60 protein-coding genes (2 of these 60 only partly in view) are annotated in these 53,001 nt (G+C 74.4%); 31 read left to right on the top strand and 29 right to left on the bottom strand.

The features are described 5' to 3' along the window. On the bottom strand, positions 1 to 609 hold the 5' portion of the coding sequence (locus GA0070213_RS21390; RefSeq protein ID WP_091067579.1) for a SigB/SigF/SigG family RNA polymerase sigma factor. It extends 216 nt beyond the left edge of the window; only the first 609 of its 825 coding nucleotides appear in the window; its start codon is at positions 607 to 609; the stop codon falls past the left edge of the window. Between the two features lie 296 nt (positions 610 to 905). Here GA0070213_RS21390 and GA0070213_RS21385 point away from each other — a divergent pair, with 296 nt between their 5' ends. Beyond that, on the top strand, positions 906 to 1,640 hold the full coding sequence (locus tag GA0070213_RS21385) for a hypothetical protein (protein ID WP_091067576.1): 735 nt from the start codon (positions 906 to 908) through the stop codon (positions 1,638 to 1,640). On the opposite strand, the gene GA0070213_RS21380 is transcribed toward GA0070213_RS21385, so the two are convergent. Further along, positions 1,589 to 3,178 carry a phospholipase D family protein gene (locus tag GA0070213_RS21380; protein ID WP_091067572.1) on the bottom strand — a complete coding sequence of 530 codons (1,590 nt, stop codon included), beginning with the start codon at positions 3,176 to 3,178 and terminating at the stop codon, positions 1,589 to 1,591. The two genes, GA0070213_RS21385 and GA0070213_RS21380, sit on opposite strands and share 52 nt — an antisense overlap. Before the next feature lie 145 nt (positions 3,179 to 3,323). Between GA0070213_RS21380 and GA0070213_RS32565 the strand changes: the two genes are divergently transcribed. Continuing rightward, a complete protein-coding gene (locus GA0070213_RS32565; protein ID WP_255292629.1) occupies positions 3,324 to 3,452 on the top strand; it encodes a hypothetical protein in 129 nt (42 codons plus the stop codon). A 49-nt stretch (positions 3,453 to 3,501) separates the two neighbouring features. Here the strand turns inward: GA0070213_RS32565 and GA0070213_RS21375 are convergent, their stop codons facing one another. Together GA0070213_RS21375 and GA0070213_RS21370 are read right to left on the bottom strand one after the other, a co-directional pair. Then, positions 3,502 to 4,488: a pirin family protein gene (locus GA0070213_RS21375; protein WP_091067568.1), complete on the bottom strand. Its 987-nt coding sequence runs from the start codon at positions 4,486 to 4,488 to the stop codon at positions 3,502 to 3,504. Positions 4,489 to 4,498: 10 nt separating this feature from the next. Further along, complete coding sequence (locus tag GA0070213_RS21370) at positions 4,499 to 4,981, bottom strand: MarR family winged helix-turn-helix transcriptional regulator (protein ID WP_091067565.1); 483 nt, start codon at positions 4,979 to 4,981, stop codon at positions 4,499 to 4,501. Positions 4,982 to 5,184: 203 nt separating this feature from the next. Here GA0070213_RS21370 and GA0070213_RS21365 point away from each other — a divergent pair, with 203 nt between their 5' ends. Beyond that, entirely contained in the window at positions 5,185 to 5,772 is a 588-nt protein-coding gene (locus GA0070213_RS21365) for a DUF1684 domain-containing protein (protein ID WP_091067563.1), read from the top strand. A 53-nt stretch (positions 5,773 to 5,825) separates the two neighbouring features. Here GA0070213_RS21365 and GA0070213_RS21360 read toward each other — a convergent pair whose 3' ends face one another. Next, positions 5,826 to 6,413 (bottom strand): general stress protein, encoded by a 588-nt coding sequence (locus tag GA0070213_RS21360; protein WP_091067698.1) that lies wholly within the window; start codon positions 6,411 to 6,413, stop codon positions 5,826 to 5,828. Between the two features lie 111 nt (positions 6,414 to 6,524). Between GA0070213_RS21360 and GA0070213_RS21355 the strand changes: the two genes are divergently transcribed. From GA0070213_RS21355 to GA0070213_RS21345, 3 genes are read left to right on the top strand one after another with little or no spacing between them, the layout of a single operon-like run. Further along, a complete protein-coding gene (locus GA0070213_RS21355; protein WP_091067560.1) occupies positions 6,525 to 8,360 on the top strand; it encodes a glycoside hydrolase family 15 protein in 1,836 nt (611 codons plus the stop codon). Further along, on the top strand, positions 8,357 to 9,136 hold the full coding sequence (locus GA0070213_RS21350; RefSeq protein ID WP_091067556.1) for an SDR family oxidoreductase: 780 nt from the start codon (positions 8,357 to 8,359) through the stop codon (positions 9,134 to 9,136). Before GA0070213_RS21355 ends, GA0070213_RS21350 begins: the two co-directional genes overlap by 4 nt. 36 nt (positions 9,137 to 9,172) lie before the next feature. Beyond that, complete coding sequence (locus tag GA0070213_RS21345; RefSeq protein ID WP_091067552.1) at positions 9,173 to 9,673, top strand: metallophosphoesterase family protein; 501 nt, start codon at positions 9,173 to 9,175, stop codon at positions 9,671 to 9,673. Positions 9,674 to 9,681: 8 nt separating this feature from the next. On the opposite strand, the gene GA0070213_RS21340 is transcribed toward GA0070213_RS21345, so the two are convergent. Continuing rightward, positions 9,682 to 9,903, bottom strand: coding sequence for a DUF3072 domain-containing protein (locus tag GA0070213_RS21340; RefSeq protein ID WP_091067695.1), 222 nt, complete (start codon positions 9,901 to 9,903; stop codon positions 9,682 to 9,684). A gap of 80 nt (positions 9,904 to 9,983) precedes the next feature. Here GA0070213_RS21340 and GA0070213_RS21335 point away from each other — a divergent pair, with 80 nt between their 5' ends. After that, a complete protein-coding gene (locus GA0070213_RS21335) occupies positions 9,984 to 10,949 on the top strand; it encodes an NAD(P)/FAD-dependent oxidoreductase (protein WP_091067691.1) in 966 nt (321 codons plus the stop codon). A gap of 10 nt (positions 10,950 to 10,959) precedes the next feature. On the opposite strand, the gene GA0070213_RS21330 is transcribed toward GA0070213_RS21335, so the two are convergent. The 3 genes from GA0070213_RS21330 to GA0070213_RS21320 form a co-directional block, all read right to left on the bottom strand. Next, complete coding sequence (locus tag GA0070213_RS21330; protein WP_091067548.1) at positions 10,960 to 12,246, bottom strand: cation:proton antiporter; 1,287 nt, start codon at positions 12,244 to 12,246, stop codon at positions 10,960 to 10,962. Between the two features lie 101 nt (positions 12,247 to 12,347). Next, positions 12,348 to 13,025 (bottom strand): HAD family hydrolase, encoded by a 678-nt coding sequence (locus GA0070213_RS21325; RefSeq protein ID WP_091067545.1) that lies wholly within the window; start codon positions 13,023 to 13,025, stop codon positions 12,348 to 12,350. Positions 13,026 to 13,065: 40 nt separating this feature from the next. After that, a complete protein-coding gene (locus tag GA0070213_RS21320) occupies positions 13,066 to 15,150 on the bottom strand; it encodes an ATP-binding SpoIIE family protein phosphatase (RefSeq protein WP_091067542.1) in 2,085 nt (694 codons plus the stop codon). Positions 15,151 to 15,350: 200 nt separating this feature from the next. On the opposite strand from GA0070213_RS21320, the gene GA0070213_RS21315 reads away from it, so the two are divergent. Beyond that, positions 15,351 to 16,211, top strand: coding sequence for a mechanosensitive ion channel family protein (locus GA0070213_RS21315; RefSeq protein ID WP_091067540.1), 861 nt, complete (start codon positions 15,351 to 15,353; stop codon positions 16,209 to 16,211). 56 nt (positions 16,212 to 16,267) lie between these two features. Here the strand turns inward: GA0070213_RS21315 and GA0070213_RS21310 are convergent, their stop codons facing one another. Next, positions 16,268 to 16,630, bottom strand: coding sequence for a DUF6401 family natural product biosynthesis protein (locus GA0070213_RS21310; protein WP_091067535.1), 363 nt, complete (start codon positions 16,628 to 16,630; stop codon positions 16,268 to 16,270). Positions 16,631 to 16,794: 164 nt separating this feature from the next. Here GA0070213_RS21310 and GA0070213_RS21305 point away from each other — a divergent pair, with 164 nt between their 5' ends. Further along, a complete protein-coding gene (locus GA0070213_RS21305; protein WP_091067532.1) occupies positions 16,795 to 17,241 on the top strand; it encodes a hypothetical protein in 447 nt (148 codons plus the stop codon). On the opposite strand, the gene GA0070213_RS21300 is transcribed toward GA0070213_RS21305, so the two are convergent. The 5 genes from GA0070213_RS21300 to GA0070213_RS21280 all read right to left on the bottom strand — a co-directional run bounded on the left by GA0070213_RS21300 (position 17,242) and on the right by GA0070213_RS21280 (position 19,878). Then, the gene (locus GA0070213_RS21300) at positions 17,242 to 17,454 is read right to left on the bottom strand and encodes a hypothetical protein (RefSeq protein WP_091067529.1); all 213 of its coding nucleotides are present in this window, start codon (positions 17,452 to 17,454) and stop codon (positions 17,242 to 17,244) included. Positions 17,455 to 17,615: 161 nt separating this feature from the next. Continuing rightward, positions 17,616 to 17,879 carry a hypothetical protein gene (locus GA0070213_RS21295; protein WP_091067527.1) on the bottom strand — a complete coding sequence of 88 codons (264 nt, stop codon included), beginning with the start codon at positions 17,877 to 17,879 and terminating at the stop codon, positions 17,616 to 17,618. A 48-nt stretch (positions 17,880 to 17,927) separates the two neighbouring features. Continuing rightward, on the bottom strand, positions 17,928 to 18,389 hold the full coding sequence (locus GA0070213_RS21290) for an SRPBCC family protein (protein WP_091067523.1): 462 nt from the start codon (positions 18,387 to 18,389) through the stop codon (positions 17,928 to 17,930). Between the two features lie 55 nt (positions 18,390 to 18,444). Next, positions 18,445 to 18,861, bottom strand: coding sequence for a DUF2795 domain-containing protein (locus GA0070213_RS21285; RefSeq protein WP_091067520.1), 417 nt, complete (start codon positions 18,859 to 18,861; stop codon positions 18,445 to 18,447). Positions 18,862 to 18,900: 39 nt separating this feature from the next. Further along, complete coding sequence (locus tag GA0070213_RS21280; RefSeq protein ID WP_091067687.1) at positions 18,901 to 19,878, bottom strand: YihY/virulence factor BrkB family protein; 978 nt, start codon at positions 19,876 to 19,878, stop codon at positions 18,901 to 18,903. 144 nt (positions 19,879 to 20,022) lie between these two features. On the opposite strand from GA0070213_RS21280, the gene GA0070213_RS21275 reads away from it, so the two are divergent. Beyond that, on the top strand, positions 20,023 to 20,427 hold the full coding sequence (locus tag GA0070213_RS21275) for a ChaB family protein (RefSeq protein WP_091067683.1): 405 nt from the start codon (positions 20,023 to 20,025) through the stop codon (positions 20,425 to 20,427). Between the two features lie 60 nt (positions 20,428 to 20,487). On the opposite strand, the gene GA0070213_RS21270 is transcribed toward GA0070213_RS21275, so the two are convergent. Beyond that, complete coding sequence (locus GA0070213_RS21270; RefSeq protein WP_091067517.1) at positions 20,488 to 21,924, bottom strand: aldehyde dehydrogenase family protein; 1,437 nt, start codon at positions 21,922 to 21,924, stop codon at positions 20,488 to 20,490. Between the two features lie 71 nt (positions 21,925 to 21,995). On the opposite strand from GA0070213_RS21270, the gene GA0070213_RS21265 reads away from it, so the two are divergent. Beyond that, positions 21,996 to 23,588 carry a phytoene desaturase family protein gene (locus GA0070213_RS21265; RefSeq protein WP_091067513.1) on the top strand — a complete coding sequence of 531 codons (1,593 nt, stop codon included), beginning with the start codon at positions 21,996 to 21,998 and terminating at the stop codon, positions 23,586 to 23,588. Positions 23,589 to 24,043: 455 nt separating this feature from the next. Here the strand turns inward: GA0070213_RS21265 and GA0070213_RS21260 are convergent, their stop codons facing one another. Both GA0070213_RS21260 and GA0070213_RS21255 read right to left on the bottom strand, forming a co-directional pair. Beyond that, positions 24,044 to 24,811, bottom strand: a complete 768-nt coding sequence (locus tag GA0070213_RS21260) for a polyprenol monophosphomannose synthase (protein WP_091067510.1) — start codon at positions 24,809 to 24,811, stop codon at positions 24,044 to 24,046. Positions 24,812 to 24,901: 90 nt separating this feature from the next. Beyond that, positions 24,902 to 25,348, bottom strand: a complete 447-nt coding sequence (locus GA0070213_RS21255) for an SRPBCC family protein (protein ID WP_091067507.1) — start codon at positions 25,346 to 25,348, stop codon at positions 24,902 to 24,904. A 115-nt stretch (positions 25,349 to 25,463) separates the two neighbouring features. Here GA0070213_RS21255 and GA0070213_RS21250 point away from each other — a divergent pair, with 115 nt between their 5' ends. The 8 genes from GA0070213_RS21250 to GA0070213_RS21215 are packed head-to-tail and all read left to right on the top strand — an operon-like array spanning position 25,464 to position 34,074. Next, the gene (locus GA0070213_RS21250; RefSeq protein ID WP_091067504.1) at positions 25,464 to 27,101 is read left to right on the top strand and encodes an HAD-IIIA family hydrolase; all 1,638 of its coding nucleotides are present in this window, start codon (positions 25,464 to 25,466) and stop codon (positions 27,099 to 27,101) included. After that, positions 27,098 to 28,072 carry a glycosyltransferase gene (locus GA0070213_RS21245; protein ID WP_091067500.1) on the top strand — a complete coding sequence of 325 codons (975 nt, stop codon included), beginning with the start codon at positions 27,098 to 27,100 and terminating at the stop codon, positions 28,070 to 28,072. The genes GA0070213_RS21250 and GA0070213_RS21245 overlap by 4 nt, the downstream gene beginning before the upstream one ends. Further along, positions 28,057 to 29,274, top strand: a complete 1,218-nt coding sequence (locus tag GA0070213_RS21240) for a glycosyltransferase (protein WP_091067497.1) — start codon at positions 28,057 to 28,059, stop codon at positions 29,272 to 29,274. The genes GA0070213_RS21245 and GA0070213_RS21240 overlap by 16 nt, the downstream gene beginning before the upstream one ends. Next, the gene (locus GA0070213_RS21235) at positions 29,274 to 29,948 is read left to right on the top strand and encodes a D-sedoheptulose-7-phosphate isomerase (RefSeq protein ID WP_091067495.1); all 675 of its coding nucleotides are present in this window, start codon (positions 29,274 to 29,276) and stop codon (positions 29,946 to 29,948) included. The genes GA0070213_RS21240 and GA0070213_RS21235 overlap by 1 nt, the downstream gene beginning before the upstream one ends. A 26-nt stretch (positions 29,949 to 29,974) precedes the next feature. Further along, positions 29,975 to 31,441: a PfkB family carbohydrate kinase gene (locus GA0070213_RS21230; RefSeq protein WP_245716495.1), complete on the top strand. Its 1,467-nt coding sequence runs from the start codon at positions 29,975 to 29,977 to the stop codon at positions 31,439 to 31,441. Positions 31,442 to 31,443: 2 nt separating this feature from the next. Beyond that, positions 31,444 to 32,145 carry an SDR family oxidoreductase gene (locus tag GA0070213_RS21225; RefSeq protein WP_091067492.1) on the top strand — a complete coding sequence of 234 codons (702 nt, stop codon included), beginning with the start codon at positions 31,444 to 31,446 and terminating at the stop codon, positions 32,143 to 32,145. Next, positions 32,142 to 33,101 (top strand): glycosyltransferase family 9 protein, encoded by a 960-nt coding sequence (locus tag GA0070213_RS21220; RefSeq protein ID WP_091067489.1) that lies wholly within the window; start codon positions 32,142 to 32,144, stop codon positions 33,099 to 33,101. The genes GA0070213_RS21225 and GA0070213_RS21220 overlap by 4 nt, the downstream gene beginning before the upstream one ends. After that, entirely contained in the window at positions 33,085 to 34,074 is a 990-nt protein-coding gene (locus GA0070213_RS21215) for a DNA topoisomerase IB (RefSeq protein ID WP_091067487.1), read from the top strand. Before GA0070213_RS21220 ends, GA0070213_RS21215 begins: the two co-directional genes overlap by 17 nt. A 158-nt stretch (positions 34,075 to 34,232) precedes the next feature. Here the strand turns inward: GA0070213_RS21215 and GA0070213_RS21210 are convergent, their stop codons facing one another. From GA0070213_RS21210 to GA0070213_RS21200, 3 genes are all read right to left on the bottom strand, one after another. Then, entirely contained in the window at positions 34,233 to 35,270 is a 1,038-nt protein-coding gene (locus tag GA0070213_RS21210) for an AraC-like ligand-binding domain-containing protein (RefSeq protein ID WP_091067484.1), read from the bottom strand. Between the two features lie 120 nt (positions 35,271 to 35,390). Continuing rightward, positions 35,391 to 35,894 (bottom strand): hypothetical protein, encoded by a 504-nt coding sequence (locus GA0070213_RS21205; protein ID WP_091067481.1) that lies wholly within the window; start codon positions 35,892 to 35,894, stop codon positions 35,391 to 35,393. A 64-nt stretch (positions 35,895 to 35,958) separates the two neighbouring features. After that, positions 35,959 to 37,590 (bottom strand): RecQ family ATP-dependent DNA helicase, encoded by a 1,632-nt coding sequence (locus GA0070213_RS21200; protein WP_091067478.1) that lies wholly within the window; start codon positions 37,588 to 37,590, stop codon positions 35,959 to 35,961. Positions 37,591 to 37,712: 122 nt separating this feature from the next. On the opposite strand from GA0070213_RS21200, the gene GA0070213_RS21195 reads away from it, so the two are divergent. Both GA0070213_RS21195 and GA0070213_RS21190 read left to right on the top strand, forming a co-directional pair. Continuing rightward, positions 37,713 to 38,567: a class I SAM-dependent methyltransferase gene (locus GA0070213_RS21195; protein WP_091067475.1), complete on the top strand. Its 855-nt coding sequence runs from the start codon at positions 37,713 to 37,715 to the stop codon at positions 38,565 to 38,567. Positions 38,568 to 38,646: 79 nt separating this feature from the next. Further along, a complete protein-coding gene (locus tag GA0070213_RS21190; protein ID WP_091067472.1) occupies positions 38,647 to 39,285 on the top strand; it encodes a TetR/AcrR family transcriptional regulator in 639 nt (212 codons plus the stop codon). Between the two features lie 9 nt (positions 39,286 to 39,294). Here GA0070213_RS21190 and GA0070213_RS21185 read toward each other — a convergent pair whose 3' ends face one another. Beyond that, entirely contained in the window at positions 39,295 to 40,245 is a 951-nt protein-coding gene (locus tag GA0070213_RS21185; RefSeq protein ID WP_091067469.1) for a TIGR03557 family F420-dependent LLM class oxidoreductase, read from the bottom strand. Between the two features lie 47 nt (positions 40,246 to 40,292). Beyond that, positions 40,293 to 40,415 carry a hypothetical protein gene (locus tag GA0070213_RS32560; RefSeq protein WP_281182311.1) on the bottom strand — a complete coding sequence of 41 codons (123 nt, stop codon included), beginning with the start codon at positions 40,413 to 40,415 and terminating at the stop codon, positions 40,293 to 40,295. Between the two features lie 158 nt (positions 40,416 to 40,573). On the opposite strand from GA0070213_RS32560, the gene GA0070213_RS21180 reads away from it, so the two are divergent. Further along, positions 40,574 to 42,061 carry a glycoside hydrolase family 3 protein gene (locus tag GA0070213_RS21180; protein ID WP_175441432.1) on the top strand — a complete coding sequence of 496 codons (1,488 nt, stop codon included), beginning with the start codon at positions 40,574 to 40,576 and terminating at the stop codon, positions 42,059 to 42,061. A gap of 46 nt (positions 42,062 to 42,107) precedes the next feature. Here GA0070213_RS21180 and GA0070213_RS21175 read toward each other — a convergent pair whose 3' ends face one another. Together GA0070213_RS21175 and GA0070213_RS21170 are read right to left on the bottom strand one after the other, a co-directional pair. Then, positions 42,108 to 42,395, bottom strand: coding sequence for a GNAT family N-acetyltransferase (locus GA0070213_RS21175; protein WP_091067463.1), 288 nt, complete (start codon positions 42,393 to 42,395; stop codon positions 42,108 to 42,110). Continuing rightward, positions 42,392 to 43,618: a cysteine desulfurase-like protein gene (locus tag GA0070213_RS21170; protein ID WP_091067458.1), complete on the bottom strand. Its 1,227-nt coding sequence runs from the start codon at positions 43,616 to 43,618 to the stop codon at positions 42,392 to 42,394. Before GA0070213_RS21170 ends, GA0070213_RS21175 begins: the two co-directional genes overlap by 4 nt. Before the next feature lie 97 nt (positions 43,619 to 43,715). Between GA0070213_RS21170 and GA0070213_RS21165 the strand changes: the two genes are divergently transcribed. The 7 genes from GA0070213_RS21165 (at position 43,716) to GA0070213_RS21135 (ending at position 48,098) form a co-directional block, all read left to right on the top strand. Then, positions 43,716 to 44,081, top strand: a complete 366-nt coding sequence (locus GA0070213_RS21165; RefSeq protein WP_091067454.1) for a hypothetical protein — start codon at positions 43,716 to 43,718, stop codon at positions 44,079 to 44,081. Between the two features lie 67 nt (positions 44,082 to 44,148). Further along, on the top strand, positions 44,149 to 44,970 hold the full coding sequence (locus GA0070213_RS21160) for a DUF1206 domain-containing protein (RefSeq protein ID WP_091067451.1): 822 nt from the start codon (positions 44,149 to 44,151) through the stop codon (positions 44,968 to 44,970). A gap of 76 nt (positions 44,971 to 45,046) precedes the next feature. Then, positions 45,047 to 46,243 carry a mechanosensitive ion channel family protein gene (locus GA0070213_RS21155; protein ID WP_091067447.1) on the top strand — a complete coding sequence of 399 codons (1,197 nt, stop codon included), beginning with the start codon at positions 45,047 to 45,049 and terminating at the stop codon, positions 46,241 to 46,243. 314 nt (positions 46,244 to 46,557) lie between these two features. Beyond that, a complete protein-coding gene (locus GA0070213_RS21150) occupies positions 46,558 to 46,992 on the top strand; it encodes a phage holin family protein (RefSeq protein WP_091067444.1) in 435 nt (144 codons plus the stop codon). Further along, positions 46,989 to 47,336, top strand: coding sequence for a DUF3618 domain-containing protein (locus tag GA0070213_RS21145; protein ID WP_091067440.1), 348 nt, complete (start codon positions 46,989 to 46,991; stop codon positions 47,334 to 47,336). Before GA0070213_RS21150 ends, GA0070213_RS21145 begins: the two co-directional genes overlap by 4 nt. Continuing rightward, entirely contained in the window at positions 47,333 to 47,605 is a 273-nt protein-coding gene (locus GA0070213_RS21140) for a DUF4235 domain-containing protein (protein ID WP_091067436.1), read from the top strand. Before GA0070213_RS21145 ends, GA0070213_RS21140 begins: the two co-directional genes overlap by 4 nt. Before the next feature lie 289 nt (positions 47,606 to 47,894). Next, complete coding sequence (locus GA0070213_RS21135) at positions 47,895 to 48,098, top strand: cold-shock protein (protein WP_030338233.1); 204 nt, start codon at positions 47,895 to 47,897, stop codon at positions 48,096 to 48,098. Between the two features lie 85 nt (positions 48,099 to 48,183). On the opposite strand, the gene GA0070213_RS21130 is transcribed toward GA0070213_RS21135, so the two are convergent. Further along, entirely contained in the window at positions 48,184 to 48,375 is a 192-nt protein-coding gene (locus GA0070213_RS21130) for a hypothetical protein (RefSeq protein WP_091067433.1), read from the bottom strand. Positions 48,376 to 48,466: 91 nt separating this feature from the next. Beyond that, the gene (locus tag GA0070213_RS21125) at positions 48,467 to 49,450 is read right to left on the bottom strand and encodes an aldo/keto reductase (RefSeq protein WP_091067429.1); all 984 of its coding nucleotides are present in this window, start codon (positions 49,448 to 49,450) and stop codon (positions 48,467 to 48,469) included. 86 nt (positions 49,451 to 49,536) lie between these two features. On the opposite strand from GA0070213_RS21125, the gene GA0070213_RS21120 reads away from it, so the two are divergent. Then, positions 49,537 to 50,328, top strand: a complete 792-nt coding sequence (locus tag GA0070213_RS21120) for a trans-aconitate 2-methyltransferase (protein ID WP_091067426.1) — start codon at positions 49,537 to 49,539, stop codon at positions 50,326 to 50,328. Continuing rightward, positions 50,325 to 51,350 (top strand): adenosine deaminase, encoded by a 1,026-nt coding sequence (locus GA0070213_RS21115; RefSeq protein WP_091067424.1) that lies wholly within the window; start codon positions 50,325 to 50,327, stop codon positions 51,348 to 51,350. The genes GA0070213_RS21120 and GA0070213_RS21115 overlap by 4 nt, the downstream gene beginning before the upstream one ends. Here the strand turns inward: GA0070213_RS21115 and GA0070213_RS21110 are convergent. Further along, the gene (locus GA0070213_RS21110; protein WP_139128707.1) at positions 51,307 to 51,582 is read right to left on the bottom strand and encodes a hypothetical protein; all 276 of its coding nucleotides are present in this window, start codon (positions 51,580 to 51,582) and stop codon (positions 51,307 to 51,309) included. The two genes, GA0070213_RS21115 and GA0070213_RS21110, sit on opposite strands and share 44 nt — an antisense overlap. A gap of 228 nt (positions 51,583 to 51,810) precedes the next feature. Next, positions 51,811 to 53,001 carry the 3' portion of a HAMP domain-containing sensor histidine kinase gene (locus GA0070213_RS21105; protein WP_175441425.1) on the bottom strand. It continues 198 nt past the right edge of the window, so the window shows 1,191 of its 1,389 coding nt (coding positions 199-1,389); its start codon lies off the right edge, out of view; its stop codon occupies positions 51,811 to 51,813.

The raw sequence follows: 53,001 nt of genomic DNA, 5'->3' as shown, positions 1-53,001 counted from the left end.
CTCGCCGCCGAGCAGGTCGCCCAGCTCGGTGGCGCGCTCACCGTCCCCGGTCGGGGTGGACAGCGACACCGCGTTGTAGGCGCGGGCACCCTCCAGGCCCTCCAGCACCTCTTCCTCGGTGACCTTGAGGTGGGCGGCGATGTCGGCGACCGTCGGCGAGCGGCCGAGCGTCTGGAGCAGGGTGCTGTTGGCGTCGGAGATCGCCAGGCGCAGCTCCTGGAGCCGGCGCGGCACCCGGATGTCCCAGGTGCGGTCGCGGAAGTGTCGCTTGAGCTCGCCGATGATGGTCGGGATGGCGTAGCCGGCGAAGTCGACGCCGCGGGACGGGTCGAACTTGTCGATCGCCTTGATCAGGCCGATCGCGGCGGTCTGCACCAGGTCGTCGTTGGGCTCGCCGCGACCGCTGTAACGGTGGGCGAGGTGGTTGGCCAGCGGCAGCCAGGCCTCGATGGCGCGGTCGCGCAGGGCGGCCCGCGAGGGGTGGTTCGCCGGCAGCGCGGCCATCGCGTCGAGCAGGTTGGCGGCGCTGTCGGTGAGCGAGCGGGGGTCGAGCTTCGCGGAGCCGGCCGGCCGGGTTGTCGCCGGGGCGCTCGTCGTGTGGGCGGTCATGGTGGTCCTCCCTGCACCTCGTCCGCGGAGAAAAAAGAAGAGACGCTGTGGTTTAGGTTTAACTGGTCCGTTCGGGAGCAACCGTAGCCTGATTGGCCAACAAAAATCCAGCCGAAAGTACGATGTACTTAAGGTGTATCGGGGTAGGAAAGTTCCGGATCGGGGCAAAGCCGGCGTGGAGTGTCCGCCGATCGGTCAAGGAAGAACCCGACAGTAAGGGGGACACTGTCGTCTTTCTGTCGTTGTCCCGCCGACGAGACCGCCCGTAGCGTCCCTAGGGACACTACGGAGGCACCGTGCTGGATCCCGCCGCGCCGCAACTCGTCATCAACGCCCGGACGCTGCTGTTCAGCTGGCTCCCGGCGGACCCCGACGCGGCCGAGGCGCTGGTTCCCGCCGCCCTCCGGCCGCACCCGGAGCGGCAGGTCTTCCTCAACCAGTACGTGGTCGACGACGAGACGCAGACCTCCGGCTTCGGCGCCTACTCGCTGACCTACCTGGGTGTCTCACTGGCGGGCATGGAGCCACCGGACCGGGAGACCCCGGGTGGGTGGTGGACGCACTACCTGGCGTCCAGCACCCGGGTCCGGCAGTACGCCGCCGCGCGCGGCGCCCCGGCCCAGGAGGGGGTCACCCAGATCGAGCTGCGGGGCGGGCGTCTCACCGCCGAGACCTGGGCCGACGGTCGGCCGCTGATCCGGGTCACCGCCCGGGTCGGGCACACCGGCACCGAGGCGCACAGCGGCCACCACCGCTACCTCACCCGCCGCGACGGGGAACTGATCGTCACCGACTATCCGTACGTGGCCGAGCCGGTCTCGCCGTTCGAGGTGGAGTCGGTGGAGTTCCTGGCGCCCGAGCACCCGGTCTACGCGCTGCGCCCGGCGAACCCGCTGCACGTGTGCTGGGGGTTCTACTCACCGCGGGTCTCCTTCGCGTACCCGGCCCGCCCGAGCCCGCTGGACGAGCCGGTGCCGGTTCACCAGGTGCCGGCGCGCCGGGCCCGCAGCGGCCTGCCGTCCGGGTCGTAGACCAGCCGGTACGCCGGCAGCGCCCAGACCCGCGTACGCCAGGGCAGTCGCTCGGGCCGGTGCGGCCGCAACCGGCCGGGCGGCCGGGGACCGACGCGGCCGCCGGCGTGCCAGCGGTCCAGTTCCTCCGCCGCCGCGTCGATCGCCGCCACCGCGTCCGCCGGGTCCAGCAGGTCGTCGTCCTGCGTGCCGTCCGGGTCGCGGTCCAGGTGCTCGCGCCACAGCCGCAACCGCAGGTCCCGGGCGAAGGCGCGGGCGCCGTCGCCCAGCCCGGCGGGGTCGGTGGGGGCCCGCTCGTCGCGGGTGTCGTCCAGGACGGCGCAGGACAGTTCGCTGTCGTGGGTCCAGGACCGGCGGTTGAAGTTGTCGCTGCCTACGCTGGCCCAGACGTCGTCGACCACGCAGGCCTTGGCGTGCACGTAGACCGGGGTGCCCTCGTGGTTCTCCACGTCGAACACGTGCACCCGGTCCGGCGCGGCCCGGCGGCAGAGCGAGAGCGCCTGCTCCCGGCCCACCATGTTCGGCGGCAGCGCCAGCTTGCCGTCCACGTCCGGGTGCCGGGGCACCACCGCCACCAGGTGCAGCTCCGGGTGCTCGCGCAGCGCCTGGGCGAACAGCTCGGCCACCTCGGTGGACCAGAGGTACTGGTCCTCCAGGTAGATCAGCCGCCGGGCCCGGCGGACCGCCTTGGTGTAGCCGCGGGCCACGGTGCGCTCGCCGTCCGGGGCGAAGGAGTAGCGCGGGCGGACCGCCGGGTAGGTGCGCAGCACCTGCACGTGGTGCGGGCCGAGCGGCGGCGGGTCGGCCGGCTGCTTGGGCAGCGGGTCCGGCGTGAGGTCCGAGCCGCGCAGCCGGTCCCGCAGGTAGGCCAGCGGGTTCTCCGAGTCCAGCGGCATCGGGTCGGTCCACCGCTCACGGAACGTGGTGTCGAGCGCGCCGACCACCGGGCCACGCAGCGCGAGCTGCACGTCGTGCCAGGGCGGGTTCGGGCCGTACTTGGGGGACATGCCCACCGGCTGCGGATCGCCGGCGTGGCTGGCGTCGTCGCGGCGGCTGTGACACAGGTCGATGCCGCCGGCGAACGCGACGTCCCGGCTCGGATCGTCGGGGTGGCGCAGCACCACCAGCTTCTGGTGGTGCGAGCCGCCGCGCCGGACCCGCTGGTCCATCAGCACCTCACCGCCGGCCGCGCGGAGCGTCTCGCTGAGGTCGCGGTTCTCCGCCTCGCTGTAGGAGAGGGTGTCGAGGTGGGAGCGCCAGAGCAGCCCCTTGACGATCACCCCGCGCTGGGCGGCCCGCGCGAAGAGTTGGGCCACCGTCGGCCCGTCCGGGCGCATCAGCTCGTCCGGGTCGCCCCGCCAGTCGGTGAAGAACAGGTGGTCACCGGCGCGCAGCGCCTCCACCTCGCTGACCAGCCGGTCAAAGTACGCGCTGCCGTGAATCAGCGGCTCGACGAGGTTTCCATCGGTCCAGACGGGTAACTCAGACCCCGGGTTGGCGCGTTCCTGTGCGGTGAGAAACCAGTCCCGCAAGGTCACGTTTCCATCCTCCCGAGGTCGACGACGTCCTCACACGGTAGGACCCCCGGTCGGGCCCCGCACCACGACACAGCAGGTCGGCGGCGGTGGGACGTGCCTGGGGTACCCCGGACCCCTGGACCGCGAAACTCAAGGAGGCACCGACATGCCCGCCGAGACGACGAACACCGTGACCGACGACCGCGACCAGGCGGTGGAGGGGGAGCGGGGTGCGCTGGTGGCGGTCCTGTTGATGGTGATCCTCGGGGTGGCCGGGATCTTCGCCGTCTCCTGAGCCGCCCGGGCGCCCCGGCGAACCGGAGCGCCCGCGCGTCCGCACCGGGTCAGGGGCGGTCGCCCTGGCCGTCGCTGTGCGGCACCCGCCCGCTCGGGATCACCCCGAGCCGGCCGGCCTGGAAGTCCTCGACCGCCTGGATCAGCTCGGCCCGGGTGTTCATCACGAACGGGCCGTAGTGTGCCACCGGCTCGCGGATCGGCTGCCCGCCCATCAGGTAGAGCTCCAGCGCCGGGGTGTTGCCGTCCTGCGCCCGGTCGGCGGTGATCCGCAGCGCGTCGCCCGGCCCGTGCACGGCGAGCTGGCCGAGCCGGATCGGCTGCCGGTCGGTGCCCACCGTGCCCCGGCCGGCGAGCACGTAGACCAGGGCGTTGAAGTCGGCCCGCCAGGGCAGGCTCAGCTCCGCGCCGGGCTGCAGCGTCACGTGCGCGATGGTGATCGGGGTGTGGGTCGAGCCCGGACCCGGGTGACCGGCGATCTCGCCGGCGATCACCCGGATCAGGCCACCGCCGTCCGGCGTGGTCAGCAGCGCCGACTCCCGGCCGCGGATGTCCTGGTAGCGCGGCGGGCTCATCTTGGCCACCCGGGGCAGGTTGACCCAGAGCTGCAGGCCGTGGAACAGGCCACCGCTCATCACCAGGTGCTCCGGCGGCGCCTCGATGTGCAGCAGGCCGCTGCCGGCCGTCATCCACTGGGTGTCGCCGTCGGTGATGGTGCCGCCGCCTCCGGTCGAGTCCTGGTGGTCCATGATCCCGTCGATCATGTAGGTCACCGTCTCGAAGCCCCGGTGCGGGTGCCACGAGGTGCCCTTCGGCTCGCCCGGCGCGTAGTCCACCTCGCCCATCTGGTCGAGGTGGATGAACGGGTCGAGATCGGTCATCGAGACCCCGGCGAAGGCCCGGCGCACCGGGAAACCCTCGCCCTCGTAGCCGCTCGGCGCGGTGGTGACCCGGCGGACCGGGCGGTAGGTGGTGGACTCGTCGAGCTTCGGCAGGCGGGGCAGGACGAGGACGTCGTCGACGGTGATCGCGGGCATCGCGGTCTCCTTACTTGTCGGCCGGGGTGGACGACGCGGTCCGGTCGGCGCGCAGGCGCCGGCCGAGCCGCTCGAAGACCCGGGTGAGGCAGGCGACCTCGGCGTCGTCGAGATCGTCGATCAGGTGGGTGCGCACGGAGCGCCGGTGGTGCGGCGCGGCCTCGCGCAGGGCCAGCAGCCCGGCCGCGGTGAGCACGGCCTCGCTGCCGCGTCGGTCCGCCGGGCAGGACTCCTTGGCCACCAGGCCGCGCTTCTGCATCGTGGTGATCTGGTAGGTCAGCCGGCTCGGGGAGAACACCAGCCGGTCGGCCAGCTCACCCATGCGCAGCCGCTGCCCGGGCGCCTCGGAGAGCAGCACCAGCACGTGGTAGTCGGCGAAGCTCAGGTCGCTGTCCGCGCGCAGGTCGTCCTCCAGTTGGGTGAACAGCCGCTGGCTCGACTCGATGTAGGCGCGCCAGCAAGCCGTCCGCTCCGCGTCCAGGCTCTCCGTCATGCCGCAAGAGTAGCACTACTTAAAATTTAAACAAGTCCCCCTACCGGCCGATGCTCATGCTTGATGGCATGCGGCAGGCCGCCTCGTTGAAATCTGAAGCGAAAGGCTGGTCGTGATGTGACGAAGCCGACGTCGGTGGGGCGGTAACCGCAAGATCGACGAGGTGGGGGCGGTGGGGGAGGACGGGTGGTTAGGGTCGGGGGATGGACGATCTCGACGTGCTGGACTGGCGGGAGCGGGTGGCCGGGCTCTACCTGTCCGACCTCGACCTCGGTGGGTTTCGCGCCGCGCGGGACGCGCTGTTCGGCAGCCACCCGAGCAGTCCGGTGCCGGCGGCCGACCGGGCCGGCTTCACCGGGCTGCGCTGGTATCCACCCGACCCGGCGGCAGTGGTCGAGGCGCCGCTGCGGCCGGCCTCGGGCGAGCTGAGCATCGACACCGGGGGACCGGACGGGGTGGTCGACTACCGCCGGGTGGCGGTCGCCGAGACGCCCTGGGGGCCGCTCACGCTCTGGTGGATCGACGCGTACGGGGGTGGGCTGTTCGTGCCGCTGCGCGACGCCAGCTGCGGGGACGGCTCGTACGGCGGGGGGCGCTACCTCACCGACACGGTGAAGGGCACCTTCGGTCGGGGCGTGACGGTGCTGCCCGGGAACCGGGTCCGGCTGGACGCGAACTACCTCTACAACCCCAGTTGCGCCTACGACGACCGGTGGGCCTGCCCGCTCGCCCCGCCGGAGAACCGGGTGGACGTGCCGCTGCGCGCCGGCGAGCGGGCCTGGCACGCCTGACACGGACGGGAGGGCCCCGGGCGGGACCCTCCCTCGTGTCGACGCCGGCCGCCTCAGCGGGCGGTGGCGCCGGTGGGCGTCAGGTGCATCCGGCCGAGCATCTGCCGGGCCTGTTCCGCCAGTTCCGCGTCCACGGTGACCGCGTACTGGCCGGCCCGCAACGAGCTGGCCGAGGTGAAGTCGCGCTGCCCGCCGCTCATCGCGTGCGCGACCGCGCCGAACACGGCACCCCAGATCGCACCGATCACCAGGCCGACCAGGATCACCGCCAGCCAGTTGCCGGCCGTGAAGATGCCGAAGAGCAACCCGATGAACAGGCCGAACCAGGCGCCGGTGCCCGCGCCCAACAGGGCCGCCCGGCCGGTGGTCAACCGCCCCATCACCGTCTCCACCAAGGTGAGGTCGGTGCCGATGATGGACGTCCGTTCCACCGGGAACCGGTTGTCGGCCAGATAGTCCACCACGCGCTGGGCGGACGGATAGTCCGGGTACGAGCCGATCGTGACGGTCGGCGTGCCGGCCTGCGGCCCGTGCCCGTCCCCGCTCGGCGGCATCGGACGACCGCCCGGGCCGGACGGGAGGTTGTCGCTGCCCGGCATCCCGGGTCGCCAGGCCGCGGTCGGAGTCGAGGGTCTGGTCATGAGCATCCTCCTTCGTCAACCCGCCGCGTTCCCGTCGTCGGCGAGCGGTAACGCGGCAGTCGGCGCCGATCCGGCCAGGCATGGCGACGCCCTGTCCGGGTAGCCACCACCGTGCGGACCGGACGGATCAGCGAGCACGGCTTCCTCGCCGACGGGCGCAGCGCCGCCCTGGTGGACACCGCCGGCGCGGTGAACTGGTGGTGCCCGGCCCGGTTCGACGGGCCGTCGGTCTTCGGGCGGCTGCTCGACGACGACGCGGGGCACTGGGCGATCCACCCCGAGGGCGAGTTCACCAGCACCCGGTCCTACCTGGACGACGCGCTGGTGCTGCGTACCGTCTTCGCCACCGCGACCGGGACGGTGGCCGTCACCGACGCGCTGGCGCTGGAGCCCGGCGCGCGCGGCCACGACATCGGCCTGCGCTCACCCCGGGTGCTGGCCCGGGTGGTCCAGGGCCTCACCGGCGAGGTGCCGATGCGGGTGCACTACGCCCCCCGCTTCGAGTACGGGCGGGTCGGCGCCTATCTCACCGAACACGACGGGGTGATCGGCGCCACCGCCGGCGCCTGCCGGCTGGAGCTGCGCAGCGACGTCCCGCTGGCGTTCGCCGACGGCGCCGCCGCGGGGCGGTTCACCGCCCGCGCCGGCAGCGCCCACCACTTCACCCTCGGGTACGCCCCGACGTACGCCGGCGCCGCGCCGGTGCTGCCCGACGCCGCCGACGTGGTGGCCGGCACGGTCGCCGGCTGGCGCTCCTGGGCGGACCTGCACGAATACCGTGGTGAGTACCGCGACCTGGTCCGGCGCAGCGCGCTCGTGGTGCAGGGGATGACCTACGGGCCGAGCGGGGCGGTCGTCGCGGCGGCCACCACCGCGCTGCCGGAACAGCTCGGCGGGGACCGCAACTACGACTACCGGTTCGTCTGGCTGCGCGACTTCAGCCTGACCCTGCAGGCGCTCTGGCGGGCCGCCTGCCCGGACGAGGCGGACCGGCAGTTCACCTGGGTGGCCCGGGCGATGGGCCGGCTCGGCGACGCGCCCGCCCCGATCATGTACGGGGTCGAGGGGGAGCGGGACCTCACCGAGCACGACCTCGACCACCTCGCCGGGTACGCCGGCAGCCGGCCGGTGCTGGTCGGCAACGACGCCTGGCGGCAGCGGCAGAACGACGTGCTGGGCGAGGTGCTCGACGCGGCCTGGCTGATGCGGCACTACCTGGACCCGATGTCGCCGGACGTGCGCCACCTGCTGGGCACGCTCGCCGACCAGGCGATGCGCGACTGGCACCGGCCCGACTCCGGGATGTGGGAGGCACGCGACGCCGAGCGGCACTACGTGTCGTCGAAGGTGCAGTGCTGGACCGCGCTGGACCGGGCGGTCCGCTTCGGCCCGCGGATCGGCGACCCGGCCGACGTGGCCCGCTGGGCGGCCGCCCGCGACGAGGTCCGGGCGGCGGTGCTCAGCCGGGGCTGGAACGAGCGGGTCGGCGCGTTCACCGGGGCGTTCGACTCCGACGACCTGGACGCCTCGGTGCTGATCATGCCGCTGGTCGGCTTCCTGCCCGCCGACGACCCGCGGATGCGCGCCACCATGGAGGTGGTCGAGCGGGAGCTGTCCCGCGACGGGCTGCTGCGGCGCTGGGACGGCGACCCGGCGGGCTTCGTGATCTGTTCGTTCTGGTTGGCCGGCTGCCTGGCCGAGGCCGGTGAGCTGGACCGGGCCCGGCGGATGTTCGAGCGGCTCGCCGCCCGAACCAACGACCTCGGCCTCTACGCGGAGCAGATCGACCAGGCCACCGGCGAGCAGCTGGGCAACTTTCCGCAGGCCTTCTCGCACATCGGCCTGATCAACACCGCCGGCCGGATAACCGACGCCGCCGCGCGGTTCGCGCACGACCGACCGGCCGTGCCGACCGGCGCGGTCCGCACGGAGGGAGCAACCGGATGACCGGACGGCTGGCGGGGAAGACCGCCCTGATCACGGGCTCGGACTCGGGTATCGGCCAGGCCACCGCCATCGAGTTCGGCCGGGAGGGCGCCGACGTGGTGGTGCACTACCTGCACGACCACGCCGGGGCGAACCACACCCGGGCCGAGATCGAGGCGGCCGGCTCGCGGGCCGTGGTGGTGCAGGGCGACATCAGCGTCGAGCACCAGGTGGAGGCGATGTTCGACGAGGCGCTCGCCGAGTTCGACCGGCTGGACGTGCTGATGAACGACGCCGGGGTGGACGCCTCCGGCATCCCGGTGGCCGACCTGGACACCGAGACGTGGGACCGGTGCATCCGGACCAACCTCTACGGCATGTTCTTCTGCTGCCGGCGGTTCGTCCGGCACCGCCGGGACGTCGGGGGCGGCGGCAAGATCATCAACATCACGTCGATCCACCAGGAGGTGGCCCGGGCCGGCGGCGCGGACTACGACTCCAGCAAGGGCGGCATGCTGGAGTTGGCCAAGAGCCTGGCCCTGGAGGTCGCCCCGATGCGGATGAACGTGAACAACATCGGGCCCGGCATGGTGCTCACCCCGTTCAACCAGGAGGCGATCGACAACCCGGACTACCTCCACGAGCAGGTGCAGAGCATCCCGTGGAAGCGGGCCGCGGAGCCGGCCGAGATCGCCAAGCTCGCCGTCTTCCTGGCCAGCGCGGACGCCGACTACGTGACCGGGTCGACCTACTTCATGGACGGCGGCCTGATGCAGAACCAGGGCCAGGGCGCCTGAGCGGCGCCGCCGCGCCGGGTGCGGGAGGATGGCGCGGTGGAGCTGGTCATCATGGCGGACACCCACGTGCCGAAGCGGGCCCGGGACCTGCCGCCGCCGCTGTGGGCGGCGGTGGAGGCCGCCGACGTCGTGCTGCACGCCGGCGACTGGGTGGACGTGCCGCTGCTGGACGCCCTGGAGGCGCGCTCGCGCCGGCTGGTCGGGGTGTACGGCAACAACGACGGGCCGGCCCTGCGCGCCCGGCTGCCCGAGGTGGCCCGGGTCGAGCTGGCCGGGCTGCGGGTGGCGGTGGTGCACGAGACCGGCCCGAAGACCCGCCGCGAGGAGCGCTGCGCCACCGCGTACGGCGACACCGACCTGCTGGTCTTCGGGCACTCGCACATCCCGTGGGACAGCGTCGCGCCCGGCGGGCTGCGGCTGCTCAACCCCGGTTCACCCACCGACCGGCGGGCCCAGCCGCACGCGACGTACCTGACCGCCCGGGTGGCGGCGGGGCGGCTCGACCGGGTCGAGCTGCACCGCCTGCCCCCGCGCTGACGGCGCGTTCAGCGCCCCCGGCCGGTCTCCGCCTGGAGCTCGTCGATGCGGCGGGACGCCTCGGCCTTGGTCAAGCCGTCCGGCACCGTCTCACCCGCCTCCTGGGCGAGGGTGTGCAGGTAGGACTCCTGAGCCGCGGTCGGCGGCTCGTCGCCGGTCACCCAGTCGTCCGGGTCCTTGACGGCGGCGTCCGGGTTCACGTTGCTGTTGTCGTTGGCGCGGTCGGCCATGCTGATCACCTCTCCTCGAACAGGTGTGCCAGTACCCCCGCGCCGACGGGTTCATGCCGGCCGGCACCTACGATCGACCGATGACAGCGGACCGGGCGGGTGTGGTGGTGGTCGGCGCGGGAATCGCCGGGGTGGCGTGCGCGACCGAGCTGGCCCGGGCCGGCATCCCGGTCGAGGTGCGCGAGCGCGCCCGGGTGACCGGCGGGCGGATGGCCAGCAAGCGCTTCGACGGCCGCCCCGCCGACCTGGGCGCCGCCTACTTCACCGTGGACGACCCGGACTTCGCCGCGGTGGTGGCGGACTGGCAGGCCGCCGGGCTGGCCCGGGAGTGGACCGACTCGCTCGTCGCGTACGGGCCGCGGGGGCGGGAACAGGTGCGCGGGCCGGTGCGCTGGGCCGCCCCGCGCGGGCTTCGCTCACTCGTGGAGCACCTGGCCGAAGGCCTGCCGGTGACGCACGACCGGCTGGTCATGACCGTCGAGCCGGGGCCCCGGGTGGACGGGCGGGCGGCCGAGGCGGTGGTGCTCGCCATGCCCGGCCCGCAGGCCGCCCTGCTGCTGGACCCGGCGCTGGCCGAGGCCACCCGCGCGGTGGCGGCCCAACGGTGGGTTTCCACGCTGTCCGCGGTGCTGCACTTCCCGGCCCGCCGCTGGCCCGACTTCCGGGGGGCGTTCGTCAACGACCACCCGGTGCTGAGCCTGGTCTGCGACGACGGCGACCGCCGCGGGGACGGCGCCCCGGTGCTGGTCGCCCACACCACGCCGCAGTTCGCCGCCGGCCACCTGCTCCAACCCACCGGGGCCCGGCCGGAGATCGAGCAGGCCGTCCGGGACCTGCTCGGCCTGAGCGAACCGGCCGCGACGACCCACGTGCACCGCTGGACGTACGCCCGGCCGACCATGGTCGGCGAGGGCGGCACCTACCACCTGGACGACGACGGGATCGGCCTGGCCGGCGACGCGTTCGGCCGCCCGCGGGTGCAGAGCGCCTGGCGCTCCGGCCACGACCTGGGCCGCGCCCTCGCCGCCCGACTGGCCGGCGTCTGAGCCGGCCGGGTCAGCCGGCCGGGACCGGCTGTTCCGCCCGGCCCCGCTCCGAGCTGTCCCGGGTGCGTTCGCCGGCCCGGTCCAGCAGCTGCATGATCGGGGTCGCGGCGATCCCGTGCGCCACCACCGAGACCACCACCACCAGGCCGACGGTGGCCCACAGCAGCTCGGCCTGCGGGAAGTCGGTCTTGCTGGTGGCGTAGGCGAGGTAGTAGAACGACCCGACGCCGCGGATGCCGAACAACGAGATCACCCAGTGCTCGGACGCGCGGCCCGGGGCGCCGCGCAGCGACAGCCAGCCGACCAGCGGCCGGATCACCAGCACCAGCGCCAGGCCGACCAGCGCCGCCGGCCAGGTCAGCGGCACCAACAGGCCGCCGATCACCGCACCGCCGAACAACAGCAGCAGCAGCACGGTGAGCAGGCGCTCCACCTGCTCGGCGAAGTCGTGCAGCACGGAGTGGAACTCGTGGGTGCGCTCGGCGGCCCGGATCGCCCGGGCGGCCACGAAGACGGCCAGGAAGCCGTACCCGCCGATCACCTCGACCAGCCCGTACGCGAGGAACGTCGCGGCCAGCGCGAGGAAGCCCTCGGAGTGCTTGGCCAGCCGCAGCGCGCTCGGCGCCCGGAAGAACAGCTTGCCGAGCAGCCAGCCGACGAGCAGGCCGCCGCCCACGCCGGCGGCGAGCTTGTAGACCACGTCGACGGCCAGCCACTCGCCGAGCCAGTCCGACGGGGCGAGGCTGGTGCTGGCGATGGCGATGGCGGCGTAGACGAACGGGAAGGCCAGCCCGTCGTTCAGGCCGGCCTCCGAGGTGAGCGCGAAGCGGACCTCGTCCTCCGAGTCCTCCGCGTCGGTCGGCTCGCCCACCTGCACGTCGGAGGCGAGCACCGGGTCGGTCGGGGCGAGCGCGGCGCCCAGCAGCAACGCCGCCGCCGGCACCAGACCGGCCCACCACCAGCCGAGCAGCGCCACCGCGGCGATGCACAGCGGCATGGCGATGGCCAGCAGCCGCCAGGTGGACGACCAGCGGGCCCAGCTCAACGGCCGGTCGATCTTCAGCCCGGCGCCCATCAGGGCCACGATCACCCCGACCTCGGTGAGGTGGGTGGTCAGCTCCGGCGAGCGCAGCGGATCCGGCGTCGGCAGGCCGGTCGGCAGCGCGAAGACCAGCATGCCGAGACCGAGGAACGCGATCGGCATGGACAGCGGCCGCTTCTCCAGCACCCGGGGCAGGATTCCCGCCAGCAGCGCACCGACGCCCAACAGAGCGAACGCGACATCGACCGGTTCCACGACCCCACCCTTCCGCCGCCCGTCGGCCGGGCGGAGGTGCTCAGCAGTGCCCCGAACCGGTGCCGACTAAGCCTTTCGACGCAGCCAGGTTGACCGGCTACTCAGCCGAGGGCGCCGATCGCGCTCTCCGACAGGGCGTCCAGCAGCTCGGCCGGGTCCTCGTACACCGCCACCGCGCCGGCGCCCGCCAACTCGGCCCGGCCGGTGCCGCCGCAGGTCAGCCCGATGCACGGGATGTCCAGCTTGCCGGCGGCGGCCACGTCCCAGACCGAGTCGCCGACGAAGACCACCCGCTCGGCGGCCAGGCCCGACTGCTCCAGCGCGGCGGCCAGGATGTCCGGCGCGGGCTTGCTCTCCTGCGCGTCGGCGGAGGAGGTGACGGTGTCGATCACGTCGTCGGCGTCCAGCACGGCCCGCAGCGCGGTCACCTCGTGCTCGGCCGCCGAGGTGGCCAGCACCACCCGCAGGCCGCGCTCCGCGCAGGCGTACAGCAGTTCCCGGGCGCGGGGCAGCGGGGCGAGCCGCTCCCAGTACTCGGCGTAGAGGGCGTCGTGGGCGTCCCGCAGGCGCCCGTCGGCGTCGGTGTCCCGCTCGGCGCCGAGCAGGTGGTCCAGGAGCTTGTCCGACCCCATGCCGATGGACCGGTGGATCCGCGCCATCGGCACCCGGTGGTCGCCCTGGCGCAGCGCCTCCCACCAGGCCACCGTGTGCAGGTAGGTGGAGTCGACCAGGGTGCCGTCCACGTCGAAGAGGACGCCGTGTCGCGTGTCGTCGGCCATGGCTGCCTCCTACCCTGGTCGGCCGCCGCCGACTCCCGGCTCACCCGGCGGGAATGAGGATCTCGAACCAGACCGTCGAGCCACGTACCGTCGGATCGGTGCCCCAGGCGTCGCTGAGCTCCTCGATCAGGCCGAGCCCCCGGCCCCGGCTGCTCAGCGTGTCGGTCTGGGCCCGGGTGACCTGCCCCCGGGTGCCCGAGTCGGCGACCGAGACGAGCAGCCGCTCGGCGCTCAGGTCCACCTCGACCCGGGCGGCGGTGCCGGCGTGCAGCAGGGCGTTGGTGGTCAGCTCGCTGGTGCAGAGCACCGCGGCGCCGACCACCGCGTCGGGCACCTGCCACTCGGTGAGCTGGGCGGTCATCCAGTGCCGGACCCGGCTCGGCGCGGTCGGCTCGGCCGGCACCTCCATGCCGGCCGACCGGCTGGGCCGGACCGCGTGCTCCACCGCCAGCACGGCCACGTCGTCCTCGGTGGCACCCGGCACGGCGGCGGTCGCGACCGCACACAGCGCCCGGGGATCGCCGCCGCTCGCGGCGCTCACCGCCGCGCCCAGCCCGGCCAGCCCGGCGGCCAGGTCCTGCCAGCGCCGCTCCACCACGCCGTCGCTGTAGAGCAGCAGCGTGTCGCCGGGGCGGAACGGCACGGTGACCGTGCGCTGCCGGCCGCCGAGGCCCAGCGGAGGGCCGGGCGGCACGTCGACGAACTCCGCGGCCGCGCCGTCACCGGCCCGGCCGCGCCGGATCAGCGGCGCGGGATGGCCGGCGCTGGCCAGCGTGACCAGCTCCCGGTCGACGTCGACCACGCCGAACACCACGGTGACGAACAGCTCGTGCGTGCCGCCCTCGGTGCCGAGGCTGGCCACCAGCCGGTCCAGGCCACCGAGCACCGCGTCCGGCCGGGGGTCGGACAGGGCGAGCGCGCGCAGCGCGGCGCGGACCTGGCCCATCCGGGCGGCGGCCTGTACGTCGTGGCCGGCCACGTCGCCGAGCACCACGCCGAGCGCACCGGTGGGCAGCAGGAACGCGTCGTAGAAGTCGCCACCGGCGGCGTTGCCGTCGACGCCCGGGTCGTAGCGGGCGGCGATGCGCAATCGGGGCAGGTCCGGCAGCCGCTCCGGCAGCATGCTGCGTTGCAGCAACTGGGCGGTGCCGTGCTGGGTCTCGAACCGGCGGGCCCGCTCGGCGGCCTGGCCGATCAGCTCGGCGGACGCGGCGAGCAACGCCCGTTCCGCCGGTGACCAGGGACGCGGCGACTGGTAGCCGACGGTGAGCGAGCCCCGCACGACGGTCGAGCGCAGCGGTAACGCGGCCAGCGCGCGGATCTTCTCGTCGTGCCGGTCCGCCGCGACCTCGCGCAGCGGCTGCCCGTCGGCGACGAACGAGGGTACGCCGCTGCGGGCGGTCACCACCGCCGGCAGCGCCACGTCGGCGGCCATCCGGCGCCACAGCGGTGGCAGCCGCTCGTCGGCCTCGTCCAGCAACTCGCCGCGGATCCGGCGGACCAGCCGCCACGCCGTCCCCTCGTCCACCACGAACGAGACCCGGTCGGCGTCGAACGAGTGCAGGCAGTAGCGCAGGGTCACCCGGGCCACGTCGTCCAGGGTGAGGGTGCCGGAGAGCGCCGCGGCGAAGTCACTCAGGCTCTGCAACTGCCGGGTCAGCTGGGTGGTCTGCGCGGAGACGGTGAGCACGCCGACGATGCGGCCGGTGGAGTCGCGCACCGGGGAGTGGCCGCGGGTGAACACCGCCGGCTCGGCCTGCCGGTCGGCCGGCAGCACCGCCTCCCGCTCCAGGAAGGGCTCGCCCAGCCGGTAGACCCGCTCCAGCGCCTCGCCCGCGCCGGCCTCCCGCCACACCTCGGCGAACACCTCCGCCGCCGGGCGGCCCAGCGCGCCCGGGTGCCGGTCGCCGATCAGTTCGGCGTAGCCGTCGTTGTAGAGCAGGGTCAGGTCGTCGCCGAGGAGCAGGGCCATCGGTACGGGGGAGGACAGCACCACGTCCGCCACCGCGCGTACCGCCGGGTCCCAGCTCTGCGGGTCGCCCAGCGGCGTGCCGGCCCACGGGTGGGCGGTCGCTCCCGGAGTGGGGGCGGACGGCGTGGGAATCCGACCGACGGTGCCTGGCATGACCGCAGCCTAACCGGAGCGTGGCCGGCGGGTTCCGATCATGCGTCCGTGACCGGGCCCGCTGCCCGGAGGCGGGGACATCAGGGCAGGTCAGGGCCCATTCGATCGGTCATGTCGGGAAATTGCCCCCGGTCCGGTCCGCGTGCTGCCGGAAGCACCGGGTATGCGGGCGGCGCAGTTCACGCGACAGGAGGGACATCATGCCGAAAACCCTCGCGGTCGGGCAGGTCGACATCAGTGCGGCCTGGACCGACTTCTGGAGGTCGGTGCTGCTCTTCGTACCGAGGGCCATCGCGTTCATCGCGATCCTCGTGGTGGGTTGGCTCATCGCCCGAGCCGTCCTCAAAATCGTGGACGCGGCACTGGAACGGGTCGGGTTCGACCGCGCCGTGGAACGCGGCGGGATCAAACGCGCCCTCGAACGCACCAAGTACGACGCCAGCGACATCCTGGCCAGACTGGCCTACTACGCGGTCCTGCTGTTCACCCTGCAGTTCGCCTTCGGGGTGTGGGGACCCAACGCGATCAGCGACCTGATCCGTGGGGTGGTGTCCTGGCTGCCACGCGCCTTCGTGGCGATCGTCATCGTGGTGATCGCGGCCGCCATCGCCAACGCTGTCCGACAGTTGGTGTCCGGCGCGCTCGGCGGGCTCTCGTACGGCCGGGTGCTGGCCGACGTGGTGGCCTTCTTCATCCTGGCGCTCGGTGTCATCGCCGCGCTGAACCAGGTGGGCATCGCCACCACGGTGACCACGCCGGTGCTGATCGCGTTCCTCGCCACCGTGGCGGGAATCCTGATCGTCGGTGTCGGCGGTGGTCTGATCAAGCCGATGCAGAACCGCTGGGACGGCTGGCTGGACCGGGTCGCGGAGGAGTCCCGGGCGTTCCAGCAGCAGCGGCAGGCGCAGCAGGTCGGCCGCGGCGACTACGAGCGGCGGATGGCCGACCGGGGCGGACAGCCCGCGCCGGCGACGCCGCAGTCGTCGATGTCCGGTGCGGGCACCTACCGCTCGGGCGAGATGGGCGACGAGACGCAGCAGTTCCGCCGGCCCAACGGCTGACGGTGAACGGGTGACGGGGTGTCCGCGGGGCGATCGCGGGCACCCCGCGCCGTGTCTCAGGCCAGGTGGCGTGGGTCGAGGGCGCGGGCCAGCAGGCACACCGCGAGCAGTCGGGTGAGCAGCCAGTCCGCCGCCGCCCAGTCGACCGGGCCGGTGGGGGGCGCCCAGCCGTGCTCCGACGCGGCGTCGCGCAGGCCTTCGGCGTACCCCGCGAGGGCCGCCACGGTCAGCGGCCGGCGGTCGCCGCGCAGGCTGTCGCGGATCCCCGCGGCGTGCTGGTCGACCGCGGCGAGCAGCCCGGGGTTCGCCGCGGCGGCGGCGAGGCCGGCGGTGCCGACGGCGGTGGTGAGCGTGGTGAGGGTCGACCGCGTGACCACCGTTGCGGACGGGGTCGCGACCCGGTTGTTCGGCACGCGCATGAGGACCGAGGCTAGACCCGGGCGGACCCGGGCGGCCTCGGCCGACCGGACGATGGCCGGATCGTCCGGGCGTGCCGGCGGCGTCGGTCGCCGGGATTGAGCCGCCCGCGGCGGGGCAGAAGGGAACCACGCAGACGGCGCAGACGAGTCCGCGGAGGCACACGATGGCACGACAGGACGACGGGCCGGACCGGGCGCACCGTCGCCCGGACGGGGTGAGTGACGCCACGGTCGAGGCGGTGGGCAAGCTCGGCGAGGCCCTGGAGTGTGTCGAGCGGGCCCGCGGTCACCTCTACGAGCTGCACCAGCTGATCGGCCACGCCGACCTGACGTTGGACGAGGCGGTGGAGTTGTTCCGCGCGGCCGGCCACCCGGGGATCGCCGAGCGGATCGACCGCGACCTGTTGGGCCGCAACGTCGTCGCCGGGCGGTGGACCTTCCAGCTCGTCGAGGAGTTCGACGACGGCTACTACGCGCTCTTCCGGGAGATGGACCGGCGGGCCCGCGACGAGGTGGTCGGGGGCCGCCGGCACCTCTACGAGGCGGAGATGAAGGAGCGACGTCGCAGCCGGGGCCGGCCGGGGCACGAGGCGCGCCCCGCCGAGCGGTGATCAGTCGGAGGAGCGGGCCTGGGCCGGGCGCCGCCGGGCGCCGTCGTCGGCGATGATCACGGTGGCCACCATCAGTGCCACCACCACGCTGAACAGCCAGGAGCTGTCGTCGCTGAACTTCGCTGCCACGGGGGCCTGGACGGCGGCGAGCAGGAAGCCCAGCCAGGCGAGGCGGCGCTGACGAGTGGAGAGGAAAGAGGAACCCTGATCCATCCCGAAAGTCTTACGCGCAACCGGATGTATGCCGTCAGCCGTTCGGCCGATTCTGGATGGGCTGTCCGATTTCCCGCCCAGCCGTACCGCATTTTTTGTCGTCTCGGCTGATGCGCCGGGTCACGTTCCGGGCACCTCGCGGTGCCCGGAACCCGGGTGTCTCACATGCTGTCCGGCCCCGTGCGGCCGGTCGTCGACGGCCGGTACGCCCGGTCCGCGTCGGTCATCTCCCGGCGTTCGGCCTCCGGGCCGGCACCCCGGTCCACCGCCTCCGGCCCGTGGCCGAACGCGGCCTCCTCGCCGGCGTCGTTGCCGGTGACGTCGTCCGCCTGGCCGTCCAGGGTCGACCGGGCGATCGCCCGGTCCAGCTCGTGCAGGGGAGTGCGGTCCTCGTCGCGCCACACGTGGCTGTCGTTGTCGGTCATTCCCCTGCGGTACCCGGGCCGGATGATCGCAAACGGCCGGGGGCAGGCTCAGGGGGTCGGCCGGTCGACGGAACCGCGCCAGGCGCCGGTCTCCTGACCGCGCCGCTCGATGAACTGCTTGAACCGCTCCAGGTCGCCCTTGGCCCGGCGGTCGACCACGCCCAGCTTGTCGCCGGCCTGTTCGACCACGCCGTGCGGCTCGAACTCCATCTGCAGGGTGACCCGGGTGTGCCCCTCGTCGAGGCGGTGGAACGTCACCACACCGGCCTGCTCGGTGCCTCCGGTGGAACGCCAGGCCACCCGCTCGTCCGGGATCTGCTCGGTGATCTCCGCGTCGAACTCGCGCTTCACGCCCGCGATCTCCACGGTCCAGTGCGTCATCCGGTCGGAGAGCTGCCGAACCTCCTGCACGCCCTCCATGAAGTGCGGGAACTCCTCGAACTGGGTCCACTGGTCGTACGCGGTCCGGATCGGGACGTCCACGTCCACGTGCTCCATGACGCCGCTCATGTCGGGGTTCCTCCTGTTCCGCCGGTGTGCTGCCGCGAACCGTGGGCCGCTCCGCTCACCAGCGCGTCGTCTCGTTCCGGTGCCCGAGGGCGGCCCACACCTCGGAAACCGTCTGGTAGCGGGCACCCTCCGGCAGGCCCTCCAGAGCGGCGACGATGTCCGCCGGCGCCTCGTTCTCCCGCGCGTTGGCCACCAGCGCGTCCCGGTCGCCGGGCAGGGCGGTCATCGTGATGAACCGGCCGAGGCGGCTGCGCGCCTCCACGTCCTCCGAACTCATCCCCTGCGGCGAACCGGTGCGCAGCTCGCCGGCCGGCGCCGTGGTGGCCTCGGGCTGGTCCTCACCGGCCGGCTCGGGCTGGCGGAACTCGTCGACCCGGGAGCCACCGGCGCCCGGGCCCTGGACCAGGCCGCTGACCTCGCTGCTCATCTGGTCGTCGACCCTGGGCGAGTGCTTGCTGCTGCCACGTTCCATGCCTGGGGAGATGCCCCGGGGAACCGCCGGTAAACCGGGTCAGGAGTCCGCCGGGGCGCGGGGCGGCAGCACCGGCTCCGCCGGCTCCTCGACGCCGGCCTGCATCGCCCGACCCCGCTGCAACTCCGCGTTGACCTGCACGCCGAGCATCAGCGCGCAGTTGGACAGGTAGAGCCAGACCAGGAACGCGATGACCGCGCCGAGGCTGCCGTAGGTGACGTCGTACGACGCGAAGTTGGCCACGTAGAGACCGAAGCCGAAGGACGCCGCCACCCAGGCCACCAGCGCCAGCGCGCCGCCCGGGGTGAGCCAGCGGAAACGCGGCTGCCGCACGTTCGGCGCGATCCAGAACAGCAGCGACAGCAGCGTCATCGCGACCAGCGCGAGGACCGGCCACTTCGCCACCGACCAGGTGGTCCGGGCCAGGCCGCCGGCGTGGAGTCGATCGCCCACCGCGTCGGTGACCGGCCCGCTGACGATCAACGCGGTGGCGACCACCGCGAGCAGCACCAGGGTCACCGCGGCCATCCCGATCTGCAACGGGCGAAGGCGGTAGAACGGCCGCCCCTCCTCGACCCCGTAGATCGCGTTGGAGGCCCGGGTGAACGCGCCGATGAACCCGGAGGCCGACCAGAGGGCGCCGAGCAGACCGAAGCTCAGCAGCGCCTTCGCCGGGCCCTGCTGCTCGACCACGTTGCGCACCACGCCGACGAACGCGTCGTTGCCGACCACCGAGCCGGCGCCGATCTCCTTGGCCAGGTCGATCACCGTGTCCACCGTGCGCGGGCCGTCGGAGACCAGACCGACCAGGGCGACCACCACGATGGTGGACGGGAAGAGCGCCAGCACCCCGTAGTAGGTGAGCGCGGCGGCCCAGTCGGCGCAGTTGTCCTTGACGAAGCCCTGACCGCTGCGCACCAGCACCCCCCGCCAGGTGCGCCAGTTGAGCTGGCGCATCCGCCGGGGGAACCGGGGGCGGGCCCGACCGTCGACCGCGGGTGGTGTCGTCGCCGTCATGACCGCCTCCTCCACGCGCCCGGTGCGCCACCGGGGCGTGGCCGGGCGGTACCCCGCGGCGGAAATCGACAAACCGCGCGCCGGTTTGCCCCCGGACCGGGCGGGAAGGACGGGAGACACCCGATCGAGACGGAGGTGGACGGGATGCCCGGGCGCGAGGTGTTGCCCAGCACGTTGAAGCGCTCGCCGGCCAAGGCGCAGCGCACCTGGGAGAAGACGCACGACTCGGCGGTCGAGACGTACGGCGAGGGGGAACGCGCGCACCGCGTCGCCTTCGCCGCGGTCAAGCACGAGTACGAGAAGGTCGGCGACCACTGGGAGGCGAAGGGTCGCAAGGGCCCCAGCGACAGGCAGGCCGCCGGCGGCGGTCCGGCCCGGCGCGCGCAGACCGCCGGCGGGGTGGACGCCAACGCCACCAAGGACCACCTCCTGGAGGTGGCGAAGAAGCTGGACGTGCGGGGCCGGTCCCGGATGACCAAGCCGGAGCTGGTGAAGGCGATCGAGAAGGCGAACGACAACGCCACCCGCAGGGCCCGCGGCGGTCGCTGACCCGCCACCGGTACGACGGCGAGCCCGGGACCTCCGTGGTCCCGGGCTCGACCGTGCGGCTCACCAGTGGCCGCCGCCCGGCGCCTCCAGGTGCACCGCCTTGACGGTGCTGAACTCGTCGAGCAGTTCCGGGCCGTACCCGAAGCCCTGGCCGCTGCCGCGGCGCGGCTGCGCGGCACCGCCCGGCGCGCCGCCGAACACGGAGTTGACCTTGACGGTCCCGACCGGCAGTTCCCGCCAGGCCCGCTGGGCGTGACTCATCGAGCCGGTCAGCACGGTGGCCGCCAGGCCGTAGGGGGAGTCGGCGGCGCACCGCAGGCCCTCGTCGAACGAGTCGACCACCACCACCGCCGCGACCGGGCCGAACGTCTCCTCGCGGACCAGCGCCATCTCGTGGCGGCAGCCCTCCACCACGGTGGCCGGGTAGAACGCGCCGGGCCCGTCCGGCAGCGCGCCGCCGGTGCGTACCCGGGCGCCCTGCGCCACCGCGGCGGTGACCTGACCGTGCACGTGGTCGCGGTGCCGCCGGTCGACCAGCGGGCCGAGTTGCGTGCCCGGGTCGACGCCGGCGCCGACGGTGAGCGCCTCGGCGCGGGCCACCAGCGCGTCGAGGAAGTCTCCGGCGACCTCGCGGTGCACGTAGACGCGTTCCACCGCCACGCAGATCTGCCCGGCGTTGGCGAAGCAGCCGGTCGCCGCCTGCTCGGCCGCCCAGGCCGGGTCGACGTCGGCGTCCACCACCAGCGGGTCGCTGCCGCCGTTCTCCAGCAGCACCTTCGCGCCGGTACGGGCGCCGGCGGCGGCGATCGACCGGCCGGTGGCGGTGGAGCCGACGTGGGCCACCACGTCCAGCCCGTCCTGGCCGGCGAGCGCCCCGCCCACCTCGCCGCCGCCGGTCAGCAGCGACAGCACGCCGGCCGGCAAGGCCGAGTCCAGCGCCCGGGCCAGCAGCCAGCCGGTGGCCGGGGCGCGCTCGCTCGGCTTGTGCAGCACCACGTTGCCGGTCACCAGGGCCGCGCCGAGCAGGCCGCAGGAGACCGCCACCGGGTCGTTCCACGGGGTGATCGCGGCGACGACGCCGCGTGGTTCGGGTGCCATGAAGTCCAGTGCCGCCTGGCCGCCGTGCAGCGTGCGGCCACCGCGCACCGGGGCCAGCTCGGCGTACTGCCGCAGCGTGCCGACGCCCGCCGCCACGCCGCCCCGGGCGTCGTCGAGCGGCTTGCCCATCTCCGCGGTGGTGGCCCGGGCCAGCTCCTCGGCGGCGGCCTCGACCGCGTCCGCCGCCCGGTGCAACGCGGCGGCCCGCTCGGCGGGGGCGGTCGCCGCCCACTGCGCCGCCGCCTCCCGGGCCGATCCCACCGCCTTGGCCACCTCGTCCGCGGTGGCGACCGGCGCCCGGGTCACCGGCGTCCCGTCGGCCGGGTCGTGCACGACCAGTTCGCCGCCCGCACCCCCGGCGCCCCACACCCCACCTATGAGCTGCGCAACCGTGTACATGCGCCGTGCTTGCCCCGGTTCGGGGGAGGCAAACGCGTTTCGCCCGGTGAGCGGCGGGGTAGGCGGATCGGATGATTTCCACCGCCGACGCCGTCGTCATCGGGGCCGGACACAACGGGTTGGTGGCGGCGAACCTGCTGGCCGACGCGGGCTGGGACGTCCTCGTGCTGGAGGCCACCGAGGCGCCGGGCGGCGCGGTGCGCTCCGCGCACGTGACAGCGCCCGGCTATCTCAGTGACCTGTACAGCTCCTTCTATCCGCTCGGCTTCGCCTCTCCGGTGCTGGGCGGGCTGCACCTGGAACGCCACGGCCTGGCCTGGACGAACGCCCCCGACGTGCTGGCCCACCTGCTGCCGGACGGCCGCGCCGCGGTGGTCAACCGCGACCTCGACGCCACCGCCGCGTCGCTGGAGGCGTTCGCCCCGGGCGACGGGGAGCGCTGGCGGCACGCGTACGCGGACTGGGTCCAGGTGGCCGAGCCGATGCTGGACGCGATCACCAGCCCGTTCCCGCCGGTGCGCGGCGGGCTGGGCCTGCTGCGCCGGCTGCGGGTGGCGGGCGCGCTGCGGCTGGCCCGCCGGTTGGTGTTGCCGGTGCGCAAGCTCGGCGCCGAACTCTTCGACGGCGAGGGCGGCCCGGCGTTGCTGGCCGGCTGCGCCCTGCACACCGACCTGTCCCCGGAGGAGGCCGGCTCCGGGGTGTACGGCTGGCTGCTCGCCATGCTCGGCCAGCAGGTCGGCTGGCCGGTGCCGGTGGGCGGCGCGCAGCGGATCACCGACGCCCTGGTGGCCCGGCTGGTCGAGCGCGGCGGCCGGATCGAGTACGACGCCCGGGTCGAGCGGGTGCTCACCGCCCGGGGGCGCGCCATGGGCGTGCGGACCGCCGACGGCGCGGACTGGCGGGCCCGCCGCGCGGTGCTCGCCGACGTGCCCGCCCCGGCGCTCTACCTGGACCTGGTCGGGGCCGCCGCGCTGCCGCCCCGGCTGGTCGAGGATCTGGCGCACTTCAAGTGGGACGGTTCCACGCTCAAGGTCGACTGGGCGCTGTCGACGCCGATGCCGTGGCGGAACCGCGCCCTGGCCGGGGCCGGCACCGTGCACCTCGGCGCGGACATGGACGGGCTCACCACGTACGCCGCGGCGCTGGCCCGAGGCGAGGTTCCACGCGACCCGTTCCTCCTGGTCGGGCAGATGACGGTCGCCGATCCGAGCCACTCGCCGCCGGGCACCGAGTCGCTCTGGTCCTACACCCATCTGCCGTTCCGCGAGAAGTGGCGGGCCGAGGAGGTGGCCGGGCACGTGGAGCGGATGGAGGAGGTCCTGGAGGCCGCCGCGCCGGGCTTCCGCGCCTCCGTCGTCGGGCGGCACGTGGCGGGGCCGGCCGACCTGGAGGCCGCCGAGCCGAGCCTGGTGGGCGGCGCGCTGGGCGGCGGTACCGCCGCGGCCTACCAGCAGCTGTTCCTGCGGCCGATCCCCGGCCTGGGGCGCGCGGACACCCCGGTGGACCGGCTCTACCTGGCCAGCGCCTCGGCCCACCCGGGCGGCGGGGTGCACGGCGCGCCGGGCGCGAACGCCGCGCGCGCCGCGCTGGCCCGTGACCGGGCGCTCACCGGCGAGACGTACGCCCGGGCGATCGCCGCCGCCCACCGCACCGTCTACCGCTGACGCCTGGTCCGGCCCACCACCGGCGCTCGGCCGGTTCGGCCGCCCGGTGCATGGCCGCCCGGTGTTCGGCCGCTCGGCGGACCGGCGCCGAGGACGGCTGTCGGTGCCGGCGCGCGTACCCGGACGGTCCGTGACGCGGCTGTCACCCAGCGCGTCGGTGGCGCGCGCGCCTCGCACTCGTCGCGTGCTGATCACCTTGAGTAACCGCTGCGGCCGGTGGCGGCAGATGCCGTCGCTGCCTTTGCTCTGCAGCCAGATACGCATCGGCAACGCATCGTGTCGGGAACGAGATGAGGCGGCCGGCGATCGATTTTCGTTGTCGCAGCTCAGGGTGGTGCTGCGCGGGTGGCTGCAGAGCAAAGGCCGGCATGGGCGACATGCGGCGCGGAAAAAGACATCACGCTGCGTCATAATGACGCAGCGTGATGTTCCGGGGTGGGTCGGTGCCGGGGCGGTCAGGACTCGATGTTGCGGTGCCGGGTACGCAGCTTGAACGGCATCAGCGCGCTCTCGACCTTGGTGGCGGTGGTCATCTTCGAGTCGCCGTCGCGGCGCTCCTCGAAGCGGATCGGCACCTCCAGGATGGTGTGACCCAGCTTGGTGGCCAGGTAGTGCATCTCCACCTGGAAGCTGTAGCCGTTGGACTGCACCCGGTCCAGCCCGATGTCCCGCAGCGCGTCGGCCCGCCAGATCTTGAAACCGGCGGTCAGGTCGCGGATCCGTACCCGCAGCAACGTGTGCACGTAGAGGTTGGCCCAGCCGCTGAGCGCGCGGCGGTAGAGCGGCCAGTTCTCGTCCAGCTCTCCGCCGGGCACGTAGCGGGAGCCGATGACCACCGACGCCTGCGTCGACAGCAGGGCGCCGAGCATGCCGGGCAGCGCCTCCGGGGGGTGCGACAGGTCGGCGTCCATCTGGGCGACGAACTCCGCCCCGTCGTCGATCGCGCGGCCGATGCCGTCGACGTAGGCCCGGCCGAGGCCCTCCTTGCCGGGGCGGTGCACCACGATGACCCGGTCCGGGTGCTCGATGGCCAGCTTGTCGGCGACCTCGCCGGTGCCGTCGGGGGAGTTGTCGTCCGCGACGAGCACCTTCAACCCCGGCAGCGGCAGCGCGAGGACGCGCTCGACCAGCACCGGGAGGTTGCCCGCCTCGTTGTAGGTCGGAACGACGACGGTCAGGCGCGCGTCCGCCCACGGGGAGGGCAACTGCACGGGTTGGATCATCACGGACTTCCTCGGTCGGCCGACAGGTTCACCTGAGAGGGTAGCCAGTCCGCTTCCCGAGGTGCGCAGTGACGCCCCGGGAGCGGTTCCTCACCGCTCCGCCTTCTGCCGCGTCGCGATGTCCGACAGTCGGGCCAGCGTCTCCTTGTTGCGCAGATGCAACACCAGGTCGTTCAGCTTGGTCCGGACCCAGCGCAGCGGCCCGGCCGCGAAGTCCTCACCGATGGTCACCCTGGTCCGGCCGTCGGGCAGCGGCTCCAGGACGAACGCCACGATCGCCTCGCCGGCCGGCCAGAGGCCGGCGCGCAGCACGAGTCGCTCCGGGGGGCGGCACTCCAGCACGGTGGACGCGTCCTGCAACGAGAGCGGCCATGGGCCGGCCCGGTGGTGCAGCCGGCTGCCCACCCGCGGCCAGGCGTCGTCGACGTCGCGCACGTGCGCGGTGCCCACCACCCAATCGCTGTAGGTCCACCCGTCGGCCAGCACCTCGAAGACCCGCTCCGGGGACGCCTCGATCACTTTCTCCACAACCGCCACAGAAAGGTCGGTACCCCACCGCGGCCCTCGCTAACAACGGCCGGGTTAGCTTCTCTTCGACGGCGGGTATCCGAAGTTGACGTTTACTCCCCGGGGGGTCGGGAACCCGCCGCCCGTGCGACGGGACCACGAGCGGGATCAGTGCAGGTCAGCCGGGGTTGACCCGGTTGGCTCGCCCCCGTCCGGCCTCTACCATGCGGTGCTTCTGGACCGGGACGGCACGCTGGTGGAGGACGTGCCCTACAACGGCGACCCGGAGAAGGTCCGCCCGGTGCCCGGCGCCCGGGAGGCACTGGACCGGCTGCGCGCCGCCGGGCTGCGGCTGGCCGTGGTGACCAACCAGTCCGGGCTGGCGCGGGGCTACTTCACCGCTCACGACCTGCGCCGGGTCAACGCCCGGGTGGAGGAACTGCTGGGGCCGTTCGACGACTGGCAGATCTGCCCGCACGCGGAGTCGGACCGGTGCGCCTGCCGCAAGCCGGCGCCGGGGATGGTGCACGCCGCGGCCCGCGCGCTCGGCACCACGGCGAGCCGGTGCGTGCTGATCGGGGACATCGGTGCCGACATGGCCGCCGCCGCGGCCGCCGGCGCCGCCGCCGTCATGGTGCCGACGCCGGCGACCCGCGACGCCGAGGTGGCCGCCGCGCCGACCGTCGCCGCCGACCTGCCTGACGCGGTGGACACGGTGCTGGCCCGGATGCGGCTGGTGGCCGCGCCGGACACCGCCCGCCGGCCGGGCCGGGGCACCGTGCTCGTGGTCCGCAGCGACGCGGCCGGGGACGTGCTGGTCACCGGCCCCGGGATCCGGGCGGTCGCGGCCGGCGCCGAGCGGGTCGTCCTGCTCTGCGGCCCCCGCGGCCGAGCCGCCGCCGATCTGCTGCCCGGCGTCGACGAGGTCGTCGAATGCCCGCTGCCCTGGATCGACGCCCCCGCCCCACCGGTCGACCCGGACGACATGCGCGCGCTCACCGACCGGCTCGCCGCCGTACGCGCCGACGAAGCGGTCGTCTTCACCTCCTTCCACCAGTCACCCCTGCCCCTGGCCCTGCTGTTGCGCCTCGCCGGCGTACCCCGCATCAGCGCCATCAGCGACGACTACCCCGGCGCCCTGCTCGACGTGCGCCACCGCGTCCCCGTCGGCGTACCCGAACCCGAACGCGCCCTCTCCCTCGCCGCCGCCGCCGGCTACCCCCTGCCGGCCGACGACGACCCCGGGCTGCGACTGCGCACCGACCGCCTGCCGCCCGCCCCGGCCGCCGCCGGGTCGCCCGGCTACGTGGTGCTGCACCCCGGGTCCTCGGTGGAGACCCGGGCCTGCCCGGTCGAACTGGCCACCCGGATGGTCCGGGTGCTCGGTGCCGCCGGCCTCCGGGTGGTGGTCACCGGCGGCCCGGACGAGCGGGAGCTGACCGCGCGGGTCGCCGCGGCGGGCGGCGTCGACCTGGGCGGCCGGACCGGGCTGGACGAGTTGGCGGCCGTGATCGCCCGGGCCGGGGCGCTGGTGGTCGGCAACACCGGGCCGGCGCACCTGGCCGCCGCGTTGGGTGTGCCGGTGGTCAGCCTGTTCGCCCCGACCGTCCCGTTCGGCCAGTGGGGGCCCTACCGGGTGCCCACGGTCCGGCTCGGCGACGCCGCGGCACCCTGCCGGGACACCCGCGCCACCACCTGCCCGGTCCCCGGGCACCCCTGCCTCTCGGCGGTCGAACCGGGCCGGGTGCTGGAGGCGTTGCGACTGCTCGGGGTGGGCGGATGAACATCCTGCTGTGGCACGTGCACGGCTCCTGGACGACGTCCTTCGTGCACGGCAAACACCGCTACCTCATCCCGGTCAACCCCGAGCGCGACGCCTACGGACTCGGCCGCGCCCGCACCTACCCCTGGCCGGACAACGCCGTCGAGATCACCGCGTCGGACCTGCGCGCCGCCGACGTCGATCTGGTCGTGCTGCAACGGCCCGAGGAACTCGAACTCGCCGCACAGTGGCTCGGCCGTCGACCCGGACGCGACCTGCCCGCCGTCTACGTCGAACACAACACCCCCAAGGGCGACGTCCCCAACACCCGCCACCCGATGGCCGACCGCGACGACCTGCTCCTCACCCACGTCACCCACTTCAACGAGCTGTTCTGGGACAACGGCGCCACCCGCACCACCGTCGTCGAACACGGCGTCGTCGCCCCGGCCGCACAGTGGACCGGCGAACTCGACCGCCTCGCCGTGGTCATCAACGAGCCGGTACGCCGCTGGCGGGTCACCGGCACCGACCTGCTCGCCCGGTTCGCCGCGCTGGCGCCCCTGGACGTGTACGGCATGAAGGTGGCCGGGCTCGCCGCCCACCTGGGGCTGCCCGCCGACCGGCTGACCAGCCACGACGACGTGCCCCAGCACGCCATGCACGCCGAGCTGGGCAAACGACGCGCCTACCTGCACCTGTGCCGGTGGACCTCGCTCGGGCTCAGCCTCATCGAGGCGATGACCATCGGCATGCCGGTCGTCGCGCTCGCCACCACCGAGGCGGTGGAGGCGGTGCCACCCGCCGCCGGCGCGCTCTCCACCCGGGTCGACGTGCTGGTCGACGCCGCCCGGGGCCTGCTGGACGACCCGGCGGCCGCCCGCCGGGCGGGTGCCGCGGCCCGGGCCGCCGCCCGCGACCGCTACGGCCTGGAGCGTTTCCTCGCCGACTGGGACCGGCTGCTGGAGGAGGAAGTATGCGCATCGCGATGATCTCGGAACACGCCAGCCCGCTCGCCGTCCTCGGCGGGGAGGACGCCGGCGGCCAGAACACGCATGTCGCCGAACTCTCCGCCGCGCTCGCGTCCGCCGGCCACGACGTCCGGGTGTACACCCGCCTCGACGCGGTGGACCTGCCGGTGAGCGTCCACACCCCGGACGGCTACCAGGTGGTGCACGTGCCGGCCGGCCCGGCCGAGCCGGTGGCCAAGGACGATCTGCTCCCGTACATGCCGGCCTTCGGCGACTGGCTGGCCGAGCGGTGGGGCGCCGGCGACTGGCAGCCCGAGGTGGTGCACGCGCATTTCTGGATGAGCGGCCTGGCCGGGCTCGCCGCGGCCCGGCGCACCGGCGTGCCGGTGGTGCAGACCTACCATGCACTCGGCACGGTCAAGCGCCGCCACCAGGGTGCCCAGGACACCAGCCCGCCGGGTCGCATCGACCACGAGCGGGAACTGGGCCGCGCGGTGGACCGGGTGGTCGCCCAGTGCCAGGACGAGGTGGCCGAGCTGGTGCGGCTGGGCGTGCCGCGGTCCCGGATGACTGTGGTGCCGTCGGGGGTGAACCTGTCCACGTTCGGTCCGCTGGGCCCGGTCGCCGACTCCGACGGCGGCCGGGCCCGGATCCTCACCGTCGGGCGGCTGGTCGAGCGCAAGGGCTTCCAGGACGTCATCCGGGCCGTCGCCGGGGTGCCGGACGCCGAGTGCGTGGTGGTCGGCGGGCCACCGGCCGGGTTGCTGGAGACCGACCCGTACGCGCTGCGGTTGCGCACGCTCGCGCAGTCGCTCGGCGTCGCCGACCGGGTCCGCCTCGTCGGCGCGGTGCCGCGCGAGGAGATGGCCCGCTGGTACCGCTCGGCGGACGTGCTGGTCGCCGCGCCCTGGTACGAGCCCTTCGGCCTCACCCCGCTGGAGGCGATGGCGTGCGGCGTACCGGTGATCGGGACCGCGGTCGGCGGGCTGACCGACACGGTGGTGCCCGGCCGCACCGGCGACCTGGTGCCGGCCCGCGAGCCGGCGGCGCTCGGCGCGGCGATCCGCGGCCTGCTCGGTGACCGGATCCGCCGCTTCGCCTACGCCACCGCGGCCCTGGAACGGGCCCGTACCCACTACTCCTGGGCCGCCGCGGCCGAGCGGCTCGGCGAACTCTACGGCGAGGTGGCCACCGTGCGTCGGCCCACCCGGGTGGTCGCCTGATGGCGGCCACCCCGGCCACCGGTCCGACGGTCCTGGAGGACCACCTGGCCCGGCTGGCCGCCGCGCTGCTGCCGTTGCGCGCGGCGGAGCGCCTGCTGGCCCGCTGGGGCGGGGAGCTGGCGGACCGGCTCGCCGCGGGCGGGCGGCTGCTGGTGGCCGGCAACGGCGGCAGCGCCGCCGAAGCCCAACACCTCACCGCGGAACTCGTCGGCAAACTCCACCACGACCGCCAACCCCTCTCCGCCATCGCCCTGCACGCCGAGACCAGCGCCCTCACCGCCATCGGCAACGACTACGGATACGACGAGATCTTCGCCCGCCAGGTCCGCGCCCACGGCCGACCCGACGACCTTCTCCTGCTCCTGTCCACCAGCGGCACCAGCACCAACCTCCTCACCGCCGCCCACGCCGCCCACCACACCGGCCTGCGCACCTGGGCCTTCACCGGCCCCACCCCCAACCCTCTCGCCGACCTCTGCCACGACACCCTCGCCGTCGACTCACCCGACAGCCAGGTCGTCCAGGAACTGCACCTGGTCGCCGTGCACGTGCTCTGCGAGTACGTCGAGCAGGCGCTGCCGGCGGCGCTCGCCGCCCGCGCCCCGGCCGGCGACGTGCGCGCCGGCGTCGAGGTGGTGCTCGGCGACCCGGATCCGGAGGTGCAGGCCCGATGAGGAGGTCGAGCATGACGGGACCCGTGGTGGTGCTCGGTGACACGCTGCTGGACCGGGACGTCGAGGGGCTGGTGAACCGGCTCTGCCCGGACTCCCCGGTGCCGGTGCTCGACGAGACCACGTCCGTCGACCGCCCCGGCGGTGCCGGCCTGGCCGCCGTCTTCGCGGCCGCGCAGGGCGCCGAGGTCGCGCTGGTCACCGCCGTCGCCGACGACGCCGGCGGAGCCCGCCTGGGCGCCCTGCTCGCCGCCGCCGGGGTGCAGCTGTACGCGCTGCCGCTGGCCGGCGCCACGCCGGAGAAGATCCGGCTCCGGGTGCGCGGGCGGGTGCTGCTGCGCCACGACCGGGGCGGCGCGACAGGTGTGCCCGGCGAGCCGAGCGAGGCCGTGCTGCGGCTGCTCGCCGCCGCGTCCGCGGTGCTGGTCAGCGACTACGGGCGCGGCGTCGCCGGCCAGAGCGCCCTGCGCGCCGCGCTGGCCGCCACCCGGGCACCCGTGGTCTGGGACCCGCACCCGCGCGGCCCGGCGGCGGTCCCCGGGGTGCACCTGGCCACCCCGAACGAGCCGGAGGCCCGTGAGCTGGCGAAGACGCCGCCGGGCGGGTCCCGCCTGGCGAACGCCTCCCGCAGCGCGCAGGCCCTGCGCCGGCGCTGGCAGGCCGGCGCGGTCGCGGTGACCCTGGGCGGGGACGGCGCGCTGCTCTGCCACGCCGGCTCCACCCCGCTGGTGGTGCCGGCGCCGGCCGCCGAGGGGGACACCTGCGGCGCCGGGGACCGGTTCGCCGCCGCGGCCACGCTGGCGCTGGCCCGGGGCGCGCTGGTCTCCGAGGCGGTGCAGGAAGCGGTGGCCGAGGCGTCCGCGTACGTGGCCGGCGGGGGAGTGGCCGCCGCGCTGCCGGCGCCGCCGGTGGCCGTCGCCCCGGCGCTGGTCACCGCCGGTGGGGACCTGATCGGCACCGCGGCGGCCGGTGAGGTGGTGTCCCGGGTACGCGCGGCCGGCGGCACCGTGGTGGCCACCGGCGGCTGCTTCGACCTGCTGCACGCCGGGCACCTGGCGACGCTCCAGGCGGCTCGCCGGCTCGGCGACTGCCTGGTGGTCTGCCTCAACTCCGACGCGTCGGTGACCGGGCTCAAGGGGTCGGAGCGTCCGGTCGTGTCGCAGGGTGACCGGAGTCGGCTGCTCGCCGCGCTCGGCTGCGTCGACGCGGTGCTGATCTTCGACGAGCCGACGCCGCACGCGGCGCTGTCCTGGCTGCGCCCGGACATCTGGGTCAAGGGCGGTGACTACGCCAGCGGCGGCGGCGACCAGACGCTGCCCGAGTCGGAGATCCTGGCCCGCTGGGGCGGGCACACGGTGGTCGTGCCGTACCTGGACGGGCGGTCCACCACCGACATGATCGCGGCGGCCCGGGCCGGCTGGGCGGCGGGCACGGCGACGCCGGGCGGGACCGCCCGGGAGACGGTCGTCCGGTCCACGGCGAAGGGAGCACGATGACCATGAGCGACCACCCGCCCGGCGCCGGGCCCACCGTGCTGGTCACCGGCGGATCCAGCGGCCTCGGCGCGGCGGTCGTCGCCGCGGTCGCGGCCGCCGGCGGCCGACCCTTGGTGGTGGACCGGCAGCGGCCCGCCGGCGGGGTGCCCTGGGTGGAGTGCGACCTGGCGGACACCCGCGCCGCCGAGGCCGCCACCCGGGACCTGGCGGAACGCGCCGGCGGGCTGGACGGCCTGGTCACCGCCGCCGGCATGGACGTGCCCGGCAAGCTGGCCGACCTGCCGGCGGAGACCTGGGAGCGGATCGTCACGGTGGACCTGCTCGCCACCGCGGCGGTGGTCCGGGCCGCGCTGCCGTTCCTGGAGGCGTCCCGGGGCACCATCGTCACCGTCGCCTCCACACTCGGCGTCAAGGCGGTCAGCGACGCGACAGCGTACTGCGCGGCCAAGTTCGGGGTGGTCGGCTTCACCCGGGCGCTCGCCGCCGAACTCGCCGGCGCGGTCGGGGTGACCCTGCTCGTCCCCGGGGGCATGCGCACCGCCTTCTTCGACGAGCGGGACGCGCAGTACCGCCCGGGCCCGGACGCGGTGCTCAACGAACCGGCCGACACCGCCGCCGCGGTGATGTTCGCGCTCTCCCAGCCGGCCGGGTGCGCGGTCCGCGAGATGGTGGTCTGCGCCGAGCGGGAGTCGTCGTACCCGTGATCCTGGTACTGCGCGCGCTCGGCGTGGGTGACCTGGCCACCGCGGTCCCGGCGCTGCGCGGCCTGCGCGCCGGGCTGCCCGGGCGGGAGCTGGTGCTCGCCGCCCCGGCGTGGCTGGCGCCGCTGGTGGAGCTGACCGGGGCGGTCGACCGGCTGCTGCCCACCACCGGGCCGCACCGGGTCGGCTGGCGCGGGCCGCCGCCGGAGGTGGCGGTGAACCTGCACGGCCGGGGACCCGAGTCGCACCGGGCACTGGCCGCCACCGGGCCGGGGCGGCTGCTCGCCTACCGGAACCCGTCGGCCGGCCACCTCGACGGGCCGGCCTGGGACGGCGACGAGCACGAGGTCCGCCGCTGGTGCCGGCTGCTGCACGCGTACGGCCTGCCGGCCGACCCGGGGGACCTGGCGTTGCGTCGTCCGGCTCCGGCCGGCGTACCCGCCGGGGTGACGGTGCTGCACGCGGGCGGCAAGGTCCCGGCGAAGCGCTGGCCGGCGGACCGGTTCGCCGGGCTGGCCCGGACGCTGGCCGCGCGCGGGCACCGGGTGGTGCTCACCGGCTCGGCGGACGAGCGGGCGCTGGCCGCCCGGGTGGCGGCCGACGCCGGGCTGCCGCCGTCGGCGGTGCTGGCCGGCCGGACCGGACTGGCCGAGCTGGCCGCCCTGGTCGCCGACGCGCGGCTGGTGGTCAGCGGCGACACCGGCGTGGCCCACCTCGCGACCGGCTACGGCACCGCCTCGGTGGTGCTGTTCGGGCCGGTGCCGGCGGCGCACTGGGGTCCGCCGGTGGACCGGCCGCGGCACCGGGCGCTCGGCGGCGCCCAGCGTGCCGGATCCGGCCGTGGTTCGGCGGGTTCCGGCGGGGTAGGAACGCACCCGAGTCTGGATGCCATCGGGATCGACGAGGTGGTGGCGGCGGTGGCCGAGGTGGAACGGGTGCCCGGTGCGGTTGCGGCGTAGCGACCCGGGCCGGCCCGGGTACGGGCGCCGGCGACGCGGCAAGGGCTGGCTCTTCCTCGACGCGAGGGGCGAGCCGGTACGCGACGCCGACGAGCTGACGCGCCTGCGCGAGCTGGTGATCCCGCCCGCGTGGCGGGACGTGTGGATCTCGCCGTACCCGAACGGGCACATCCAGGCCACCGGCGTCGACGCGGCCGGGCGCAAGCAGTACCTCTACCACCCGCAGTGGCGCCGCAAGCGCGACGAGGCCAAGTTCGACCACGTGCTGGAGGTGGCGCACCGGCTGCCGGCGCTGCGCGACCGGGTCGCCCACGACCTGGCGCTGCGCGGCCTGCGGCGGGAGCGGGTGTTGGCGACCGTGGCCCGGCTGCTCGACATGGGCGCGTTCCGGGTCGGCAGCGACCAGTACGCCACCGGCGACGATCCCACGTTCGGCGTGTCCACGCTGCGCCCCGAGCACGCCCGTTCGCGCGGCGGATGCGTGGTCTTCGAGTTCAAGGCCAAGGGCGGCATCGACCAGGTCCGCCGGATCGAGGACGCGGAGCTGTGCCAGGTGCTGGTGAACCTGCGCCGGCGGCGGCGCGCCCAGGAGCGGTTGTTCGGCTACTGGGACGGGCGGTCCTGGCGTGACGTGCGCAGCGACGAGGTGAACGACTACCTGCGCGACGCCAGCGGCGGGGAGATGACCGCGAAGGACTTCCGCACCTGGCACGCGACCGTGCTGGCCGCCACGGAACTGGCCACGGTGGGGGCGCAGCGGTCCGTGACCGCCCGTCGGCGGGCCGTCGCGGCGGTGATGCGCTCGGTCGCCGACCTGCTCGGCAACACGCCGACCGTGGCGCGGACGTCCTACGTGGATCCGCGCGTGGTCGACCTCTACCACGACGGGGTGTTGGCGCCGGTGCGCCCGGAGATGCCGCGCGAGACGGTGGAGAAGTCCGTGCTGACGCTGCTGGAGGAGGAGGCCGACTGACCCGACCGGCCCCGTCGGTCCTGGGGGGAAGCGACGGGGCCGGAGACCGGGGTCGTGCGTCGCCGGGGCCAACCGGGGCGGGTCGCCCGCGGCCGGACAGCCGCGGGCGCCTCGCCGCGGCCCCCCGTTACCGGTGGACCGCCGTCGGCGGCCCGGGTTCATTCTGTACGTGGTGAGTTGACTTCGGATGCCGCGCTGTTGACGTTCCGTGCCTGTTCCAGGTGACGCGCCCGGTACGCCTGCGGTGTCTCCGCCTGCGCGGCCCGGAAGGCGCGGCTGAAGTGGGCCTTGTCCCGGAAGCCCCAGCGGCCGGCGATGAGCCGGATCGAGCGGCCGCCCAGCGCCGGGTCGGCGAGGTCCCGGCGGCACCGGGCCAGCCGCTCGTCGCGGATGTACGCCGCGACGGTGGTCTCTTCGGACTCGAAGAGCCGGTGCAGGGAGCGCACCGAGATGTGGTGGGCGTCGGCGATCGTGTGCGGGTCCAGCGTGGAGTCGCCGAGATGCTGCCGGACGTGCGCCTGCACCTGGGCCAGCAGGGCGCGGCGCCGGACCTCGGTCGGGACCGCCTCCTCGGAGACCAGGTGGCGCCCGAGCAGCGTGGTGACCAGATCCAGGCCGACGGTGCCCAGCCGCTCGGCGTCGACCGCGTGGTACTGCTCCGGATGGCCGGTGATCCGGATGAGGTAGTCGGCCAGCAGCGCGCCCACGCCCTGGCTGCCGGACATCCGGCCGGCGAACAGCGGAGTGAGCCGGCGGTGCGGCAACGGCAGCGCGTCGTACGGGATGAGGGCCACCACCGACGCGGCGGCCCGCCCGTCGTCCGCGTGGTGGCTGATCTCCTGCGGTCGGGCGCAGTCGAAGAAGGTGAAGTCGCCGGGCGGGCAGACTCCGCGTTGCCCGTCCTGGTCGGTGATGCCGGTGCCGTTGAGCGTCAGCGCGAGCACGTAGTAGTCGGCGTCGGAGCGTTTGATCAGCTTGCGGGTCCGGATCCCGTCCAGTGAGGGGTAGCGGTGCCGGATGAGCTGCATCGGCCCCAGGTCGAGGAACTCCGCCCGGGCCAGGAAGTTGTCGGCGTGCTCGGTGCGGACCCGCATGAGCGCCGGCGTCTCGGCGATCACCTCCAGCCAGAGCGCCAACCGGTCGGCGGCGGGCGCCTCCGCGGTGTCGAAGATCCGCGGTTGCAACACTGTGTCCATGAACGACCCCCGTGGTTCGTCATCCCTATGAACACGACGCCCCACGGGGCCGAAAAGCGGCAGCCCGTGGGGCGTGACCTCCGTCATTGACGGACGTGAAACCTTCTGTTACGGGTCCGCTCAGTCGTTGAGCACCTGGGACAGCCGGTCCCGGAACCGGCGCTCCGAGTCGCTCACCACGTCGCCGCCGATGCCCAGGATGCCGCCGGTGGAGGCGGCGCCCACCACCTGCTCGGCGATCTCCACCAGCCAGTGCCGGTATGCCCCGGCCTGCCCCTCGTCCACCTTGCCGGTGAGCAGGGCGGAGGCCTGGCCGGCGCGGGCGAGCACGTCCTCGATCATCGCCGTCGGGTCGTCCGGCGTGATCACCGGCAGCTCGGCGCCGGTCTCCGGGTCGCCGACCCGGGCGATGATCTCGCCGGCCACGGCCGCCACCAGCGGGCTGGCCGACTCGCGGCCGGCGGCGATGGTCTCCAACCCGGCGGCGTTCTCGGCCATGGTCCGTCGGGTGCCGTCGGACTCGGCCGCGGCCGCCGCGGTGAGCACCGCCTGCGGCAGACCCGCCAGCAGCCCCCACTCCTCGTCGGAGACGCCGAACCGGGTGTACGCCGGCTGCTCGATCACGATCAGGTCCTTTCGCCGTGTTCGTCGTTTTGTCGACGGGCACCGTGACGGTGCCCGGGTCAGGCTAGTCCAGCTCCAGCAGGCCCTGTTCGGACACCACGCGCACGGACAGCGTCTTGTAGCCCACCTCGTCGAAGAGCACCGTCATCCGGTCGTCCTCGTAGTTGAGCACCAGGCCGGACCCCCACTCGCCGTGGCGGACCTGGCTGTGCACCGGGAACGGCCCCACCGCGCCGTCGTTCGCCACGCTGGTGCCGGCGTGGCAGTTGTCGCAGTGGCCGCAGACCTCGTTCATCTGCTCGCCGAAGTAGGCCAGCAGGACCTGCCCCCGGCAGCCGGTGGTCTCGGCGAACGCGCGCATCATGTCGGTGCGCGAGCGGGTCACGGTCTGCTGCCGCTCGGCCTCGGTGCGCGCCGCCTGCCCGGCCTCGACCGCGTCCGGGGCGTAGCGGGGCGCGCCGACGCGCTGCCGGGCGCGGGGCTCGGCGGCGCCGATCTGTTCCAGCAGGGACAGGTACTGGCCGAGCTTGCGCGGGCCCAGGCCGGTCAGTTCGCGCAGCTCCTTGCGGGTGCGGGCCTTGCTCCGCAGCACCGCGGCGAGGTCACACAGCTCCTTCTCGTTCGGCAGGCCGCCGCTGAAGTAGCGCTGGAGGCCGACGTCCTCGGACCGCCAGAGCAGCAGCACCCGCGACGGCGAGCCGTCCCGGCCGGCCCGGCCGATCTCCTGGAAGTAGCTGTCCGGCGAGTCGGGCAGCGCCATGTGCACCACCCAGGCGATGTTCGGCTTGTCGATGCCCATCCCGAACGCCGAGGTGGCCACCATGATCGGCACCTGATCGGCGAGGAAAGCCTCGTGCAGCTGGTGCCGCGCCCCGGTGGGCATGCCGCCGTGGTAGAACTCGGCGGGGAAGCCCGCGGTGGTCAGCCGCTCGGCCAGTTCCTCGGCCGCGCGTCGGGTCGGCACGTAGATGATGCCGGGGCGCTCGTCGTCGCGCAGCAGCGCGATCAGCCGCCGCCAGCGGTAGTCGTCGGTCGGGCAGTAGGCCACCTCGAGGAAGAGGTTGGGCCGGTCCAGCCCGGAGACCACCACCTCGGGCTCGCGCAGCCGCAGCCGGGCGATGATGTCGTCGCGGACCGGCGGGGAGGCGGTGGCCGTCAGCGCCACCACCGGGGGGCGGCCGAGGCCGTCGATGAGGTGGCCGAGCGCGAGATAGTCCGGCCGGAAGTCGTGTCCCCAGGACGAGATGCAGTGCGCCTCGTCGATCGCGACCAGCGCCGGGGCGAGCGAGCGGACCTCGGCGAGCCGGTCCGGGTTGCTCAGCGCCTCCGGCGTGATGAAGAGGAACTCGGCCCGACCGGCCCGGATCTCCTCGATCGCCTCGGCCTGCTGCGTGGCGCTCTCGTCCGAGCTGATCCGCACCGCGCGCAGCTCCGGCCGCTGGCGCTCGTTGAGCGCGGCGATCTGGTCCTGCTGGAGCGCGAGCAGCGGTGAGATCACCACGGTCGGGCCGGGGATGAGGCTGGCCGGGATCTGGTAGATCGCCGACTTGCCGGCGCCGGTGGGCAGCACCACCAGGGCGTCGTGGCGCTTCATGACGGCGCGCATGGCGGCCAGCTGGTTGGGCCGCAGCGCGGTCCAGCCGAACAGGTTCTTCGCCGCGTGGCGCAGGTTGGTGGCGTGCGTCGTCAGTTTCATCAACGGCCACAGCTACCCCCGGTCTCCGAGGCCGAAACCGGGGCGGAGGTTGACGTACGGTAACGACCGGCGGCATTATGAATGCACGTTCATGAACAATTGTTCACGGAATGAGGTGCGGGATGCCCGATATCCGCAACGACCAGCAGGAACGCGCCTGGAACGGGTACGAGGGCCGGCACTGGGCGGCACACCGGCACCGCTACGACGCGGTCAACGCCGGCTTCAACGACCTGCTGCTCGCCGCCGTCCGGCCGGGCGACCGGGTGCTCGACGTCGGCTGCGGCACCGGCCAGCTGACCCGCCTCGCCGCCGGTCGGAGCGGCACCGGGTCGGCGCTCGGCGTCGACCTCTCCGCGCCCATGCTGGCCACCGCCCGCGCCGCCACCGCCGCCGAGGCGGTGTCCAACGTCGACTTCCTGCGGGCCGACGCCCAGGTGCACCCGTTCGCCCCCGGGGCGTACGACGTGGTGCTGAGCCGGTTCGGCGTGATGTTCTTCGCCGAGCCGGTCGCCGCCTTCGGCAACCTGACCCGGGCACTGCGCCCCGGCGGGCGGCTGGCCTTCGTCTGCCTCGACGACTGGCGACGCGGCGACCTGGGCGCCGCGCTCGCGCCGCTGGCCACGCTCCCGGAACCGCCCGACGACGCCACCCCGACGGCCGACGACGCCCCGGCCGGCGGGCCGCTCTCGCTCGCCGACCCGGCGGTGACCCGCGAGGTGCTCACCGACGCCGGTCTGGTCGACGTCGACTGCGCGCGCCACGAGGTGGCCGGGACCTGGGGACGCGACGCGGCCGACGCCGGCGCGTTCCTGGCCGGGTGGGGGCCGGTCCGGCACCGGCTCGCGCCGCTCGGACCGGCGGTCGGTGAGCGGGTCCGGGGCGCGTTGGTGGCGGCCATGCGCCCGTACGCCGGCCCGGACGGCGTCCGGCTGCGCACCGCCGCCTGGCTGGTGACCGCCCGACGGCCCGGCTGATCCCGGGCCCCGCTGCCGCCGGGGCCGGCTCGCACGGGGGAGCCGGCCCCGGCACCCCCACCCCCTAGGATCTGCGGTGATGGCACCCAGGAGAGCGGCCGTGCTGCGCGACGGTGGGCAGAGCCTGCGCGAGCACCTGATCGCGGCCGCCGCGCGCCTGCTGGACCGGCGCGGGGCGGCCGGGCTGACCGTACGCGACGTGGCCCGCGAGGCCGGCGTCGCCGACGGGGTGCTCTACAACCACTTCGCCGACAAGGAGGAGCTGCTCGCCCACGCGCTGCACGCGCACATCCGGGCGGTCGAGGCGGCGCTGGCGGGTGCCGTCCCGCAACCCGGCGAGGGCAGCCTGGCCGGCAACCTCCGGGTCTGGCTGGACCGGTCGCTGGCGCTGCACGCGGCGATCCTGCCCGCGCTCGCCGGCCTGACCACCCAGCCGAAACTGCTCGCCCGGCTCGCCGAGCTGCCCGCCCTGCCCGGCGGCGACCCCGGCGTACGGGCGGAGTTCGCCGACTATCTGCGGGCCGAGCAACGCCTGGGCCGGGTCGCGCCGACCGCCGACCCGCGGGCGGCGGCGACCCTGCTCGTCGGCGTCTGCCACGACCTGGTGCTGAGCCGGCTGCTCGACCCGGCCGGGGGGCCGCCGCAGCCCGACCCGGAGCTGGTGGCCGCCCTGGTCGACACGCTGCTGCGCGGGGTGGCGCCGGCCGGGCCCGGCTGAGGCGGGCGCTCACCGCAGCCGGGGCAGCACCTCCCGCTGGTAGAGGTCGAACAGGCCCTGCCAGTGCGGGCCGGTGTTGGCGACGTAGACCTCGTCGAAGCCGGCCTTGGCGTACTTGTCGATCATCTCCAGGTGGCCGTCGGCGTCCGGACCGCAGACGAACGCCTCCCGCACCTGCTCCGGGCGGACCAGCTGCGCGGCCTGCTCGAAGTGGCGTGGCGAGGGAAGCACCTGGGACAGCTCGCCCGGCACGCCCGCGTTGGGCCAGCGCTCGTACGCGATCCGCGCGCCCTCGTCGGCGGTGTCGGCGTACGCGGCCTTGAAGCCGCCCTGGCACGGCTTGTCGCCGCCGCCGGCGTCGCGGAACCGGCGCACCATGTCGGCGTCGGGCATCATGCTGACGTACCCGTCGCCGATGCGCGCGGCCAGCTCGATCGCCTTCGGGCCGAAGCCGGAGACGTAGATCGACGGGGGCGTCTCGGGTCGGGTGTAGACGCGGGCGTGCTCCACCGTGTAGTGCGTGCCGTGGTGGTTGACGAAGTCGCCGCGCCACAGCTCGCGGATCACCTCGACCGCCTCCTCGAGCATCTCCAGCCGGACGTCGGCCTGCGGCCAGGCGTCGCCGAAGATGTGCTCGTTCAGCGCCTCGCCGCTGCCCACGCCGAGCACGAAGCGTCCCTCGTGCAGCACCGCGCTGGTGGCCGCCGCCTGGGCGACGACCGCCGGGTGGAGGCGCACGGTCGGGCAGGTGACCGCCGTGGTCACCGGCAGCCGGCAGACCTGGCTGAGCGCGCCGATGGTGGACCACACGAACGGGCTCTGGCCCTGCGCGTCGACCCACGGGTGGTAGTGGTCGGAGATCCACAGTGCCTCGAAGCCGGCCTGCTCGGCGCCGCGCGCCTGGGCCAGCAGTTCGGCCGGGGTGTACTCCTCGCTGGACAGGAAGTAGCCGATCCTCATTGTTTCCCCTCCGCCGTGTCCGGACACCGGCCTCCCTACCCCGAGGGTCAGCGGCGGAACATCGCTCGGATCGCGATCAGCAGGAACAGGGCGCCGACCACCAGGCCGAGCAGGCGTACGCCGGGGATGTCGGCGGCGCCGGTGGCGTCGGCGAGCGGCAGGACGGGCATGTCTGAACTCTCCCACGGTGGATGGCCGAGGGCCAGCGCCTAACAGTAAGGATTGTTGACTATTTAGCTGCGCGGTGTGACCATGTCAGCACCCGCCGGTCGTGGCGGGTCCGTGGGGGAGACGGGGGTACGACAGGGTGAGCGCGAGGAGCGAGCGGATCGTCGGAGCTACCGGAGACCTGGCGGCCCTCGCCGCCGCCGTCCTGCAACCCGGGTTCGTCGGCACCACGCCGCCGCAGTGGGTCTGCCGCTGGCTCGGCGAAGGGCTCGGGTCGGTCGTCCTCTTCGCCCGCAACGTCGTCGACCACGAGCAGGTCGCGAACCTGACCGCCACCCTGCGGGCGGAGCGGCCGGACGTGATCGTGGCGATCGACGAGGAAGCCGGCGACGTCACCCGGATCGAGTCCGCCCGGGGCAGCTCCCGCCCCGGAAACTTCGCCCTCGGCGCGGTCGACGACCCGGCGCTGACCGAGGAGGTCGCCCGCGACCTGGGCGCCGAGCTGGCCGCGGTCGGTGTCACCCTCGACTACGCGCCGGACGCCGACGTCAACTCCAACCCGGCCAACCCGGTGATCGGGGTGCGCTCGTTCGGCGCCGACCCCGACCTGGTCGCCCGCCACACCGCCGCCTGGGTACGCGGCCTGCAGGCCGGCGGGGTCGCCGCCTGCGCCAAGCACTTCCCCGGGCACGGCGACACCCACGTCGACTCCCACCACGACCTGCCCCGCATCGGCGCCGACCGGGCCCGCCTCGACACCATCGAGCTGGCCCCGTTCCGGGCCGCGGTGGCGGCCGGCACCCAGGCGGTGATGACCGGTCACCTGCTCGTACCGGCGCTCGACCCGGAGCTGCCGGCCACGCTCAGCGCGCGCATCCTGGGCGGACTGCTCCGCGAGGAGTTGGGCTTCAACGGCGTGGTGGTGACCGACGCGGTGGAGATGCGGGCGGTCTCCGACCGGTACGGCTTCGCCGGCGCGGCGGTCCGCGCGCTCGCCGCCGGCGCCGACGCCATCTGCGTGGGCGGGGAACGGGCCGCCGAGGCCGACGCCCGCGAGCTGCGCGACGCGATCGTCGCCGCCGTGGTGAGCGGGGAACTGCCCGAGGAGCGGCTGGCCGAGGCGGCCAAGCGGGTCGGTCAGCTCGCCGCGTGGAGCGTGGCCGCCCGGGCCCACCGCCGCGCCGCCCCGGCCGCGCCGGACGGGTCACCCATCGGCCTGACCGCCGCCCGCCGGGCGCTGCGGATCACCGGCGACGCCACGCTGCTGCCGCTCGCCGGGCCGGCGCACGTGGTGGAGTTCGCGCCGCCCCGCAACATCGCCATCGGCGAGGAGACGCCCTGGGGGATCGCCGCGCCCCTGACCCACCTGGCGCCCGGCACCACCACCGCCCGGTACGCCGCCGACGCCGTCCCGGCGGACCCGGCGACCGGCTCCGCCGACCGACCGTTGGTGCTGGTCGTGCGCGACCTGCACCGGCACGGGTGGATGCGGGACGCGGTCACCCGAGCCCTGGCCGCCCGCCCGGACGCGGTCGTGGTCGAGCTGGGTGTGCCCGAGCTGGCCGCCGGCCGGGTGCACCTGGCCACCCACGGCGCCACCGCCGCGGCGGCCCGCGCCGCCGCCGAGCTGCTGGCCGGCGCCCGCTGAACTCCCGGCCCGGCCGGGTGGGGAGGTCCCCCGGCCGGGCCGGGCCTCAGGGCGCGTCGACCACCAGGTCGGCGTACTCCGGATGGCGCTCGATGAACGCGGCCACGAACGGGCACCGGGGCACCACCCGGCCGCCACGCTCACGGATCTGGTCCAGCATGCCGCGGACCAGCGCGGCGCCCACGCCCTGCCCCTGGTAGCGGTCGTCGACCTCGGTGTGGGTGAAGACCAGCACCTCGCCGCGCGGCAGGTACGCGCTGAACCCGGCCAGCGCGTCGTCGACCAGGATCTCGAAGCGGTGCTTGGCGGGGTTCTCCTCGACCAGGAAGTTCACCGGTCCATCGTCCTCTCGTCGTCGGCCAGCCGGTCGAGTTCGGCCAGCAGCCGGTCCACCTCGTCGACGGTGTTGTAGTGGTAGACGCTCGCCCGGACCGCGCCGCCGGAGTCGCGCAGGCCCATCGCGCGGAAGTATTCGTAGGCGTAGTAGTCGCCGGAGGAGAGGCACAGACCCGCCTCGCCCAACGCCGCGGCGGTCTCCGCCGGGGCCCGGCCGGCCACCCGGAACGACACCGTCGGGCAGCGCCGCGCCGGTGAGCCGTGGACGGTGACGAAGGGCCGGGACGTCAGCCCGGCGAGCAGCCGGTCGAAGACCGCCTCCTCGTGCGCCTGCGCGGCGGCAAGGCCGGCGCGTACCCGCTCGCGCCGGTCGCCGGTCGCGGCCGGGTCGAGCGCGGCCAGGTGGTCCACCGCGGCGGTCACGCCGGCCAGCAGCGGGAAGCTCGGGGTGCCGTACTCGAACCGGTCCGGGATCGTGTCGGCGGAGGGCAGCAGCTTCGCCGGGCGCAGCGTCGCCCACCACGCCGGGTCGGCGACCATCGCCGCCAGGTGCGGCCCGGACCACTTGTAGGCGCTGGTGACCAGCACGTCCGCGCCGAGCGAGGCCAGGTCGGTGGGGCCGTGCGGCACGGAGTGCACCCCGTCCACGCAGACCAGCGCGCCGACGGCGTGCGCGGTCTTGGCGATCGCCGCCACGTCCGGCACGGTGCCGATCGCGTTGCTGCCGGCGGTCACCGCGACCAGCCGGGTGCGGCCGGTGACCAGCTCGGCGTACTGACCGGCGGGCAGCTCGCCGGTGGCCCTGTCGAACTCGGCCCAGCGCACCGTGGCGCCGGCCGCCTCGGCGGCCTGCACCCAGGGGCGGACGTTGGCGTCGTGGTCCAGCCGCGACACCACCACCTCGTCGCCGGGCCGCCAGCCCGCGCCCAGCGTCCGGGCCAGGGTGTAGGTCAGCGCGGTGGCGCTCGGCCCGAGCACCACGCCCGACGGGTCCGCGCCCAGCAGGTCGGCGACCGCGGACCGGGCGCCGGCGACCAGGTCCAGCGCGCGCCGGCCGGGGGCGAAGGCGGTGCTGCGGTTGCCCGTGGCGGCCCGCATCGCGTCGGCCACCGCCTCGATCACCCCGGCGGCGGTCTGGGTGCCACCGGCGCCGTCGAAGTGGACGAAACCCTCGCCCAGCGCGGGGTATTCGCCCCGCACCCGGGCAACATCAAATGCCATTCCCGCACCCTAGCGCGGAAGGCGGGGCCCTCTTGCCGCTCCCTCGGCGAGTGAGCGGCCAGCCGGGGCATGGCCGCCGGGCGGTACCGTTGGGGAGGTGACGAACCGACGCGCCACCTTCGCCCCGACTCCCGCCCGCCGCACCGCCGGGCTGCTCGCCGGTCTCGCCCTCGGCGCCGCGCTGCTCGCCGGTTGCAGTTCCAACGGCGCCGACACCGACTGCGGCCTGGACGCCTGCACCATCACCTTCGACCGGGGCGTGGACGCCAGCGCCACCATCCTCGGCATCGAGGCCAAGCTCATCGGCACCCAGGACGACCAGGTCACCGTCGAGGTGGCCGGTGAGCAGCTCTCGCTCACCACCGGGCAGCAGGCCACCGAGGTCGGCGGCTTCCAGGTCAGCCTGGACAGCGTCACCGACCAGAACGTCGTGCTGCGGGTGGCCCGCAACCCCAACGGCTGATCCGATTCGGCCGGGCGGCGGCGGGCGGCGACGTTTGGAAAACCGCACGTCGGGAGATTGAGGGCGCATGTCTGTCACCCGAAACGCCGGAGCCACCGCCGCGCAGGCCAAGAACAGCCGGTGGCTCGAACTGTTGACCCGCGCCGGTTTCATCGGCTATGGAATCGTGCACCTCCTCTTCGGCTGGCTGGCGCTGCAGATCGCCTTCGGCAACTCCGGCGAGGAGGGCAACCAGAACGGCGCCCTGCGCACCCTCGGCGAGCAGCCGCTCGGCAAGTTCGTCCTGGTCGTCATCGCGATCGGGCTCTTCGCGATGGCCATCTGGCAGGCCTCCGAGGCGCTGGTCGGCCACCAGTCGAAGACCGGCAAGGAGCGGACCTTCGAGCGGATCGCCTCGGTCGTGCGGGTGATCATCTTCGTCTGGCTGGGCTGGACCGCGATCAAGGTCGTCCAGGACGCCAGCTCCAACTCCTCCAACCAGCAGCAGCAGCTCACCGAGAAGCTGATGGCCTCCGACGGCGGCCGGTGGCTGGTCGGGCTGGCCGGGCTGGTGCTCGCCGCGGTCGGCGTCGGCATGGTGATCTACGGCCTGAAGAAGAAGTTCGAGCGCAACCTCAAGACCGGCGAGATGAACCCGAAGACGCACAAGCTGGTCCGCCGCCTCGGCATGGCCGGGTACGCCGCGCGGGGCACCGTGTTCGCCATCGCCGGCCTGCTCATCGTGGTCGCCGCGGTGAAGTACGACCCGGAGAAGGCGCGCGGTCTGGACGCCGCCCTGCGGACGCTGCGCGACCAGGCGTACGGGCCGTGGCTGCTGGCGCTGATGGCGCTCGGCATCGCCGCGTTCGGCGTCTACTGCTTCTTCCAGTCCCGGTTCCGCAAGGTCTGAGCCTGGTCGATGTCCGGACCGCCGGGCACCATTGGGCCTTTGCCCGATTCCCGCCCGGGCCGGAGGGAGACTTCTCGTGCAGAGTTATCTGGTGACCGTCGCCGCCGCGCTCGCCGCGGCGGCGGTCGCGTTGGTGCTGGTCGCGGTGGTGCACCGGGTGACCCGCCGACTCGGCCGCCGGTCGCTGCTGATGACCGAGCTGACCGAGCACGCGCACCGCGCGTTCCAGGTCGCCGTGACCGTCATCGCCGTGCAGCTCGCGGTCCGGTTCACCACGCTCTACGCGGTGGGCAGCCCGTGGCGCCAGTTCGTCCTGCACACGCTCGGGCTGGCCATGATCGCCGCGATCGCCTGGCTGGTGGCCGCGCTGCTGGTGGTGGCGGAGGACACCGCGCTGGCCCGGTTCCGGGTGGACGTGCCGAACAACCGGCACGCCCGCCGGGTGCGGACCCAGGTGGTGCTGCTGCGCCGGCTGACCATCGCGGTGATCGTGATCCTCGCGGTCGGCGTGATGCTGATGACGTTCCCCGCCGTGCGCGGGATCGGCGCCGGCGTGCTCACCTCCGCGGGTGTGGTCGGTGTCGTCGCCGCGCTCGCCGCGCAGAGCCTGCTCGGCAACGTCTTCGCCGGCCTCCAGCTCGCCTTCAGCGACGCGGTCCGCCTCGACGACGTGGTGGTGGTCGAGGGGGAGTGGGGCCGGATCGAGGAGCTGACGCTCAGCTACGTGGTGGTGCAGATCTGGGACGACCGCCGGTTGATCCTGCCCACCTCGTACTTCACCAGCACGCCGTTCCAGAACTGGACCCGCACCGAGGCGAAGGTGCTCGGCACCGCCGAGTTCGACCTGGACTGGGCCATCCCGGCGCAGGCCATGCGGGAGGAGCTGCGCCGGCTCTGCGAGGGCACCGAGCTGTGGGACGGCCGGGTCTGCGTGCTCCAGGTGACCGACGCCACCGGCGGCATGGTCAAGGTGCGCGCGCTGGTCAGCGCCGCGGACGCCGGCAGCCTGTGGGACCTGCGCTGCCTGGTCCGGGAGCACCTGGTGACCTGGGTGCGCGACCACCGCCCGACCGCCCTGCCCCGGCTGCGCACCGAGGTGGGCGACGCCACCGGCCCGATGCCGTGGCAGTCGATGCAGCCGCGTCGTCCGGTCCGCCGTGCGACCGACACCGAGGCGCCCGACGACGCGCGGGTCTTCGGCGGCAGCGACGACGGCGACGCCCGCAGCGAGGTCTTCGTGGGCCGGGAGGACCACGCCGAGGCCCGGCGCTGACCCGCGTACCCCCGGATCGGAGCCCCCGGCCGCCGCCCGCGGCGCCGGGGGCTCCGCGCGTGCGTGACCCGGCGCCCGCGCGGCGCGTCGTCCCGGCCGGGACGGTACGCGGCCGGCCGGTCCTCCTCGCGGAGTGTCGGGCCGCCTGGGTTTGATCGGTCCGTTTCGGGGGATCTGCTGCCCATGCCCCGGATTCCGGCCCGGCCCGACGCCGGACTCCGCTGGCGCGCGGCCGGTCCGACCGGCCGCTCCGCGCAGGATTGACGGGCGGCGACTCCGGGCATACAGCGCGGTGATGACGAAAGGAGGACAGCATGGCTGACGTCGCGAGTCGCAGCACGTCCCGGACCGGGACCGAGCCGTCCACCGCGGAACTGGTGCAACGGGCCACCGAACAGGTCACCCGCCTGGTACGGGACGAACTGGCCCTGGCCCGGGCGGAGCTGACCCAGAAGGGCAAGCACGCCGGGATCGGGATCGGTCTGTTCGGCGGTGGCGGGGTGATGGCGCTCTACGGCGCCGGCGCGCTGGTCGCCACCGTGATCCTGCTGCTGGCGCTGGTCATGCCGGCGTGGTTGGCCGCGCTGATCGTGGCGGTGGCGTTGTTCCTGCTCGCCGGGATCCTGGCGCTCGTGGGCAAGAAGCAGGTCAGCCGTGCCGTCCCGCCGGTGCCGGAGGCGGCGGTCCGCAGCGTCCGGGCCGACGTCGACACGGTCACCGCCGCCGTGAAGGACGGGAGGCGGGCATGACCGGAAACGGCAACGGGACCGGTGACGTGGCGGCGCTCCGGGAGGAGATCCGCCGGACCCGGGTGGAACTCGGTGAGACGATGGAGCTGCTGGCGGCCCGGGCCGACCCGAAGGCGCTGGTGCGGCACTCCGCCGAGCAGGCGAAGGCGCGGATGCGCGAGCAGGCGGCGCTGACCGTGGCCCGGGTGCGGGAGCGGGCGGCCGAGCAGGTCCGGCAGGTCCGGGCGCAGGCGACCCACGAGCCGGGCGCCCTCGCGCGCGGCCCGTTGCCGTGGGCGGCGGTCGCGGCCGGTGCGGTGGTGACCGCGGTGGTGCTGTTGGTGGTCCGAGGGAGGCGTCGGTGAGCGGCAGGATCGGTAAGGCGGCGTACAAGCCGGTGGGGGTGCTGCTCGGCCTCGCCGCCGGTGCGGTGGCCGGGATGGTCTTCCGGCAGGTCTGGAAGCTGGCGGCGGGCGACGACGACGCGCCGAGCGCCACCGACGAGGACCGCCACTGGGGCGAGGTCCTCGCCGCCGCGGCCCTGCAGGGGGCGATCTTCTCGGCGGTCCGGGCGGCCGTGGACCGCGGTGGCGCGGTCGGCGTGCGCCGGTTGACCGGGCACTGGCCGGACTGAATCGACAGTCGAACGAGACCCCTTCCCCAGGACCCGGGGAAGGGGTCTTTCGCACAGCTCCGTCGGCACGCCCGTCGATCATCGGGCAACCTTCAGGTCACATGTCGGAGAATTTCGTCCGGTAGGCTGTGCGAAGTTTTTGCGTACGTGGTTTGCTTTCTCACGCTGTTGCGAGACGCGTGGGTTGAGAGACGTTCCCTGCACGGGGGGCCACCTCAGGCGCCGCTGCTCGAAAACGGCCAATCGGCCGCACGGCGTGCTCGGCCGCCAGTTTTAGAAGGAGTTGCACATGGCGCAGGGAACCGTGAAGTGGTTCAACGCTGACAAGGGCTTCGGCTTCATCACCGTCGACGGCGGGGGTGCTGACGTGTTCGTCCACTTCTCGGCCATCCAGACCAGCGGCTACCGCTCGCTGGAGGAGAACCAGCGGGTGGAGTTCGAGATCGCCCAGGGTCAGAAGGGTCCGCAGGCCGAGCAGGTCCGCCCCATCTGAGCTGACAAGGCGCCGGCCGGGCGGGCCGGCGCACGGAGCCCCGCATCCCGCACGGGAGGCGGGGCTTCTCCATGCCCGGCGCGCCTCAGCGGCGCCGGGCCCGCATGCCGTACCAGAGCGCCACGAGTCCGATCAGGACGACCGCCGGGCCGATCACCGCCCAGATCCGCCGGTCGGTCAGCGCGCTGCCCTCGACGTAGCCGAGCCCCAGCACCGTCCACAGCGCACCCAGCACCACGGCCAGCAGCCCGGCGGTGAGCCGGAACCAGCCCCTCATCGCACCCCCTCCACGACGTCCGTTCCGCCTCCAGCATGCCCGCCGGCGCCCGGCGCCGGTGACGCCGCGCCGACGGGCCGGGCCGAACCGGTCACCACCGGTCGTGCACCTGCGGCCGGATGAGCTCGTCGTAGGTGGCCCGCACCGAGGCCAGCTCCACCTCGGTCAGTGGCGGCTGGTCGGCCGCCTCGGCGTTGCGCCGGGCCTGCTCGGCCGAGCGGGCGCCGGGGATCACCACGGTCACGCCGGGCTGGTCGAGGATCCAGCGCAGCGCGAACTGCGCCATCGTGCGCGCGTCGCCGACCAGCGGCGCGAGCCGGCGCACCGCGGCGAGGCCGAGGTCGTAGTCGACGCCGGAGAACGTCTCGCCGACGTCGAACGACTCGCCGTGCCGGTTGAACGTGCGGTGGTCGTTCTCCGGGAACGTGGTGTGCTCGTCGTAGCGGCCGGAGAGCAGGCCGCTGGCCAGCGGGACCCGGGCGATGACGCCGACCCCGGCCGCCGCGGCCGCCGGCAGCACCCGCTCCAGCGGCTTGTGCCGCACCGCGTTGAGGATGATCTGCACGCTGGCCACCCCGGGTCGGGCGACGGCGGTGAGCGCCTGCTCGCAGGTCTCGACGCTCACCCCGTACCCGGCGATGCGCTTCTCGGCGACCAGCGTGTCCAGGGCGTCGAAGACCCGGTCGTCGGCGAAGACCGCGGTGGGCGGGCAGTGCAGCTGCACCAGGTCGAGCGTGTCGACGCCGAGGTTGGCCCGGGACCGGTCGGTCCAGGCCCGGAAGTTCTCCAGGGTGTACGCCTCCGGCGTCTGCGGCACCCGGCGACCCATCTTGGTGGCCACGGTCAGCCCGTGGTCCGGGTTGGCCCGCAGGAACCGGCCGATGAGCTGCTCGCTGCGGCCGTCGCCGTACACGTCCGCGGTGTCCAGGAAGGTGACGCCGGCGTCCACCGCGGCGGTGAGCACGTCGAGCGCCGCGTCCTCGCTGACCTCGCCCCAGTCGGCGCCGAGCTGCCACGCGCCGAGTCCGATGATGCCGACGTGCCGGCCGAGCCGGTCGAAGTTGCGCTGTTCCATCCGGTCGAGCCTAGTGAGCGGGTTGCCGCTCCGCCCGTCGGGCCGTACGGTCTCTAGCAAGACGTACGTACGGTTTGGAGATTGTCATGTGGGATCCCGGCACCTACCTGCGCTACGGCGACGAGCGCTCCCGACCCTTCTTCGACCTGCTGGCCCGCGTCGGCGCAGGCCACCCGCGCGCGGTGGTCGACCTCGGCTGCGGGCCCGGCACGCTCACCGCCACGCTCGCCGCGCGCTGGCCCGGCAGCCGGGTCACCGGCCTGGACTCCTCGCCCGAGATGATCGAACGGGCCGCCGCCCTCGGCTCTCCGGTCACCTTCGGCGTCGCCGACGTCCGCGACTGGCGGCCGGCGCCCGACGTGGACGTGCTGGTCGGCAACGCGGTCCTCCAGTGGGTCCCGGAGCACCGCCGGCTGCTCATCCGCTGGGCCGCCGAGCTGCCGCCCGGCGCGTGGCTGGCGTGCCAGGTTCCCGGCAACTTCGCCGCGCCGTCCCACCGGGCGCTGCGCGAGGTCGCCGGACGGGACCGGTGGCGTGACCCCCTCGCCGGGCTGCTGCGCGAGGCCCCGGTCGACGAGCCGGTCGACTACGCCACGCTGCTGACCGGCGCGGGCTGCGCGGTGGACGCCTGGGAGACTACCTACGTGCACCTGCTGCCGGCCGCCGGCCCGGACCACCCGGTGCTGGCCTGGATGGAGGGCACCGCCCTGCGCCCGGTCCGCGCCGCGCTGGACGCCGCCGGCTGGGCCGCCTTCCGCGCCGAGCTGGGGGTACGCCTCGCCGAGGCGTACCCGGTGCGGCAGGGTCAGGTGTACTTCCCGTTCCGCCGGATCTTCGTGGTGGCCCGCACCGGCGCCCGCGCAGAGGAGAACTCGTGACCGACCTGCCCACCTTCATCGCCGGACTGCCCAAGGTGGAGCTGCACGTGCACCACGTCGGCTCCGCCTCACCCCGGATCGTCGCCGAGCTGGCCGCCCGGCACGAGGGGCGCAGCCCCGTCCCGGCCGACCCGGAGGCGCTCGCCGACTACTTCGCGTTCCGCGACTTCGCCCACTTCATCGAGGTCTACCTGAGCGTGGTCGACCTGATCCGGGACGCCGACGACGTCTGGCTGCTCACCCACGAGGTGGCCCGGGAACTGGCCCGCCAGCAGGTCCGCTACGCCGAGTTGACGGTCACGCCCTACTCGCACGTGCACCGGGGCATCCCGGCGCCGGCGTTCTGCGAGGCGATCGAGGACGCCCGCAAGCGGGCCGAGGCCGACTTCGGCATCGCGCTGCGCTGGTGCTTCGACATCCCCGGCGAGGCCGGGTTGCCGGCCGCCGAGCAGACCCTGCGGATCGCGCTCGACGAGCGGCCGGACGGGTTGATCAGCTTCGGCCTGGGCGGCCCCGAGATCGGGGTGCCCCGGCCACAGTTCAAGCCCTACTTCGACCAGGCCCGCGCGGCCGGGTTGCGCTCCGTGCCGCACGCCGGCGAGACCACCGGCCCGGAGACGATCTGGGACGCGCTGCGCGAGCTGGGCGCCGAGCGGATCGGCCACGGCATCTCCGCCGCGCTCGACCCGGAGCTGATGACCCACCTGGCGGAGCGCCGGATCCCGCTGGAGGTGTGCCCGACCTCCAACGTGCGGACCCGGGCGGTGGCCAGCCTCGACGAGCACCCGCTGCCGCAGCTGATCGAGGCCGGCGTGCCGGTCAGCATCAACTCCGACGACCCGCCGATGTTCGGCACCACGCTCAACGACGAGTACGCGGTCGCCGCCCGCCTGCTGGGCATCGGCCCGGAGGGGGTGGCCGCGCTGGCCCGGGACGCGGTGGCCGCCGCGTTCCTGGCCCCGGCCGAGGCGGCCCGGATCAGCGCCGAGATCGACGCGTACCAGGCGAGCGCGGCGCGCTGACCGGCCGCACGGGCGCCGGCCGTCGGGACAACCGGGGCGGCCGGCGCCGGGTGGCCAGGAGCACCCCGAGCGCGACCGGCGCGAGCAGCGCGAGGTCGTGGCCGGACAGGCCGGCGGCGGTGCGGTCCGGGCCGTGCGCGAGCACCGGGTCCTGCCAGGCGGCGAGGGTGAGGGCGATGCCGAGGCCGATCACGGCGGCCCAGCGCACCAGTCGGCCGACGGTCGGCGTCATCACGGTCACCTCCGCCGGCTCGACACCGAGAGCGGCGCGCGACGGGAGCGAGGTGTGGGGGGACCGGACTCCCGCCGCGCGCACGGATCCGCCGGCCGGAAGGTGTTACGGGGCGTCCCGGCCGACGGAACTGATGGGTTCTGTCAGAGATCCTGGCATTTCGCGACCCGCTGGTGGCCGTCGTTAACGCACTCCTAAGGAGAACTTGCGCCGCCGCACAGCCACCGGTCAGCGCGGGCGCGGCCAGCGCCGCCCGGCGCGCGGCTCGCGGGCGTCCCGGGCCATCCGGCCGACCAGCCCGAACCGGTTGACCTGTCGGGGCGCCGCGTCCGGATCGGCAAGCAGCATCACCACGCTGGCCCCGCCCAGTCGCGCCCGGTCGAGGCTCACCGAACCGTTCGCCTGCAACGCGACCCGCTTGGCGATGTCCAGCCCGAGCCCGGTGGAACCCTGGTCGCTCTCACCCCGGCGCAAGGCGCGGTCCGGGTTGGCGATGCCCGGTCCGGCGTCGTCGATCCGGATCGCCACCCAGCCGTCGCGGCGGCTCACCACCACCTCGAACGCGGTGCCCTGCGGCGTGTAGCGGAAGACGTTGCCGATCACCGCGTCCAGCGCGGCGGCCAGCTCGGCGCGGGGCACCGGCGCCGGGATGCGCAACTGCGCCCCGACCACCCGGTGCGGCCGGTTCTGGTCGCCGGCCAACGCCGACCAGAAGACCATCCGGTCCCGGACCACCTCGCTGACGTCGCAGGACGCCGGCGCCGTCTCCTGGCTGACCGCCTTGCGGGTGGTCTTGATGAGCTGGTCGACCTCGCCCTCCAGCGTGACGATGGCCTGCCGGATCCGCCGGATGCCGCGCCGCCGGTCCAGCTCCGCCTCGCTGAACGTGCCGATGCTGGTGTCGTCGGACTCCAGGGCCTCCGCGTCCAGCCGCAGCGCGGTCAGCGGGGTACGCAGCCGGTGCGACAGGTCGGCGACGAGTTCGTGCTCGTCGGCGCGCAACGCCACCAGCCGCTCCGCCATCCGGTTGAACGCGTGCCCGGCCTCGGCCAGCTCCCGCGGACCGGCCGGCTCGACCCGTACGCCGAGTTCGCCGTCGCCCACCGCGAGCGCCGCCTTGACCAGGTCGCCGGTGGCGTCCACGGCCCGGGCCGCCACCCGGTCCACCACGATCACCGCGGCGCCGACCAGGGCCAGCGCCACCGCGAGCAGCAGCAGCCACCGCCCGCCGGCACCGGCGTCGAGCACCTCGTCGGGTACGAACACCTCCACCACGGCCACCCGGTCGCCGAGCACCACCGGGTCCAGTCGCAGCACCCCGCCGTCCACCTCGCGCACCACCGAGCGGCGCTGCGTGGCGGCGTCGGCCAGCGCGGCGGGATCGGCGCGACCGGCCGCCTCGTCGGTGCCGATGCCGTG

This window comes from Micromonospora humi (assembly GCF_900090105.1).
GTDB lineage: Bacteria > Actinomycetota > Actinomycetes > Mycobacteriales > Micromonosporaceae > Micromonospora > Micromonospora humi.
This window is presented reverse-complemented; position numbering and strand designations above follow the sequence as displayed.

Excerpts from the sequence above, each read along its gene's own strand:
- GA0070213_RS21340 (WP_091067695.1), bottom strand. The coding sequence starts at position 9,903 with ATGGCCGACCGCGCCAACGACAACAGCAACGTGAACCCGGACGCCGCC.
- GA0070213_RS21260 (WP_091067510.1), bottom strand. The coding sequence starts at position 24,811 with ATGATCCAACCCGTGCAGTTGCCCTCCCCGTGGGCGGACGCGCGCCTG.
- GA0070213_RS21240 (WP_091067497.1), top strand. The coding sequence starts at position 28,057 with ATGCGCATCGCGATGATCTCGGAACACGCCAGCCCGCTCGCCGTCCTC.
- GA0070213_RS21270 (WP_091067517.1), bottom strand. The coding sequence starts at position 21,924 with ATGTACACGGTTGCGCAGCTCATAGGTGGGGTGTGGGGCGCCGGGGGT.
- GA0070213_RS21135 (WP_030338233.1), top strand. The coding sequence starts at position 47,895 with ATGGCGCAGGGAACCGTGAAGTGGTTCAACGCTGACAAGGGCTTCGGC.
- GA0070213_RS21190 (WP_091067472.1), top strand. The coding sequence starts at position 38,647 with ATGGCACCCAGGAGAGCGGCCGTGCTGCGCGACGGTGGGCAGAGCCTG.
- GA0070213_RS21235 (WP_091067495.1), top strand. The coding sequence starts at position 29,274 with ATGGCGGCCACCCCGGCCACCGGTCCGACGGTCCTGGAGGACCACCTG.
- GA0070213_RS21125 (WP_091067429.1), bottom strand. The coding sequence starts at position 49,450 with ATGGAACAGCGCAACTTCGACCGGCTCGGCCGGCACGTCGGCATCATC.
- GA0070213_RS21245 (WP_091067500.1), top strand. The coding sequence starts at position 27,098 with ATGAACATCCTGCTGTGGCACGTGCACGGCTCCTGGACGACGTCCTTC.
- GA0070213_RS21160 (WP_091067451.1), top strand. The coding sequence starts at position 44,149 with ATGTCTGTCACCCGAAACGCCGGAGCCACCGCCGCGCAGGCCAAGAAC.
- GA0070213_RS21280 (WP_091067687.1), bottom strand. The coding sequence starts at position 19,878 with ATGACGGCGACGACACCACCCGCGGTCGACGGTCGGGCCCGCCCCCGG.
- GA0070213_RS21200 (WP_091067478.1), bottom strand. The coding sequence starts at position 37,590 with ATGAAACTGACGACGCACGCCACCAACCTGCGCCACGCGGCGAAGAAC.
- GA0070213_RS21375 (WP_091067568.1), bottom strand. The coding sequence starts at position 4,488 with ATGCCCGCGATCACCGTCGACGACGTCCTCGTCCTGCCCCGCCTGCCG.
- GA0070213_RS32560 (WP_281182311.1), bottom strand. The coding sequence starts at position 40,415 with ATGCCCGTCCTGCCGCTCGCCGACGCCACCGGCGCCGCCGACATCCCC.
- GA0070213_RS21150 (WP_091067444.1), top strand. The coding sequence starts at position 46,558 with ATGGCTGACGTCGCGAGTCGCAGCACGTCCCGGACCGGGACCGAGCCG.
- GA0070213_RS21120 (WP_091067426.1), top strand. The coding sequence starts at position 49,537 with ATGTGGGATCCCGGCACCTACCTGCGCTACGGCGACGAGCGCTCCCGA.
- GA0070213_RS21225 (WP_091067492.1), top strand. The coding sequence starts at position 31,444 with ATGAGCGACCACCCGCCCGGCGCCGGGCCCACCGTGCTGGTCACCGGC.
- GA0070213_RS21210 (WP_091067484.1), bottom strand. The coding sequence starts at position 35,270 with ATGGACACAGTGTTGCAACCGCGGATCTTCGACACCGCGGAGGCGCCC.
- GA0070213_RS21275 (WP_091067683.1), top strand. The coding sequence starts at position 20,023 with ATGCCCGGGCGCGAGGTGTTGCCCAGCACGTTGAAGCGCTCGCCGGCC.
- GA0070213_RS21350 (WP_091067556.1), top strand. The coding sequence starts at position 8,357 with ATGACCGGACGGCTGGCGGGGAAGACCGCCCTGATCACGGGCTCGGAC.
- GA0070213_RS21290 (WP_091067523.1), bottom strand. The coding sequence starts at position 18,389 with ATGAGCGGCGTCATGGAGCACGTGGACGTGGACGTCCCGATCCGGACC.
- GA0070213_RS21285 (WP_091067520.1), bottom strand. The coding sequence starts at position 18,861 with ATGGAACGTGGCAGCAGCAAGCACTCGCCCAGGGTCGACGACCAGATG.
- GA0070213_RS21110 (WP_139128707.1), bottom strand. The coding sequence starts at position 51,582 with ATGACGCCGACCGTCGGCCGACTGGTGCGCTGGGCCGCCGTGATCGGC.
- GA0070213_RS21295 (WP_091067527.1), bottom strand. The coding sequence starts at position 17,879 with ATGACCGACAACGACAGCCACGTGTGGCGCGACGAGGACCGCACTCCC.
- GA0070213_RS21360 (WP_091067698.1), bottom strand. The coding sequence starts at position 6,413 with ATGACCAGACCCTCGACTCCGACCGCGGCCTGGCGACCCGGGATGCCG.
- GA0070213_RS21195 (WP_091067475.1), top strand. The coding sequence starts at position 37,713 with ATGCCCGATATCCGCAACGACCAGCAGGAACGCGCCTGGAACGGGTAC.
- GA0070213_RS21305 (WP_091067532.1), top strand. The coding sequence starts at position 16,795 with ATGGCACGACAGGACGACGGGCCGGACCGGGCGCACCGTCGCCCGGAC.
- GA0070213_RS21170 (WP_091067458.1), bottom strand. The coding sequence starts at position 43,618 with ATGGCATTTGATGTTGCCCGGGTGCGGGGCGAATACCCCGCGCTGGGC.
- GA0070213_RS21265 (WP_091067513.1), top strand. The coding sequence starts at position 21,996 with ATGATTTCCACCGCCGACGCCGTCGTCATCGGGGCCGGACACAACGGG.
- GA0070213_RS21370 (WP_091067565.1), bottom strand. The coding sequence starts at position 4,981 with ATGACGGAGAGCCTGGACGCGGAGCGGACGGCTTGCTGGCGCGCCTAC.
- GA0070213_RS21310 (WP_091067535.1), bottom strand. The coding sequence starts at position 16,630 with ATGCGCGTGCCGAACAACCGGGTCGCGACCCCGTCCGCAACGGTGGTC.
- GA0070213_RS21365 (WP_091067563.1), top strand. The coding sequence starts at position 5,185 with ATGGACGATCTCGACGTGCTGGACTGGCGGGAGCGGGTGGCCGGGCTC.
- GA0070213_RS21320 (WP_091067542.1), bottom strand. The coding sequence starts at position 15,150 with ATGCCAGGCACCGTCGGTCGGATTCCCACGCCGTCCGCCCCCACTCCG.
- GA0070213_RS21300 (WP_091067529.1), bottom strand. The coding sequence starts at position 17,454 with ATGGATCAGGGTTCCTCTTTCCTCTCCACTCGTCAGCGCCGCCTCGCC.
- GA0070213_RS21185 (WP_091067469.1), bottom strand. The coding sequence starts at position 40,245 with ATGAGGATCGGCTACTTCCTGTCCAGCGAGGAGTACACCCCGGCCGAA.
- GA0070213_RS21145 (WP_091067440.1), top strand. The coding sequence starts at position 46,989 with ATGACCGGAAACGGCAACGGGACCGGTGACGTGGCGGCGCTCCGGGAG.
- GA0070213_RS32565 (WP_255292629.1), top strand. The coding sequence starts at position 3,324 with ATGCCCGCCGAGACGACGAACACCGTGACCGACGACCGCGACCAGGCG.
- GA0070213_RS21315 (WP_091067540.1), top strand. The coding sequence starts at position 15,351 with ATGCCGAAAACCCTCGCGGTCGGGCAGGTCGACATCAGTGCGGCCTGG.
- GA0070213_RS21335 (WP_091067691.1), top strand. The coding sequence starts at position 9,984 with ATGACAGCGGACCGGGCGGGTGTGGTGGTGGTCGGCGCGGGAATCGCC.
- GA0070213_RS21130 (WP_091067433.1), bottom strand. The coding sequence starts at position 48,375 with ATGAGGGGCTGGTTCCGGCTCACCGCCGGGCTGCTGGCCGTGGTGCTG.
- GA0070213_RS21325 (WP_091067545.1), bottom strand. The coding sequence starts at position 13,025 with ATGGCCGACGACACGCGACACGGCGTCCTCTTCGACGTGGACGGCACC.